Source organism: Streptomyces sp. P17 (assembly GCF_032436805.1).
Taxonomy (GTDB): Bacteria; Actinomycetota; Actinomycetes; order Streptomycetales; family Streptomycetaceae; genus Streptomyces.
This window is the reverse complement of the sequence record NZ_JAVRBF010000059.1, coordinates 1-51,363: the sequence shown is the minus strand read 5'-3', so window position 1 is coordinate 51,363 and position 51,363 is coordinate 1. Positions and strand designations below refer to the sequence as shown.

Here is a 51,363-nt window from a genome sequence, read left to right as displayed (position 1 = left end):
TCAAGTAGACATGGACGAGGTCAGGACCTGGGGAATTACGTGACGCCGGGCCCGGGGAATTACGTGACCGTTCACACTGGGGAAGTGTGTTGCGCCTGTGGGTGAGTTTGTCGGTGGCTCCACGGTGGTCTTTCAGCAGTTGCGGTAGGGCTTCGAAGGCCTGGGCCCGCTTGAGTTCAGCCTCTGTGAGAGTGATGCGACGTGCGAGATGCTCAAGGAGGTTCTCCGCTTTCTGCTGGCTGAGCAGGGCCTCGTCGTGACGGGCGCGCAGGTGAGCGCACAAGGCAGCCCGCCCGACGGTCGGGTTGGGGAAGGATCCGACGATGTGGAGGCCGAGGGCATCGACGCTGGAGTGCGGAGGCTGTTCGGTCCATTGGGTCTGGTCGGCGAGGACGTGCAGGAAGTGGCGTGCCGGTTCTGGTGCCGAGCGGATGCCGGCTGGCCACGTGGTCTCGTGGCCGGTGTGTGAGGTGGCAGTCGCGGTCCAGCTGGGGTCCTCGGTGATGAGGATTGCGCCGGGCAGCGCGGTCAGTGCTTTGAGAGCGGCGGGCAGATCGGCATCTGCCACGCAGACGGCATCGCGCCACGGGTGAAGGGCGGCTTCCCACTTGTCTCGGGTCTGGTCGTCGAGATCGATCTGGTCGAGCAGGCCTACGCCGGTGATGTCCTCCTCTGCGGCCAGCGCGCGCAGGACCTCCCCGACGAGTCCTGCTTGTCCCTGCTCGGCTTTGCGGAGTTGGTCGGCGTAATGGCGGGCGTCACGTCGGGCGATGCCGCGGTTGATCTCTGCTTCTGCCGTCTGCTGGGTGAGTAGCGTCAGCTGTTCCTGTAGCGCGGCCGCAGTTTCGCCGGCGTGGGTGGCGCTGAGGGTCCGAGCCTCGTCTAGCGTCTTGTGCGCCTTGGCGAGTGCTTCTGCGAGGTGGCGTTCCTCGGTCTGAGCGTTGGTCAAGTCGGTGAGGCATTGGTCTTTGTTCTGTTCGGCTGTTTTGCAGGTGCGGTCGAGTTCTGTGAGGTTGGAGGCGGCGGTCTTCTGGGCTTCCAGGTGTTCAAGAAGATCGGTCGTCGTCTTGTGGGTGGCCGCAGTCTTGGGCAGGAGGATCTCGGCGCTGCGCAGGCGTGCGGTCTCGTCCAGCAGGGTGCGGGCCAGGGCGGCGTGGCGGTCGGCTTCGGCGCTGCCGATCTTGCGGCGGAGTTCGTCTCGGGCCTCTGCCTCGCGGAGCATGGTGTCTTCCCTGGCGAGTGCTTCGTCGTGTCGTTGAAGGGACTTGGCGTATTTGGCTCGCTTGTCCTCCAGTGCCTTGCGTTGTCCTTTGTCGTGTTCGAGCAGGCTGGCGCGGCCGGACAGGGTGATCAGGGCATCACCGATGTGGTCGGGTGAGTAGGTGCCGGCTTCAAGCTTGAGTAGGGAGGGCCGTGAGCGCACCTGCCCGCGGGACGCCACGTAGGCCAATACCTTGGGCGATCGGCCGTAGAGCTGGTTGGCGTATTCGCCGGAGCCCAGTGCCTCGACACCGAGTTGCTGGTAGAACGCCGGTGCTGCCCGGTGACGCTCGTCGTCTGTACCGTCGGTGAGCAGGTGGACACCGGGGTGGTGGCGTACTTGGACGTGGGGTGAGTCGTTGCTGATCTGCAGCCAGACGCTGTGCGGGCGACTGCCATCGGATTCTGCGAAGACGCCAGCGATATAGCCGCGGTCCGCTGCGTCGACCAGTTGGGTGGAGGCGCCGGCGATCACGGGTTCGAAGAGCAGGTTGACGGTATTGGCTGTGCCGTTGCTGGTGATCTGCCATTCGGGGTCGCCCAGGAGCAGCGCCACGGCGGCGAGGAAGCTGGTCTTGCCTGATTCGTTGGAGTCCTTGGGGCCTCGACCGGTCACGGCGATGAAGGTGCCCGGAATCAGTGCAACCGGGTCGCTGGTGAGCCGGGCGATGGCGAAGGTCTGGACGGCGACCAGTTTCCGGCTGCCGATGATGCCGGTGGACAGATGACTGTCGAGGCCGGTTGGGGTGGTCACGGGTGCTCCTGGGACGGGACGGCGGGGCGGGCGGCTTGGCGACGCCGCGCGATGGCGCTGGCGAGGTGGCCATCGGGCCGGCCGGCGAGGATGAGGTCCTCCCACAAGGCGGCGACGCTGGTTTCACTCAGCCGTTGCAGGCACGGGCCGGGGACGTAGTTTCCCTGGCCTGCGGTATCGACCATCCCTGCCGCGGTCAGGGTGCGCAGGGCCTCGCGGATCGTGGTTTTGGTCAGGGCCCGGTTGCGGGCGAGTTCTCGCAGGGTGACGGAATGCTGAGTGGCGTTCCATTGCGGGTGCGTGTGGCGTCCTTGGGCTCGCGGCAGAGCCACGGTGTGCAGGAGGACCAGGGCGAGGACGGTTCGCTCGGCGGGGCTGAGCGTGCCGATCCCGGCTGTGGCGAGTGCTGCGGCGACCAGGTCTGGGTATCCGGTGGTCCAGGTGCCCTGGGGTGTGCGGATGAGTGTGCGGCCAATGTCGGCCAAGGCGGTCTGGACATGGGCGCGGACGTCGGGGTCGGTGAGGGCCGGCAGGTTGCGTGGGGGCAGTGGGCCGCACGCGTTCTCTAGGGCGGTGACGATGCTGTGGGTGATGTGCTCGCTGCTGTGTTGAGCAGTCGCGTCCGGCGGGGTGAGCTCGTGCGGCGAGGTAGCGGTGTCCGGATCGTCAGCGTGCGCCTCTGCGGAAGGGGGTGAAGGGTGCACAGTGTGCTGCTGGTAGGGGTCAGGCAGCCGGTGGTGGCCTCGGCGGAGCGCGGCGATTGTGGGACTGGGCAGTGTGGCCACGGCGGGCCCCAGATGCAGTGACGGGCCGACCGCCACGATGAGACCGTGCCCGGGCAGTACGCGCTCCAGAGCGGTGGAGACGCTCTTGCGATCCGCGCCCAGGTGCACGCCGGCGTTCTCGATCAGCTGGGCGGAAAAGGGCTGCCCGGGGTAGTGCGGCAGAGTGGGATCGGGCCATGCGGCCTTCAGGCACAGGGCCCAGACCAGGGTCGGAATCCGGGGCAGCGTGGCGGGAGCTTGCTCTCCCAGTTGCTCGATGTCCGGGGCGCTGCCCGCGGGCCATCCCAGGCGCAGCGTCATCCTGGTCTCCCCTGCGGCCCGGAGCTGTAGCACGGTCCGGCCCGCTCGTTGGGCGGCATCAGCGGTTTCCTCGAGCAGGTCTGCATTTCGGGGGGTGACGACTGAGCCGGCAGCGCGGATGGCTGCCAGCAGGAGTGCGGAGGGAGTTGGTGGGGCGCTGTCACCGGTCACGGTTGTGGCCTCCGTTGTCGGTTCCGGCGTGGAGGATGATGTCGTGGAGGTAGGTGACCTTGGCGGTGGGATCGACGCGTACCGGCACAGCGATCTCGATGTGGCAGTCGACGAGGGGATCTGCATCGGCGGCCAGGAGTTCGACCAACAGTCGCCCGGCTCCGGGCCAGCCTCGTGCTTCGAGAACGTCGGCAAGGGCTGCATGGTGCTGCCCACCAAGGAGGTCCTCCAGGAGGATTTCCTGGCGGAGGATCTCGTGCTGGGTCGCGTCGTCCAGGGCGGCGAAGGGATCGGCGGCGTCATCGGGTGCTGGCTGGGGCGGGGCCGGACGCGGACGCGGCGGCCGCCGCGGGGTGTACGCGGCTGCGGTGTCGAGCACGTGCTGGCCGTCGATCAGCACGTGGGGCGTGTCGGCGACGAGGAACTCGCCGAAGTGTCCCAGACGTTCGACGCCGGCGGTCTTGGCGAGCTGGAGGTACTCGGCGGGGGTGAGGACGTCCAGGTTCAGACTTCCGCCGCCGTGCTCCAGGATCTTCTCGATGGCCGCGAGGAGTTGCTCGCGGTAGAACTGTGCGGCCTCGATCAACGCGGTGGCCGCGTCCTCCAGGACGAGGTCTCCGGAGAATGCCCGGGTAACCAGATCGTTCAGGGCCTTCACTTGGCGGCTGAAGTCGGTGTGGTCGTGCTGGCGTTGGGCGTTGATGAGTTCTGCGGGCGTGGCCATGATGACCTGCCGCTGCAGGTCAAGTGCGAAGACCGTCAGTCCGTGCCGGCATGTGCGCAGTGCCTGTAGGACCGGGGTGGGATCTGGGTCGTCCCTTTCCAGCAGCTCGCGTGTACGGTCCAGCAGGCCGATCAGTTCGTCGACTCCCCCGTGCAGGGCGAGGCGTTCGGCTGCGATGGCGCCGGCAAGGCCCGCGGGGCGCATCACATAGCGGTCCTGGTGCTTCTTGAGTACGTAGGGCTCCAGGAAACTCATGTCGATCATCAGCGACAGGCGCGACTCCAGGACGGCTGAGGGCCAGCCCCTCCCGCTGGGTCCCAGGTACTCCCGCATCTGGTTTCGGGTGAGTCCGCTGGAGGCGGCGTGTTCGGCGAACACTGCGACGATGTCTGCGGCCAGGCGGACCAGTTCCGGGTCCTTCACCAGTGCCTCGCGGTGGGCTGCCAGCGGGGCGAAGAAGGCACGCCAGTTCATCAGCCGTTGGCCGGGCGCGAGGAGAACCTGATTGTGCTCGTCCAAGGGCAGCTGGCCGCTGGTCACCGTGTGTGCTCCTGGCTCGGGTGAGTGGGCTCAGGTATGGGCAGGTGGAGAAAGGGCTCAAGCAGCTCGGGCAGACGGGGGAGCACGGAGGTGTAGAGCGTCTCTTGCTCTCGGGACTCCCCACTCTCGGTGACGGCGAGGGCCAGCTGGCGCAGGGGGCCCGTCACGCGCTGTGCCAGGTCCGCGGCGTGTTCAGCGTCAAGTGCCTTCTCTTGCTCAGGATTCTTACGCCGGCGGTAAGGGCCTTGACGCCATAGGTCCACGTCCATTCCGACGGCGTGCACCGGTGCGCCCAGCCGACGGGACAGATCATGAATGATGCCGATGCCGTCAGCGTCCAGATCACACCACGCGACGATCGGCCTGGGCTGCAGCCACTGAAGAAACATGACGAGCTGATCGCGTGCGTAGCCGGCGCCCCAGACGCACAGCCACTGCGAGGTCAGCTCCGGCAGTCTGCGGCACACTACTCCGAAGGTGTCGGAGTTCTCGATCACCAGTACACCGCGGGCGCTGCAGTGGGCCTGGCCGATCACTCTGATGCCTTGAGAGGGCAGCCCGACCCAGGGCTGGGCGACCGCGGCGTCCGCGGCGACCTCGCCGATGCGCCACGACAGCGGGCCCTTCACCCGCAGATCAGTGTCTTCTTCACGGACCGCGTCCTCAAAGTCCATGCCGATGAGGTTGGCAAACCCGACCTGCTGCTGTGCCGTCCACGTCTTGGATCCCCCCAACGCGTGCGCGGCAAGCTGTTTCAAGGTCACTTCCTTCTCGCCCTGACCACGCAGCTCCCACCACTGGGCGGCGGCCCTGACCGCAGCCTCGAATACCGACCACGCGGCTGTGCGGACGAGGCTTCCGGCGGGAACGACCAAGCCCGCGTCTTCGGGGACTGCGGCGAGCAGTTGCCGCTCCTGAGCGAGCTGCTCCACCGGCTCCATCACCTGCAGAAGATCCCGGCGGGCACGGCGCGGATCACGGGCGCCGCGCAGTTCCGCCAGGCGATCTTCTGCCTGTTCCTGCCAGGCCTGAGTCAGCCTCCAGCGCACGGGGCGGCCCAGTTGCAGCAGTTCGTCCACTTCACAGCGCAACACCACTGCCCCGCAGCGGACCAAGTCGGCCGCCACCTCGTAGGCCTGCATGTCGAAGCGCTTGATGACGGATGCCCATTCGCGTCGCCCGGAGTCCAGCACCCACACCAGGTGCGATGGCGAGAGCCCTTCGGGCGGTCCGTACAGGAGCACTTCGTCGGCCGGAACCAAGTCCACCTGCGTGACGTTCAGCTTCCGTCGGCGGTTACGTGGCAGCCTGTCCTGCCCATCTCGCCGAGTCGGAACTGTGACGGCGCGCAGTCCTTGCGGTACTCCCTCTACCTCGACGGGCACACGCCCGAACGACTCGCCGAAGAGCAGCCCGATCCCGGTACGCGCAGCGACTCCCACAGGTCCCCCTCTCCCCCGGCCGCCGCCTTCGCCGGCGGCCCTGTGCGCTAGGCCTCCCGGCGTCATGCGGCGGTTGGTGGCCATCAGCGGCTCCGTTGCCCGACGAGGCTATCGGTGCGTCGAATACCGGACAGACCACATGAGTTGAGGCGTACATCACTTCTCGGGAATGTCGCATCGGGCCCTGTGCGTCTGAATGCGACAACACACGCCACGCGGGCCACACGGGTGGCGACGAAGGGCGGGCCGACCGTGACTGGCGACGCAGGCGCAGGTTGCCCGCTCCGGCTGATGCCCTCACCACGGAGCCCGGGGCGAAACAGCAGTGCAGGTGCTTGAGCGTTCGTCCATGCTGGGTGAGTGAACGACATCGACAGGCGCCTGCAAGACACGGGGCGAGCATTCCTGGCTGCGGCATGGGCTCGGCTCCAGGAGGAGCGGGTGGTTCCGCCGCCGGCCTTCCACCCATACCTGGAGGTGGGGCGCGACTACTTCGGGAATTCCGTCATGCCGCTGGCCGAGTACCGAGCGCTTGAAGAGGCGATTGCCGCTTCTCATCCTCGGTTCGACGCCGGCCGACCACTGCATGAGCGCGAGTTCCCTGGTGGATTGGTCTTCAGCTTCCTAGAGACGTTCATCGCCCGGTTGACTCGTGCGCGGGAGGATTTTTCCCCTGATGGACCAGCCGCCGAGCAGGCGCTGCGGGACCTGATCCAGGCTGTTCACGCAGACACGTACGAGGTGGCGTGCTGCCGCGTGGTTTCCCACATGACCACCGCAGACGGCAAGCCAGTCGAGTTCACCAACATCCGCGTCGAGCCGGTGATCTCGCAAGCAGCGGACCACGATGGCGAGTTGCAGCGGATCATCTCGACGGTGATCCCTGGGGCAGCGAGCGCCTACGGTCGAGACCGGCCGCACGGTTTCGCGCCGCCGGAGAGCGTCATCATCGCGCAGGACAGCGGCGCAAAGCCGTTCGATCTGGCCAAGCCGCTGTCGCAGCGGATCGAGCGGTTCATGTTGCTGGTACGGCTGTTGAAGCCGAGCACCAGCGAGTCGATGGCGGAGATCCAAGGGGCGACTCACACGGTCCGAGAGTTCAAGCCCACCGTGCTCCGCTTCCGGGGCGCGGGGCCCGGGTTCGGTTCTCCGACGCAACTGGCCGCCCGCGTGATCACTCTCGGCTCGGATGATGTCAGCCGTGTCGACGGCCTCGGGCGGCTCCTAACCGCAGCGGAGCAGCCGCGAACGGACATGGCGTTCACCTCATTTGGCATGGCGCTTCAGAAGTTCGTTCTGTCCTTCCACGCATACGGCTGGTCCGAGCAGATCGTCGACCTGGCGACCGCCTTCGAAGCAGCTCTGTCCGGAAAGGAGAAAACCGACGTCACGCTACGGTTGAAGATCCGCGCGTCGACGCTACTGTCCACCGCCGTTGATCCCACAGAGCAGATCTTCAACGACGTGGGCGTGATCTATGGGCTCCGATCCACACTCGTTCATGGCGGCGCCATGACCGAGAAGGCTCTCCTCAAGGAGGTCCGGAAGATCTCGACCGTTCCCGATGGCCTACCTGATGGAACAGCGATCGCGCACGCCGTAGAACGGTTGCGCGACCTCGTCCGCCGTAGCCTGCTCGCCCGAATCTGCCTTGCAGTCGACGACACCCCGCTGTGGCCCCTGAACGCGGATACGGGCGTCGATGCTGCCATGGTCGACGATCTCCGCCGGAAGACATGGCGGGAAGCATGGCGCGACACTCTCACCAGTATCGACGCCCTCGCTAGCGCTGACCCTCCTCTCGCCTAGGGCTTGCAGGGAATCAAGGTGCGGCTCCCCTGCAAGCCCTCAGCGTGGCGGGCTGCTTGGCGAGTATCCGTCGGCGGACTGCATCTGCCTTGCGATGGAACGCAGATGGTCGGCAAGTTCTGGCTGGTCGTTTCGGGTGAAGATCTGGGCGAGGCTGTCGACGAGGTTCACGCGGGCGGGCGTGTCGAGGTCCTGCACGAAGGTCTGGAGCAGGTGGGCGACTTGGACCCAAACGGTGTGGGGGGCGTAGGTGGCGATTTCGCGCGTCAGCCGACTCAGGGCTTCGATGGTGTTTGGGTCGGCGGCTTGTGGTTGGTGGATGAGCCAGTAGGCGAGAGTCAGTGTGGGTGTCGTGGACAGGGCTTGGTGCAGTTCCTCCGCCTGGTGCTGGCGTTGGCGGTTGGCTTGTTCGTTCAGCGCCTCGTCGTGTATCCGGCGTTGGAGGCAGACGACCGTCTCGATGTCTGTGGTGTCAGCGGTCAGCTGCGCTCGGGCCCATACTCCCAAGTTGTTCTAATGGGTGAAGGTCAATCCCGCGGCCTGTTGGATGAAGGTCGCGGGCAGGTCAACGCTTGCGGTTTCGCCGATGGAGCAGTCGAGGGTGCTGCCTTCCCAGGTGTACTGCTCGATGGTGGGTACGACCTCTACCTCTTTCCGCCGATCTCTTTCCGCCGATCATTACCCGGCGACGTGTGTCGTGCCGGTGTGGGCAGTTCGGTCCGGTACGGCCCACTTAGCCGACATAGCAGCAGTCGGTGTGGCCGTGTGAGTCGAGGAGATCACGGGTGTCGTGACGTGATTCGTCTCGCAGGGCGGCCTTCATGAGGGCGTTGGCATCATCCACCTTGACGAGCAGTGTGTGGGTGCTGCTCTTCTCCTGCAGGCCCCGCCATCCCTTGTCGGCCATCGGATCGGCCTTGTTCACGAAGCTCTTGAGTGCCACCCAGTCGTGGCCTTCTCGGTCACTCAGGAACAGGGAGTCGGCAACGGTCGGCTCGGAGGCGGTATATGCCAGGAACCGTCTGATGTCGCCGCGGTATCGGATGAAGTCGAGGGAGGGCCGGTGGCCACGGTTCGATGCTGATCAGCGGCGGGCTCTATGCCGATACGCCGTTGCCGCCTTCTTCCTTGAAGGCGTGTAGTCGATCGGGGGCAGGCTGGGATCGATCTCGCGGTCGCCGATGAATGATCTGGTGTAGGCCTTCATCCTGGGTTCCTCGCAAGATCACGCTGATGTACGGCGTTCACGGAGTTTGGCCGAGGAGAGCACGGAGTCCCTTCCTCAAGGCGGCGACGAGGTCGAAACTCGGATCGATCAGCCACTGCAGCTGCAGTCCGTCCCACAGGGCGACGAATGCGTAGGCCGCCTCGGCGGCCTGGGTATTCGCCGGAAGGCGCCCTTGGGCGATGTCGGACCGGATGCTCTTCTCGACGAGGGCCCGGACTCGGTCATAGCGTTCGACGAACCAGACATGGGCGGGATGAGAGGTGGACGACGCCTCGGCCGACAGGACTGCCAGCAGTCGCAGCGACTCTGGTTTCGCGAGGTTGCGCTCGGCCAGGGCGATGACTGCGTCGATGAGACCGCTGTGCAGCAAGTCCCTTTCGAAGGATTCCTTTTCGCGGTTGTCCGCGTTCTCGAGCACCGCGATCAGCAGCTCTTCCTTGGTGGGGAAGTGGTGCCGCAGGCTTGTGAAGCTCAGATCGAGCTGGCGGGCGATCTCCCGCAGCGCTCCCCCGTGGTAGCCGGCGACGGCGAAGGCCCGCTCGGCAGCTTCGACGATTTCGGCCTTGCGCCGTGCGGTGTTGGCATACGGACCACGCCGCCCGGCCGTCGCTGCAGGGTCACCCATGATCCAAGTATAGGCACTGCACAACGACGGCCTACGGCCCTTTTCACCGCACGCGCCGCAGGGGCAGGAGCACCAGCGCCGACACCAATGCCAGTGCGATCGCGATGACGAAGACACTGCGGTACCCGACGGCGGTCACAACGAGACCCGAGACGATCGGTGCGAGCACCTGGGGTCCTGTGTTGGCGATGTTGAGGATCCCCATGTCCTTCGCGCGGTCGTCGCCGTTGGGCAGGACGTCCGCCAGGAGCGCCTGGTCGACGGCGATGTAGATCCCGTAGGCGAAACCGCCGACGCCCAGGAACGTGTAGAACGCCGCCAGGGAATGGGACAGGACCAGAGGCGTCTCGGCTGCGGCAAAGATGAGCGAGGCGGTGATCACGATGGGTTTGCGTCTGCCCAGGCGGTCGGAGAGGGGGCCGGACAGTACCGTCGCCGCACCCGAACTGACCGCCATGACGACGCCCCCGGTGGCGATGACACGGCCGGCTTCCCCGACGCCGATCCCGATGTAGTCGGTGAGCACGAAGAGTTGGTAGAGCAGCACGCTCATGAAGGACATCAGCAGCAGGAAGCGGCCGATGAGCGCCAGGAGGAAATCACGGTCGCGCGGGGGGATGAAGCTGCGCAGCAGTGCCCGTGCGGACCCTGTCTCCCGCGGCTCGTTGCGGTTGTCCTGCTCGGGGGCCAGGAGGACGAAGAGCACCGTGGTGACGGCGATCAGCCAGGGCAGCCAGCGCAGTCCTTCTCGGGGGACGGTGATGAGAGCCCCGGCTACGACGCTGCCCAGGCTCTGAGCGACCAGCTGGCCGAATCCGATGACGGCGGACGCCTTGCCCAGGTTGCTGGGTGCCACCCGGTCCGGCAGTACGGCGAACAACGGGGCGAGGACCACTGCCAGGCCGACCTGGAAGGTGATCCAGAGCGCGACGAGCAGGGGGAAGTTGCTGGTGAACGACATGGTGGTGGCTGCGATGGCGAGGACGACGCCACCACTGGCGATCCATGGGTTGCGCTTGCCCAGGCGTGAACGGGTGCGATCGGACAGTGTGCCGATGACGATCGTGGCGATCATGCTGGCCAGCGAGCCGGTGGTGGCGAGGGTGCCGTAAAGCGCCACTTTCCGGTCGGGATCGATCTCCGTCATGATCGCCGGAATGAGCGTGCCCGCAGCGGCGAACGGAAGCATCCAGCCCGCGTGAACGAGGAACAGCAGCGGTCCGAGCCTGCCGAGCCGGGCCGGCCCCCGACTCAGTTCACGGTCTCCCCGGGGGATGTCTGGTCTCGTGGAAAGGGTCACTGGCCTGCTCCTTTGCAGCACGGTGAGAGACGGTGCGTGAGATGCTAGCCACGAAAACAGCTCAAGCGCTACATTTTCGTCGACCATTCTTTTCCAGGAGGCTCCGTGAATCACGCAGTGACCACTTCGGCGACCGGCGTTCAGCAGGCGGAAGCCTGCCCGCCACCCCGGCTCGACAGGTCACAGGGACCGGCCCGGCTCGTCGTCGACGGGGATCCGTTCCTCGTACGCGGCGTCGAGCTCCACAACTCCTCCCCTTCAGCGGCCGGTTCGCTGGCCGCCGGTCTGCGGTCCGCGGTCGCCGCCAACGCCAACACCGTGCTGGCAAGCGTCACGTGGGAAGAGATCGAACCCGTGGAGGGGCGCTTCGTCCTCGACTCGGTCCGATCGGTTCTGGAGGAGGCTCGGGCTGCCGGACTGCGGGTGATCCTGCTGTGGTTCGGAGCATGGAAGAACGGCTCGTCCAGCTACGCACCGACGTGGGTGAAGCGCGACTGGGACCGGTTTCCGCGCTGCGTTCTGGAGGACGGGCGCGTGACGGAAACCCTGACCCCGTTCGCACCCGGCGACCTCGACCTGGCCGCCTTCCGCCGCGTGATGGAGTACATCGAGGAGATCGACGCCGAACACCGCACCGTGCTCATGGTGCAGATCGAGAACGAGGTCGGACTGCTCGGCGCCTCTCGTGACCGGTCCCGGGAGGCGCAGAAGGCCTTTGCCCAGCCCGTCCCCGAGAACCTCCGTCATGTGCTGTCCTCGCAGGACGCCACCACCGTACCGGCGGGCCTGTGCTGGAGCGACCTGCCGGGCGATCCTTCGGCACGCGACGAGGCCTTCATGGCTTGGGCGTTCGCGAGCCACATCGAGAAGCTGGCGCGGGCGGGCCGTTCCGTCTCCCCCGTGCCCTTCTTCACCAACGCCTGGCTGGACAGCGAGATCGATCTCGACATCCCGGGTTTCGCGGTCGCCGGGGGGCAGGTCCCGGGCACCTATCCCAGCGGAGGGCCGCTCCCCCGCGTGGCTGGCGTCTGGCGGATGACAGCACCCACCGTCGACCTGTTCGCCCCGGACTTCTACTTCGGCCAGCCCGACACGGTCTTCGGCGACTTCCTGACCATGTCGGGCGGTCTTTTCATCCCCGAGATGCGCCGTGACGCGGTGGGGGCCGGGCATGCGCTGCTCGCGATCGGCGAGTACCACGCCCTGGGTGTCTCCCCGTTCGGCACGGACTCGGCCGACCTCCCCGAGCTCGCCGAGCTTTCCGACGTCTACGACCTGATCCGCCAGACCGAGTCCATGCTGACCCTGGCGGACGGCACACCAGCCGTCACAAGAGGCTTCCACCTCGATGACGCCACTCCGCGCGTCGCCCTGACCATGGGCTCGATCGTCCTGACGGTGACCCGGTGGGCTCCCATCGGGATCGACGCTGCGGGAACGTACGGTTACGGGCTGATCGTGGCGCAGGAGGAGGACGTCTTCCTCGCGGTCGGCCGGGGTTTCCGCATCGGCTTCACGACCACGGACCCGGCGTGGCAGATCGGGCTCGAGGCCGTCACCGAAGGGCGCGGCGGTCCGGACGGGTGGAAGGCGGAGCGCCGCCTCAATGGCGACGAAACCGCGGGAGGGACCGCCTGGATGCATCCGCAGTCTGGGCAGACCTCGGCCAGCCCGTTCCCCATCCCCGCCCACGGTGACCACTCGGGGATCTCTCGCTGCCGCATCTATCGCTTCCCCTCTCGGGAGGCACCCGCTCTGGACTGACAGCCAGGCCCAGCTCCGCGGTCCATCGTGCAGACCCGCGCGACGTCAGGCGGGTTACCGACGAACTCGAACGGCGCCGGGCGGCTGCTCTCCGCCCACCCGCTCGCTGATCATGTCCAGCAAGGAGAAAGTCATGTCCCCCTCCCGCACCTCCCTCGGTCTCGGCTCCCCCGAGCTCCACCGACTGCTCGCCGAACTGTCCCTGGAGACCAAGGTCAAGCTGTTGACCGGCCAGGACTTCTGGACCACCTCGCCGGTCGAGTCGATCGGCCTGCGCCGGATGGTGCTGTCCGACGGCCCCTCGGGGGTGCGGGGCGAGGTGTGGGACGAGCGCTCTCCCTCACTCAACCTGCCATCCGCGACCGCCCTCTCCTCCTCCTGGGATCCCGAACTGGCCTACCGCTACGGTGCCGTGCTCGCCGCCGAGGCCCGCCACAAGGGCGTCGACGTGGTCCTCGGCCCAACGATCAACCTTCACCGCTCCCCGCTCGGGGGCCGCCACTTCGAGGCGTTCAGCGAGGACCCCGTCCTCACCGCCGACCTGGCCGCCGCCTTCGTGCGCGGCCTGCAGGATCACGGCGTCGCCGCCACCCCCAAGCACTATGTCGCCAACGACTATGAGACCGAGCGCTTCACCGTCAGCACCGAGGTTTCCGAGCGTGCCCTCCGCGAGCTGTACCTCCTCGCCTTCGAGAAGGCCGTGGTCCAGGCCCGCCCCTGGCTCGTCATGTCCGCGTACAACGCCATCAACGGCGTGACCGCCACCGAGAATGACCTCCTCGACACGCCGTTGAAGGCCGAGTGGGGCTTCGACGGCGTCGTCGTCAGCGACTGGACGGCTGTCCGCTCCCTTGCCTCGGCCGAGGCCGGGCAGGACCTCGTCATGCCGGGACCTGACGGCCCGTGGGGCCCGGCCCTGGTCGCGGCCGTCCGCGATGGCCGTGTCGACGAGGCCGTCATCGATCGCAAGGTGGCGCGCGTCCTCCTGCTGGCCGCCCGCGTCGGCGCCCTGGACGGCTACCAGGCCGCCCCACCACCGCGGGTCACCGCGTCGGACACCATCGCCTTCGCCCGCCACGCCGCCACCCAGGGCACCGTCCTCCTCGCCAACGACGGCATCCTCCCCCTCGACCCCACCCGCCTGCGCCGCGTCGCCGTCATCGGCCACAACGCCCAGCACGCCCGCACCCAGGGCGGCGGGTCCGCCACCGTCCTGCCTGAGCGCGTCGTCAGCCCACTCGAAGGACTGCGCGCCGCCCTCCCCGATGCCGAGGTCACCCACAGCCTCGGCGCCGTCGCCCATCACGGCCGCACCGCGCTCCCTCTCGATCAGACAACCAACCCGGCCACCGGCGAACCCGGCATGCTCGTCCGCTTCCTCGACGCCGACGGCGGCGAACTCTTCCGCGAGGACCGCCGCTCCACCGCCCTGGTCTACTTCGGCGGGGACGCCCCCATCACCACCGCCGCCACCATCGAACTCACCACCCGCTGGACCCCCGATACCACCGGTGAGAGCCTGCTCGGCTTCGCCTCCGTCGGCACCGGCCGCATCCATGTCGACGACCAACTCCACCACGAGGACACCGCGATCGCCGTCGGTCAGGACCTCGGCGCCAGCCTCCTGGCCCCACCCGCCGTCACCACCCCCGTCACCACCACCGCCGGCACCCCCCTGTCCGTGCGCGTCACCTTCGACCTCACCTCACGCGACACGGCCATGGGCGGCACCTTCGCCATCACCCTCGGCACCAAACCGGCCCCGCACGACCCCATCGCCCTGATCGCCGACGCCGCCCGGGCCGCAGCCGACGCGGACATCGCCGTCGTCGTCGTGGGCACCAACTCCCAAGTTGAGTCCGAGGGCTTCGACCGCACCGAGCTCGACCTCCCCGGACACCAGGACGCCCTCGTCCACGCCGTCACCGCCACCAACACCCCCACCATCGTGGTCGTCAACTCCGGCTCCCCCGTCCTCCTGCCCTGGCGCGACGACGTCTCGGCCCTCCTCGTCACCTACTTCGGCGGCCAGGAGATGGGCAACGCCCTCGCCGACACCCTCCTCGGCCACGCCGAACCCGGCGGCCGCCTGCCCACCACCTGGCCGACCACCACCGAGGACGTCCCCGTCCTCAACACCACCCCCGCCAACGGTGCACTTCACTACACCGAGGGCATCCACATCGGCTACCGGGCCTGGCTGAAGTCCGACACCCAGCCCGCCTTCCCCTTCGGCCATGGCCTCGGTTACACCACCTGGCGCCTCGCCGACCTCACCGTCGACGACGACACCGAAACCGACGACAGCACCGCCCGCCACACCGTCCACCTCACGGCCACCAACACTGGCCCACGCGCAGGCAAGGAGGTCATCCAGGTCTACCTCTCCCGCCCCGACTCCACCGTCGACCGCCCCAGCCGCTGGCTCGCCGCTCACACCACGGTCCGCGCCGAACCCGGCGAGACCACTCGGGTTGCCGTCCCCCTCCCGTTGCGCGCCTTCGCCGACTGGCGACCCGACGGCTGGCACTACGAACCCGGCCCTTACCACGTACTCGTGGGCACCTCCGTCACCAACCTTCCGATGAGGACAACCATTCAGTTCCCCCACTGACCGAGACGCCAGGACCGTAATCGAGCGCAGGCCAGCGACCTCAGGCCACCGCCGGGAGTGAACCGGCTCACCACGATCACTCCCTGGGTATTCGCGGCGGGACCCCACGAGGATCAGCTCACTGACGCGGATCCACCCTGCACCGGGACGGGATCCCACCCTCGTGGGACCCCGTACCTCGACGTGAACTGGCGGATGTGCGCTCAGGCTGCTGGCACGAGCCGGAAGCTGCGCGCGACAACTCGGGGAACAGCCTCACTCCGGGACTCAACAGAAGATCGGACGAAAGACCAGTCCCGGATGACCATCTCGAACCTACTGCGAGGCGCGCCTGTCAGGTTCCTCGCGCGCGATGTGGTTGACGAGGTCACCTGGCTCCACGCCAAGCGCCGTCGCGACATCCAGGAGCGTCAGCACGCCGGGATTGCGCTGCCCGTGCTCAATGTAGATGAGGCCTCGAAAGCTCAATCCACTACGCTCCGCGAGTTCTTCCAAGCTGAAGCCACGCCCTTCCCTGAGCCGACGGATTTGCATACCGAGGGACAGGAGTCGCGGGTCAGGTGACGGTTCATGTGCTGGCACATGATGACTCGACCGGCGCGATTCCGCGCGCACCATGAACAGCTGTGCATAATCGGGGCTCGTGCTGGAAATCCTGCACTTGAGTACCAGTACCCAGTGCAGTGGCTACGGCGCCAATCGGACGCACACTCCCGCCGCCAAACAACCGCTGGTCGACGGCACGGAAGAGGACGTCATGAGCGCCCGGTCAGTAAGTGAGAAGACATGACGAGAAAACTCCTGCCATTCGACCGGTGGCACAAGTCCTACCCAAAGCCCGACCGCGGTGATTCTCCCTGCAAGTGCGGCACCAGGAACCGTCCTCTTTACCCATCGACAGACCACGGACGAGGACGGCGTTGGCAGGCCCGCTATGCCGATCGCCACGGCAAGGAGTGCAGAACGTCGTTCGGTACGTGGCGGGAAGCGCTGGACCATCTGCTCGACCTGTCAGCAGAAGGTGCTCGAACAGCGATAATGAACCGGTCAACAGGAGATTGTTGCGTTGCCTTCTTCGCGACGCAGATGATAGAGCGCAAGCGTAGGAAGAAAAAGAGAGCCAGCACAGTCGATACGTACGAAAGCCATCTCCGCAATCACATCGTTCCGTTCGCGGGGAATCGCCCGGCAGCATCACTACGTCGCGGCGATTCCATGGCCTTCGTCGACCACTTGCTGGAAAAGCCCAATCTCGGATCCGCCCGCACGGTCGTCCAGATCTTCAAGACGTGGCGCATCCTCATGCACTACATCCTGGATGAAGACATTCCCCTCCCCGCAAACATCGTGGCCCGCATCGAGCTTCCGGAGATCGAAGACGGCCACGAAGCCGCACTGACCCCCGCGCAGGTGGCCGCAGCTGCGGCTGCGATGCGGGAGATCGAGCCGCGCTACGAAGTCCTGGTGTGGCTCGGAGCGTGCGCGGGACTGCGCGCAGGTGAAGCCCGTGGGCTGACACGAAGTCGGGTCGGCTGGCGAGAGCATCTTCTTTACGTCGAAGAGCAACGGCAGCGCGGCAAAGCCGTGCCGCTCAAGACAAAGTCCAGCTACGCGACACTTCCCGTGGATCACTTCCTGATCGAGCGGCTACAGGCGCACCAGTCCTGTTTCCACGGACCCGAACCTGTCTCCAACGATGCCGTACGCAGGCGCCGAACTCAGGTCTACGCTGAGGTGGTTGACGAGGGCCTCCTTGTGACGAACCTTCATGGAAGACCCGTTCAGGCCAGCGACTTCAACGAGAAGTGGAGTCAGGCCGTCGCCCTGGCGGGCCTCCCTGCAGGCACCCGTTTCCACCACCTCAAGCGCTTCTACACCTCCACTCTCGGAGCCTCGGGCAAGCACGACCCGAAGACCGTCCAAGCTCTCTCACGGCACGCCAGGTTTTCCGAAACGTGGGACACCTACGCACGCCCACCATTGGCTGTCGAGGGTCTGGAAGTCACGGTGTTCGGGGATGCATTCCACACATGCCCGCCGCTGGGAGTACGGTAGCCGGGTTCTAGAGCTTCTGTCGGAACACCGTGACCAGCAACTCTGGCGCCGAAGTCGACCATGCACCGCCGGGATATCCGCACGTGATGCCTCGTCTCACAGGTATTTGCCACCTGCCGCGCAGCCGTAGGTTCGCGCCCCGGTCTGTATATCGGGTCTCGGATAGTTCACTGTCCGTTACCACTGCCTGGGCTTCTCGGGCTTCGGCTGTCCGGCAAGCTCGGCCAGGGCGATGGCTGTTGACCGTCACGTCATTCCGTGACGCATGCATCCCTCGCGAAGCATCACCCTTGGCGTGCTCGCCCTGCACTGTGGATCCGTTGATGCACATGCGGGCAAACCGTCGGACGAGAAACAGCTCGATGACGTCAGTGGGTTCCGGCGACCGGGGCATCGTGGGTGACCAGACGTTCTGCGGACGGTGCGCCGCTTGCCTCAGAGGTGCGACGGTCTACTGCACTGACCCCTCGCCCAAGCAGCGCCGACAACGCCGCCTGCGTCTGAATATCGAGCCGATCCGCCAGTACCTGGGCGTCTCCGAGTTCGCCGAGCGCATGGTCGTCGACGCCCACGGCCTCATCCCGCTGCCGGACGGCATCTCCTTCGAGGCCGGCGCGCTGCTTCGTGCTGTCTGACGACCGGCCTGGCCACCGTCTTCGACGTCAACCGGCCCCAGCCGGGCTCCAGCGTTGCGCTGATCGACACCGGCGGAGTCGGCGTCGGCGCCGTTCAGGCCTTCTCCGCGCTCGCTCCCGAGGGCCGGGCCACCGTGATGATGCCGATGGGCGCCGACATCCCGCTGCCCGGTCGCCTCCTCCGCTCCGGCCGTGCCCGGAACGCGTAACGGCTATTCGACACTCCGGCCAGTCAGGGCTTGGCGGATGTCGCAGCCAGACCTCCGGCACAGACGGAGATGCCGACTCCGTCTACGGGCGCGGCACCCCGCGGCTGTTCAGTGTCGTGCCCGCCCGGTCGTCCAATTTCGCCCAGCTCGGGTGGCTCACAGCAGTCGCCGTTCGTTTCCGTGACGCCGATGGCCGGGTGACCCGAGGGCGAGACTCCCTCGAGCCACTCGGCCAAGGACACCATTGACTGCGTAAGGACCGTCGGTGTTACGCTTCTTTCATTCTGATTCGCGCATAGACGCGGCCACCTGGACGATGGGCACTGACGATGGCGCCAGCAGCGACTACACCGGACCCCAAGGCGAAGAGCGCCTTCGACGAGGTCAGGGCTTGGTTCTTCGAGGACTATCTGCAGCGGTGGGTGAAAGCCGGAGCGGCAGGCACCTCCCCCACGTTCATCACCGAGTACTGGGGCGTCCCGCTGTGGGTGGGCGTGGAGGGACACACACCCGCTGTACTGCTGTCAGCCGAGGCGGTGATCGAGTTTCTCGACGGCATGCAGACGCGCCTGCGTGCGAGTGGCTACTCCCACACGGTCGTACCCGACAGGAGGCTGACACTTTTCCACGACCGCGGCGCCGCGATCGAGGTCATCTGGTCGCGGCGACGTGCCGACGAATCAGAAATCGAACGCCTGGCCGTCAATTTCAACTGCGTGAAGGGCGAGGACGGGTGGCGGGTGATCGCGATTCAGGGTCGCCCGATCGACACACTCAGCCTGAACGAGTCCTGGCCGGTCCACCAGGAAGCGGCGGAGGAACGATGATGAAGTTCCGCGAGCAGATCACAGCCTCCGGAGTGAGCTACCTCGAAGCCGGCGAGACCGGCCCACTCTTGGTGTTCTCACACGGCTACCGGGACAGCGCGAAGGGCTGGGAATGGACGGCACGTGGGCTGGTCGAGCAAGGCTGGCACGTTGCTCTTGTCCAGCGCAATGAAGCAGCGACCTCGGCCGGCGATTCCAGCGCAGCACTCGACGCGTATGCGGCCCAGGTCATCGATGTGATCGATGAGATCGACGGTGCCGAAGACGGGGTGGTGCTCATCGGGCAGTCCATGGGGGGTGCTGTCGCCGAAGCTGCGGCCTCGAAGTTGGGCGCCGCACTTCGGGGACTTGTGCTCGTCAACCCGGCCCCGCTGGGCGGCACGTCGCTTCCCGAGGAAGTGCTGGAGCAGTTCATCGCAGGAGCGAAGCTGACCAGCCCGGAAGCGGGCGCGCAGGTCAAGCTCGGGCTCACCGCGCACCCCAGCGACGATCTTCTTGTGCGGCTCACGGAATCCACGCCAGAGGAGTCGGTGGAAGCGGCCTTGGAAAGCCTCCTCGCGTGGGTACATGGGCATCCCGCCGGTCGTGAACCCTCAACCCTTTCCGCTCCGGTCCTGGTGGTCGTCACCGACGATCAGTTCTTCTCGGAAGAGATGCTCCGCTCCGTCGTGGTCCCCCGGTTCTCCCGGGTCAGCGTAGTCGCGGTCAGGGATGCAGGGCACTTTGTGCACATCGAGCAGCCCGCCGCGCTTGCTTCGCGCATACAGGAGTTCGTCAACTCCGTCTGAGCGACGGGCAGTTCGCGAAATCTACAGCCATGACCTTGGGCAGGAACGAGAGGGGTGAAAGCTCCGTGGAACGCGAAGAACACTGGATTCCAGTAGAAGGTGGCATCGCCCTGCACGCTTGGGTGTATCGGCCGACTACAGGTGAGGTTGGCGTCAGTGCGCCCGGACTCACACTCGCTCACGGGTTTGGCGGACTCATAGAGATGGGAGTCACCGCCTACGCGGAGCATTTCGCCTCCCTGGGATTCGTAGTGATCGCTCACGATCACCGCGGGTTCGGGTTGAGCGGTGGGTGGCCCCGCCAAGACATCGACCCGTGGCGGCAGATCCTCGACTGGCGACGTGTGGTCACCTATCTCAGCAACCTGCCCGGTGTCGACCCCGACCGCATTGGGTTGTGGGGATCGAGCTACGCCGGCGGCCATGCCCTCGTCCTCGCCGGCAGCGACCCGCGCATCAAGGCCGTCGTCTCTCAGATCCCCACTATCAGCGGTTACGAACAAGGCCTTCGACGCGCAAGCCCAGAGCAACGGCGGGCCCTGCAGCAGCGATTCAACGACGATGAACTCGCGCAGCAGCAAGGTGCTGAACCGGCCCGGCAGAAGGTCAACGACCTGGATCCCGACGTCCCGTCCGCCTACTCCGACCCCGAAATGGCGGAGTTCGAGGACAGCTATTCGATCGATCCGCTTCTGAGATTCGATCGGAAGGTGACCCTCAGGTCCACTCTCAAGGCAATGATGTACGACCCCGGCGTGTGGGTGACGCGGATCTCGCCGACCCCGCTGCTCATGATCGTGGGTTCCCTCGACACGGTCACCCCGTTCGACATCGCGACTGCCGCGTTCGAACGCGCGGAGGAACCCAAGAGGCTCGTCACCTTCCCGGGTGGTCATTTCGATGCCTACGTCAAGCACTTCTCTGTTACGGGCGTCGCCGCCGGCGAGTGGTTCGTGCAACACCTCGCATCAGCTGAGCGGGCCAACTGAGGCTTTCAGACGCGGATGCCAAGCGGATCGCCGTAGATGGGGAGATTCCAGTCTCGCCGACGAGTCACGCGCTCTCGGCGCCATCGCCGTCGCTGCACTCCGGTGGACACGACTTCAGGTATCCAAGCGGATCATCTCCGCATGAGTTTTGTTGATGAGACCGACCAAAGGAGAACGGCGATGAGCCAACTGCAGTACGAGACACTGGTTCTTGATGGAACTCCCCGGGCAGCGGGGGCCCTTCCGACGGGAGAACCCTTCGCGACATCACCGCTCACCCTGACGTTGATCTACGGAGAGAGGGACGCTGTCCTCGTCGACGCTCCCTACACCTACGGTCAGATTGAGCGGGTTCGAAACTGGATCATCGATTCCGGGAAGAACCTCACCGCCGTCTACATCACGCATGGTCACGGCGACCACTGGCTTGGGGTCGAGGAGCTGTTGTCCAGTTTCTCCGCCGTTCCCGTGTACGCGACCGCGGGCACTATCGGCAAGATGCACTCCGAGGCGACGGAGGGCCGGGCGAAGATGTGGGACCCGGCTCTCCCCGGGATGATCCCGCCTGCCTCTGTCACCGCTGTCCCGCTACCGGCTGACGGTTTGCACCTCGAGGGGGAGCCCCTCGAGGTGATAGACCTCGGCCATACGGACACCGATGCGACGACAGCCCTTTGGGTGCCTTCGATCCGGTTGGTCGTGGCAGGGGACGCCATCTACAACGGAGCACATCAGATGCTGCTCGAGGCACCCAATGGCGGCTTCGAGGAGTGGCTGAAGGCCATCGATACGGTTGAGGCCCTCGATCCCCTGCATGTTGTCGCCGGGCACAAGGCACCCGGTGCGGCCGACGACCCGCGCTGCATCGACGAGACGCGCCGCTATCTTCTCGACGCTCGCGAAACTCTGGCCCGCGTCCAGACACCGATGGAGTTCTACCAGGCCACTCTTCGCCGCTACCCGCATCGGGTCAACGCATCGCCGGTGTGGTACGGGGCGCTCGCACTGGTTCAGTGAGGCACCGGACAGATCGCATTGGTGCTCGACGCGTACACCGCGGGAAGACGATTGTGGGCAGGCAGCTGACGCGCCTGAGAGCTGCTGAACGCTTTCCCACCGCCGTCTCATACGCCACGAAGGCGCGATCGGGACCATGCGCCGCGACGTCGCAGGGCGCGAGAAGTTCCGGGACACGGACTACCCCGGCCTGATTCCCGACACCTCGCTCGTCTACCGGCCGATCCCTGCCGGGTTCGAGCGCCGGCCGTCATCGACCGGACCCGCCAGTACCTGCGCGACGCGCAACACCTGCTCGCCGGGAAGCCCACTGCGCGCCGCTTCTTCGACGAGATGATCGCCCGTTGTCCGGACCGGCTCAACATCGGTCCCGTCTGGTACCGCGCGCACGGCCTCTTCGGAGTCCTCATGCCCGCGGTGACCGTGGGCGACCCCAACCAGGCAAGCGAGGAGGACGACAAGTGACAGAGCCAAGGACCGATCCGTCAGCAAGCCGGGATGCGGGGCCCTTGTCAGGCTTCGACGTGTTTCGCAGCGCATTCGTGGAGGCCGTCGGTCTGCGCTTCACCGAGGTCACGCACACGCGGGTGCGGGGGGAGATACAGCTGGACGCTGAGCACCACACCCCGTGGGGAGTGGTGCACGGCGGGGTCTACACCGCTGCGGTGGAGTCCGCCGCGTCCGTCGGTGCGTCGGCTGCGGTAGCCGATCGGGGCCAGGTCGCCGTGGGAGTGGCCAACAGCACGGACTTCCTCCGGCCGATCACCGCAGGGACGGTGGAGGTGCTGGCCGAAGCGATCCAGCAGGGGCGCAGCCAGCAGCTGTGGCAGGTGACCGTCACCAGCGCCGACAACGGCAAGCTCATCGCCCGTGGCCAGCTGCGCCTTGCCAACGTTCCCGCCACAGCGCTCCCGACCACATTGGGGCAGGACTCATGACCATCTCCTCCTCTTCTTCCGCCACCCACGGCCGGAGTTCGGCGGGTCTGGACGTATCGGCATCGTTCGCGACCACGCTGGACACACCGGAGCACATCCGGATCGCCGAGGAACTCGGTTTCCGGCGTGCGTGGCTCTACGACACACCCCAGCAGAGCCCCGACGTGTGGATGACACTGGCGCTGGCCGCCGAACGCACCCACCGCATCGGGCTCGGACCCGGCGTTCTCGTACCGGCGCTGCGCCACCCGATGGTCAACGCCAGCGGGGCGGCGGCTCTGGAGCGGCTGGCCCCCGGGCGGGTCGCGGTGGCTTTCGGCACCGGGTACACCGGCCGCCGGGCGATGGGGCAACAGCCCGTCTCATGGGCGTACATGTCCCGCTACGTCTCGACGTTCCGCGCGCTCCTCAGGGGCGAGACCGTCGAGTGGGAGGGCAGCCCGATGCGCATGCTGCACACCCCCGAATTCCTCCCAAGCACGCCGGACACCATCCCGGTCTACATCGCGGCGATCGGCCCGAAGGGCACAGCGATCGCTGAATCACTCGGCGACGGCCTCTTCATCATGGGGACCGACGGCATTTCCGAAGGAGCCAGGAAATTCAAGAACGTCGTCTACGGAACAGCCGGGTCCGTGCTCGATGACGGCGAAACTCTCACCAGTGAGCGACTTCGCACGGCCGCGGGCCCCGCACTGGCGCAGCTGTTCCACATCTCCTACGAACTCGGCGGCGAGGAAGCGGTCAAGGCGCTGCCCGGCGGCCCGGAATGGCTTGCCGTCGTGCTCGACACACCGGAGGCCGAACGCCACCTCGCGGTGCACAATGGCCACCTGCTGCGCCTGAACGACGCCGATACCGCCGCCTGGAACGCCGGAGGGCACACGCTGGTCGGGCACACTCTCACCGGCACGGCCGGCGACGTCCTTGCCAGGGTCCAGGATCTGGCGGCGAAGGGTGTCACCGAGATCACGTACCAGCCCGCCGGCGACATCCGCCGTGAGCTCGAGGCCTTCGCCGACGCGGTGGGCATACGACGATGAGTCCGGCGCCCGGGAACGCGGCCATGCGTCGCACAGGCGTGGGCGTGTCGGGCTCGCGGGTGGTGTGAGCGTTCCGGGTCGGACGACCGCAACGGACTGCGCCGCATTCGCGCCGACGGTGACACCCTCGGTCTCCGGTCAGGCCGCGCGTCCAGACCGAACGGAGGCTGGCACTCCCTGGGTTTGCGTGGCGCGGTCACGATCGCGGGGCCACTGGGCAGGTCCCAGGAAGCCTGGCTTTCTGGGCCGAGGGCCCGGGCCCGGATCACCAGAAGGCCAACATCGTCGCATCGACCGCGGGTGCTGGGCTTCCAGGACCGTGTCGCAGAGGGCTTCGAGCGAGGGTTCCGGCCGGGCGGGTGCCTGGGAAAGGCTGCGGTTGCCCTCATCGAGGTCGCGGCGGCGACTTTCGATGAGTCCGCTGGTGGACAGAGCCAGGCAGGCCGGATTTAGCCGTGCGGCCCCACGCCGCGCAGAAATGTGTCGACGATGAGCGTGGCCAGTGCGTCCGCGCTCTGTCGGACCTGCTCCGGGTCCATGTCCGCGCCGCCTCCGTGCAGGGACTCTTCGACAAGGGCGTAGTAGACCCGCCGTGCCCACATGAGGTCCGCGTCCGGGGCGAGGAGCCCTTCGTCCTGCGCGCGGGCGAAGAACTCGAGGGCGCCGGCGTTGATTTCGGACCAGATCACCCCGGTGAGAGGGGTATCGGCCAGGGGGTGGCCGAGGGTGAACCGCCAAACGCTCTTGATCCGCAGCACGTTCGCCGTAACGCGGTGCAGCGCCACGAGCGGTGGGGCGGTATCCAGGTGGGCGTCCTCCACGGCCTCCATGAGCTGCCGCTTCGCCGAGGCGGCGAGTGCCTCGATGAGGGCCTGGCGGTTGGCGAACCGCCGGTGCACGGTCGTTCTGACCACGCCCGCCTGCTCGGCGATCTGCTCCATGGACGCGCCGGGGTCTTCGGCGAGCACCCGCTCGGCCGCCTCCAGAATCGCGCGCACACTGCGCGCGGCATCGGCCCGCAGCGGTCGACCCATGACTTCCCCACTCCTGACGTATTCGTGATGCACCGAAGACCATACGCCTGACCTGCAGATCTGCGCCGATGTACATCAGAGTCGTTGCATGGAAGTGCAAAATCGCGACACTAGTGATGCGAGTAATCCGGAGAACTGCTACGTTCGTGTTCTAGATCATGGACCTAATCTCATGATTCGGGTCCCCGGCTGTCGGCTTCTCGGTCCGAGGGGCGGAGTCCCTCTGGTCCTGGCCCCTGTGCCTGATGACGCCCCCTAGAGAACGTGCCCTCGGGCGAACCGGAGGAATGACACGGTGGAGATCGAGCTGCGGATCAACGGATCCGCCCAGCGGCTGGACGTCTCGCCACAGGTGAGCTTGCTCGACGCGTTGCGCGAGTATCTGGGCCTGACCGGCACCAAGAAGGGATGCGACCAGGGCGCGTGCGGCGCCTGCACGGTGCTCGCCGACGGCCTGCGGATCAACGCGTGCCTCGCGCTGGCGGTGCAGTACCAGGGTCGTGAGATCACGACCATCGAGGGCGTCGACCACCCGCTGCAGGAGGCGTTCGTCCGCACCGACGGATTCCAGTGCGGCTACTGCACGCCGGGCCAGATCTGTTCGGCGATCGGCATGCTCGCCGAGCACAAGGACGGCGCGCCCAGCGCGGCGACCGAGCATCTCGCCGACACCGGCGGCGAGTTGGCCGACGAGGAGATCCGGGAGCGGATGAGCGGCAACCTGTGCCGCTGCGGCGCTTACAACGGCATCGTCTCGGCGATCAAGGAGGTGGCGAAGTGAAGTCGTTCTCCTACGTCAGCGCACCGGACATGGGCACGGCGCTGCGCACGATCGCGGACGGTGAGGACGTGAAGTTCCTCGCGGGCGGCACGAACCTCGTCGACCTCATGCGGGAGGGGATCGAGCAGCCGGGGACGGTCGTGGACATCACCCGCCTGCCGCTGACCGGGATCGAGGAACTGCCGGACGGTGGGATCCGCGTCGGCGCGCTGGTGAGCAACAGCCGGCTCGCGGCGGACCCCCTCATCCGCACCCGCTACCCGGTGCTGGCGCAGGCGGTTCTGCTGGGCGCGTCCGCCCAGTTGCGGAACATGGCGACCGTGGGCGGGAACCTGCTGCAGCGCACCCGCTGCATGTACTTCTACGACGAGAGCGCCGCGTGCAACAAGCGCGCTCCTGGCAGCGGTTGTGACGCGATCGGCGGGTTCTCCCGCGGCGGCGCGGTCCTGGGGGCGAGCGAGCACTGCATCGCCACGCATCCCTCGGACATGGCGGTGGCGCTAGTCCTGCTGGACGCGGTCGTCGAGGTGGAGAGCGTTCACGGCGTGCGGCGTATCCCGGTCGCCGAGTTCCACCGGCTGCCCGGCGACACGCCGCAGGTCGAGACGGTGCTGGCTGCCGACGAGCTGATCACGGCCGTAGAGTTGCCGCCCGTTCCGGTGGCGGCGAACTCGCGCTACCGCAAGGTACGCGACCGTGCGTCCTACGCATTCGCCCTCGTCTCCGTCGCCGCCGCGCTGGCCGTCGAGGACGGCGTGGTCAGAGAGGTCCGGCTCGCACTGGGCGGGGTGGGCACGAAACCATGGCGCGCCACGGAAGCCGAACGCGTGCTGCTCGGTCGGCCGGCCACCGAAGAGTCCTTCCGGCGGGCGGCAGAAGCCGAACTCGCCACCGCGGAGGGCGGACCGCAGAACTCCTTCAAGATCGAACTCGCACAGCGTACGATCGTGGCGACCCTGCGGCAGCTGCTGACCGACGGGAGCGCCGCCTGATGCCGAGGTCAAAAGCAGTCGGTACGGCGAGATCAAGCGCGGTCAGTGTGACAACCACCCCCGCCCGGCTCGTGCGACTCCCGCGCAGCGAACGACAGGGCCGTACGGACGAAGGCAGGGTGGCATGACCACGATCGGACAACCGCTCGACCGCGTCGACGGCGACGTCAAGACGACCGGGGCGGCCAAGTTCGCCGCCGAGCACTTCTATCCCGGCCTCACGCACGCCGTACTCGTGCACGCCACCATCAGTCGCGGGCGGATCACCGCCCTGCACACCGACGAGGCGAGTGCGGTGCCAGGCGTGGTCGCCGTCCTCACCCACCTCAACGCGCCCTCTTTGAAACCGGCGCCCAAACCCCGCCTGCTCAACCTCGCCATGTGGCTCTCCGGCACCTTCGTGAACTATCTGCAGAGCGACGAGGTGCACTGGGAGGGGCAGCCGATCGCGGTGGTCGTCGCGGAGACCTCTGCCGCCGCTCGGGAGGCCGCCGCGCTGGTGCGCGCCGAGTACACCGTGACGAAGGCTGTCGTCGACTTCGAAGGGTCCGAAAAAGACGCACGGCCGCAGCCGAACAACCCGATCTTCCCCCGAGGGGCCAAGAAGGGCGACGCGGAAGCCGCACTCAAGGCCGCACCGGTCGCCCTGGACCTGCGGTATACCACCCCTCCGCAGAACCACAACGCGCTGGAACTGCACGCCACCACGGCGAACTGGGACGGCGACCGGCTCACCGTCCACGACGCGACGCAGTCCATCGACTGGTTCCGCACCCACCTCGCGACGCGGTTCGGGGTCCCCATGACGAACGTGCGGGTGCTGGCGCCGTTCGTCGGCGGAGCTTTCGGCGGCAAGTTCGCGATCTGGCCCGGCACCATCCTCGCCGCGCTGGCCGCGCGGGCGACCAGCAGGCCCGTCCGGCTGGTGCTCTCGCGGGAGGCGGTCTACCGCACGGTGGGCGGGCGCACCCCCTCCATCCAGCGTCTCGCGCTGGGTGCGGACCGCGACGGCAAGCTGACCTCGCTGATCCACACCAGCGTCACCCGCGACGGCCGGACCGGAGGTCTTTCCGAGCAGGTCACCTCCTCGTCCCAGCATCTCTACGCCGCCGAGAACATCCTCGCGCGGCACGACCTCGCCACGCTCGACCTGCTGCCGAACACCTTCATGCGGGCGCCGGGCGAGGCGATCGGCACCTTCGCGCTGGAGTCCGCGATCGATGAACTGGCCTACGAGCTGGGCATGGACCCGATCGAGCTGCGTATGCGCAACGAGACCGCGGTCGACCCGGTCGACGGCAAGAGGAAGTTTTCGCACCGCAGGCTGCCGGAGCTGTACGCACTGGGCGCGGAGCGGTTCGGCTGGCACGAGCGCAACCCCGAGCCGCGTTCGACGCGCGACGGCCGGTGGCTGGTCGGGACGGGCGTGGCGACGGCGTTCCACCCGGTGTTGACGTTGCCGGCCAACGTCACGGTCCGTCTGTCGGCCGACGGCGGTGTGCTGGTGCGCTGCGCCTTCCACGAGATGGGCATGGGCGGCGCCACGGTCCAGGCCCAGATCACGGCCGACGCGCTGGGTGTGCCGTTCGACACCGTCCGCGTGGAGTACGGCGATTCCGATCTGCCGCTGGGGCCGACCGCCGGTGGATCTCCCCAGACCGCGAGCGTCGCGGCCAGCGTGACGCGGGCGTGCGAGGAGCTGAAGCAGACGCTGAAGTCCATTGCACGCAAGACGGGCGGTGGCAGCAACGAGGAGATTCTCCGGCGCGCGAAGGTGCCGCACGTCGAGGCCGTCGTCGGATCGGAGACTCGGCTCGGCCGGATCGCCGGGCGGGCGCGGTTCCTCCCGCCTTTCCTGCTGGGCAACCAGCGGTGGGTGAAGGCCTCCTCGGGTGTGCAGTTCTGCGAGGTGAAGGTCGATGCCGAGACCGGTGAGACGCGGGTGTCGAGGTGGGTCGGAGTGTTCGACATCGGCAGGGTGATCAACGCAAAGACTGCGGCCAGCCAGATGCGCGGCGGCATCGTGATGGGCCTGGGCCTGGCGATGGCGGAGGAGACGCTCGTCGACCCGCGCACCGGGCGGATCATGAACCCGAGCCTGTCCGAGTACCACGTCCCCGTGCACGCCGACATCCCGCCGATCGAGGTGTCCTTCCTGGACGACCCGGATCCGACCGCGCCGCTCGGCATCCTCGGCGCCGGCGAGGTGGGTGTCACGGGTGTCGGAGCGGCCGTGGCGAATGCCGTTTATCACGCGACCGGCAAGCGCGTGCGGGACCTGCCGATCACACTGGACAAGCTGCTCTGAGGCGACGGCAGTTGCGGGCCGTCGTCGCGCGTGGCCTTTCGGATGCCGCAGGCGCGACGACGGCCCGCTCTTCGCACTACGACAAGAAAGACATGCCCATGCTGGACATCGCGGACGAGCTGAACCGGTGGCTCGATGAAGGCCGGGACTTCGCCGTCGCCACGGTCGTGGCCGTCAGCGGCAGCGCGCCGCGCGGGCCGGGCGCCGCGCTCGCCGTCGACGCAGCCGGCACCGCCGTCGGGTCGGTGTCCGGCGGCTGTGTGGAAGGCGCGGTCTACGAGCTGTGCGTCCAGGCACTCCAGGATGGCGAGGCGGTGCGCGAGCGGTTCGGCTACAGCGACGAGGACGCCTTCGCCGTTGGGCTGACCTGCGGCGGTGTCCTCGACATCCTGGTCACGCCGGTGCCCGCCGACGGGCCCGACCGGAAGGCATTCCAGACGGCGCTGTCGGCCGCCGCCCAGGGCGAGGCGGCAGCACTGGCCCGCGTGGTGAGAGGCCCGGCAGAACTCCTCGGCCGGGCGCTGGCGGTACATCCCGACGGATCGTACGAAGGCGAACTCGGCGGACACCCGGACCTGGACCGCGCCGTCCTAACCGAAACCCACTCCCTGCTGAACACCGGTCGCACCGGGACTTTCGACATCGCGCAGGACGGAACCCACTGCGAGCCCGGCCTGACCCTGTTCGTCGAATCGAGCGTGCCGCCGCCCCGCATGCTCATCTTCGGCGCCATCGACTTCGCCGCCGCGCTGATGCGCATGGGCAAGTTCCTCGGCTACCACGTCACCGTGTGCGACGCTCGACCCATCTTCGCCACCCAGGCGCGCTTTCCCGAGGCCGACGACATCGTGGTCGACTGGCCGCACCGCTACCTGCACCGAACCGAGACCGACGACCGCACGGTGGTGTGCGTGCTCACCCACGACGCCAAGTTCGACGTACCCCTGCTGGAAGCGGCCCTGCAACTGCCGGCCGCCTACGTCGGCGCCATGGGCTCGCGCCGCACCCACGAGGACCGCGACCGCAGACTCCGCGAGACCGGCCTCACCGAAGCCGAACTGGCCCGCCTCCACTCACCCATCGGCCTCGATCTCGGCGCCCGCACGCCCGAGGAGACCGCCCTGTCCATCGCCGCCGAGATCGTCGCCACCCGGCAAGGGGGAACAGGTCTGCCGCTGAGCGGCTCGCACACACCGATCCACCACGACACCGTGGGGCGCCGGTCCGGTGCGAGCGGCGCCATGGACAGCGTGACGCGACCGCGAGCCGACCGTCAGGACGACGGGAACACCCTGAGCCCCCTCCGCGTCGGCGTGGTGTGAATAATTACCTCACCCGCCCTGACGGTGCCCGGAACGCCTTCGAGGACGTCGGCGACGGCCCGCTGACGTTGGGCTGGTCGGATCCCCTCGCCCCGGTGAGTCTTCGCCTGCTCACCCGGCCGCGGAGCCCTTCGGCGCTGCCCCCCCGTTCCCGGGCGATCTCAGTGTCGTTCCGATGCGAGTGCGCCCGTCACGCCGTAACGGCGCTACACGGTGTCGGCGGCCGCCGTGCCCGGCGACTGTGTGCCAGCGCTCCCGAACCAGACGTCCTTGGCCTGCTTCCCGACGGCGCTCAGCACGACCACCGTGGCCAGGGCCGGGATCACGGCGGGTGGCAGTCGTCCGCCCGAGGAGGCGGTTTCGGCAGCCGCCGGAACCGCCTTCGCCTCAGGAGCCGGTTACGGCCGCGGCAGGGTCGAGGTGAGTGCGGAACCACGAGAGCGCGGCGCCGCTGGACTCGTCGAAGTGCACGTTGTAGGCGTCGAAGTGCCCACCGGGCAGCAGCACCAGTTCCTTCGGGGACAGCGCTCGCTCAAAAGCGGCCAGCTGGATGTCGGCCGGGACCACCGTCTCTCCGGTCTCGACGATCATCATGAGCGGCTTCGGCGCGACCCGGGCGATCCACGCGCCCGGCTCGTACATCCGCGAAGCCCTGTTGGAGCGCATCGTCACCGTGTTGTTCCAGTGACCGGCCGGAACCAGGTCGCGGTAGAAGCGCAGCGCGTCCGGGGAACTGAACAGGGCCGGGTCGGCCGGATCGTCGCCGATGGAGGTCTGGTAGCGCGGTTCGCCGCCGGCGGCCTGGGCACGTTCGTCGTCGGCGTGGGCGAGTTCGAAGGCGGGGATGCGCTCCGGTGGGACCTTGCGCTGCCACTGCTCGAATCCGCTGATGGTGGGCACCTGCGACACCACACACTTGATGCGCACCTCGGTCGCCCCGAGCACCATCGCATGACCGCCCGCGAAGCTTGTCCCCCATACCCCGATGCGGTCCGCGTCGACCTCGGGCCGGGCCTCCAGGAAGCTGATGGCGCGGCGCCAGTCCGCGATCTGACGCCACGGGTCCACATCGTTGCGGGGCTCGCCGTCGCTCGCACCGAACGAGCGGTGATCGTGGACGAGCACCACGAACCCGGCGTCCGCGAATCTGCGCGCGTACCGGTCGAGGCCCATCTCCCGGTTGCCGCCGTACCCGTGCGCCATCGTGATCGCGGGGCGCGGCCCCTCGGCGTCCGGCAGATAGAGCCAGCCGCGCAGGGTCACGTCCCCGTCCGCCGTGAACTCCACGTCGATGCGTTCCGTCATCGTCATTCGCCTTCCGTGTAGGTGAAGTAGTCGGCGGGGATGAGGCCGGCCTCGGTCAGGGGTGCCCCGACCTTCGCGGCGAACTGCACCACCGCGCCGAGGGGTCGATGGTGGATGGCGATCTCGGTGATGAGCCCCTCGTCATCACGGGTGAGGATCGTGATCCCCTTCATCTCGAACCCGCCGAAAGCGGTGGCTTCCCACTCCAGATACGTCCGCGGCCCGTCCTGCACCTTCCGGACGAACTCGAGCGATTCATACGTCGAGCTCGCCATCGCCATGAGCGCTTCGACCTGCCTCTTGCTCTCCAGCGGCTTGGCGAGCGCGCTCGCCTCCATCCGCACGTTCGGCGCCAGCGCGTTCCCGAAGGACTCCTCGGTGCGACCCTCGAACGCGGACGTCCAGGCCTCAGCCGGACGGCCATCCGCGGATTCCGACACGGCCGCATCGACGACCGAGCCGATGACCTCGGCGACCGCCGCCGGGTTCTCGGCGTGCGCCCAGTGCCCCGCGCCGGCGATCGTCCGGGCGGTGGCGCCGGGGAAGCGAGGCGTGACATACGAAGAGACGATCTCTTCCGTGACGAACGGGTCGCTCTCGCCGCGAAGGACGGTGACGCTCCCGGGGTACCTGCTGGGCTGCTGTCCGTCGGGGTGGCCGTTGTTCCAGGCGGTCGCCGTGTCGGCGATCGTCGACGGGGCGACGCGCAGGGCCACCCGGGCGAGCCGATCGCTTTCCTCGTCGGGGAACGCGGTGGCGAGCGAGCCGCGGAACGCACGCTGTGCGTCGAGCGCGAGATCCGGCGCCTGGAAGGGGGCGATCTGCTCCGGGGGCAGGTGCGTGCCCGCGAGCGGAATCGGGTTGATCAGGACGAGCGAGCGCACCTGATCGGCACAGCGGGCGGCGACGAGCTCGGCGATCTGGCTCCCCATGCTGTGACCGACGAGCACGACGGGACCCTCCGTCCCACGCACGACACGCTCGAGGTCGTCGGCCCAGCGGATGAGCGTGAACGGCCCTTGGTCCGAGGCCCGCTCACCCATACCGGCGAGCTCGAACGCGATCGAGGGGATCGACTGCTTGTCGAGGACCGTGCGGACGCTGTTCCAGATGGCGCCGTCGTCCAGATATCCGTGGACGAGCACCGCGGTCGGTGCCTTCGTCGCTGGGCTGTTCATCGCGTGTCTCCTTTGACGATCGCGCTCTTGCGGCGACACATCCGAACCAGCGGCTCTCGGGATTCCTGGTCGACGCGAGCTCCATGACACAAGCATAGGGTTTATGCTTACGTCAATCTCATCGCTAGTCTCATCGCTGATCTCATCGCTCTGTGATCGACGCGATGAGGGCCGGGCCTTCCCGGCTTCCTCCGCGTTCCGGCCGGAGTGGAAGCGATCACCCAAGATTCCGAGGAGTTCCACGATGACGTCGACCGCCTTGTCCTACGCCGTGCACATCGCAGACGGCATGCCGACCACCAACGCCGACGTGCCACCCGATCTCACCGAGCGCAGCTGGTCGCCGACGTCGAGCATCCTCATCTCGAACGGCGGCGAGGCGCTGCTCGTGGACCCGCTCTTCACGATCGCTCAGTCGGAGCGCCTGTTGCAGTGGCTCAGCGAGCGGGACGCCCCGGTGACGAGCGTGTACGTCACGCACGGCCACGGAGACCACTGGTTCGGTCTCGGAGCCGTTCTTCAGCAGTACCCCGGTGCACGCGCCGTCGCGCTGCCCGAGGTCGTCAAGGAGATGGCCGTCCAGTCCTCGCCCGAGGTCCTCAAGGCGATGTGGCGCGCCTGGTTCCCCGAGCAGATCCCGGAGCGATTCGTGCTCGCCGAACCGCTCGAAGACGAGGTCATGACCGTGGGCGGTGCGGAGGTCCGAGCAGTCCGGCTGGGACACACGGACAGCGATGACACCACCTGCCTGCACGTTCCCGATCTGGGCCTGGTCGTCGCGGGCGACGCGATCTACAACAACGTGCACCTCATGCTCGCCGCATCGGACGCGGACGGGCGAGCCCAGTGGCTGAGGGCTCTCGACACGGTCGAGGCGCTGGCACCGACCGCGATCGTGGCGGGGCACAAGGACCCGAGCGCCGATGACGATCCGCGGCACATCGAGGAGACCCGCCGCTACATTCTCGATTTCGAACTCGGCCTGCGTCGCACCAACAGCACCCTCGAACTCTACGAGTTCATGCTGGAGCGTCACCCGTCACGCATCAACCACGGTGCGCTGTGGGGCTCCTGCAGGGCGGCGAAGGGCTGAGTCGTCGGCGCGCCGACGACAGCGCCGGGCGGTCTGCGGTGCGTTACGCGCCCGCGGCCGCCCGGCGCTGTCGCGAGGCCCGGAGGTTCACGGCGTTGCCGCAAATGCGCACGTCATGCCAGACGCCGTTGTTGTTGTTCGTGCCGTCGTAGAACGCGACCGAGCAATTCCGGTTGCGGCACATCTTCAAACGGCGCCAGGTGCCGAGCAGTTGGGCGTTCGCGATCTCGTTGAGCGCGGCCGCGACGACCCATGAGGTGTCCTTACCGCGCGGAGCCAGCGAGAAGGCGCCATCGGCGTCAATTCGTACGTCGAGAGCGCCGCTCACCCCTTTCGGTGCGGGTCGGACCGGAGCGTCACGCACCGCACCCGCCACGGCCATCTGCAGCGACGCGCGCAACTGCTGAAGCCGCACCAGCCCCGGTTCATCGACCTCGATCGCCGGCGCTTGCGAGCCGGACCGTCGACTCCATTCGCCCAACGCGATGGAGAGCCAAGATGCCGCAGTCTCCGGCATCGACAGCAGGTCCTCGAGTGCGGGCTTGCCGGCGGCGCGAGTGTTCAAGACTTCCTGAACGAGGATGAGGGGCCCGGTGGCGATGCGGTCCGAGTAGCGTTCGCTCGCGAGTGCAGACATAGGCATAGTTTATTAGCTCCTGTCTTCGATGGCGAAGCGAACAGGGTTTCCACCGACAAGACCCTAACGGCGATGTCGCGTGTTCGATTCACAGCGGGCGCGCGAACGCCGCCTGCACCCACACAGCACAGGACGCTCGACCCGCACGGCCCGAACCGAGATCGACCAGGGGGCGTCAACGTCGAAATCTGGCCCCAATACGGCGACTGCACGACCCTGCCCAGCGGATGGACACCGCTGCGCCCACCACGCTCGATCGCCGGCACAGCGTCCGCCGACCCCCGCCCGACGGCCGTCGACCATCGAGTCCGATAGAGACGTCCATGATGTGATACGACATAGCCATACTAGCCATGCATACGTCTAATGGTGTCGATCGTCGTGCACTGTCACAACGCCATCCAGCCACTGAAGTCGCTTGAGAGGTCGCGCGATGCCCGAACGCGTGGAGGAATGATGATCGACAAGACCGTCGCGGACACCGCGACCGCCGTCTCAGGGATCTGTGACGGTGCCACCGTGATGATCGGTGGATTTGGTCGCGCGGGCCAGCCGGTGGAGCTGATCGACGCGCTCATCGCCCATGGGGCACGCGACCTGACCGTCGTCAACAACAACGCAGGCAACGGCGACGTGGGGCTTGCTGCACTCCTTGCGGCGCGAAGAGTACGGAAGATCATCTGCTCGTTCCCGAGGCAGCGCGACTCGTGGGTGTTCGATGGTCTCTACCGCGCGGGAGAAATCGAGCTGGAGCTCGTGCCGCAGGGGAATCTCGCCGAGCGCATTCGCGCCGCAGGGGCGGGTATCGGTGCCTTCTTCTCGCCCACGGGCGTCGGCACGCAACTCGCCGAGGGGAAGGAGGCTCGCACGATCGACGGCCGCGAATACGTGCTCGAGTATCCGATCCGAGCCGATGTCGCCCTGATCAGCGCCCTGCGCGCCGACCGCTGGGGCAACCTTGTCTACCGCGAGACCGCCCGCAATTTCGGCCCGATCATGGCGGCCGCAGCGGCCACAACCATCGTCCAGGTCGACGAGATCGTGCCGCTCGGAGACCTCCACCCCGAGACCGTGGTGACGCCCGGCATCTTCATCGACCGCGTCGTCGCGGTGGGTGCGCGCCGCTGGCTCGACGCCGGCGTGTTCGTCGGCGGCGTCGACATCGAGGGGACCCCGCTGGCGCGGGAGGAGAGCCGATGAGCACGCGCATCAGCCGCAACGACCTCGCTCGTCGCATCGCCGCCGACATCCCCGAGGGATCGGTAGTGAATCTCGGTATCGGTGCCCCCACCCTTGTGGCCAACTACCTGCCGACCGACATCGAGGTCGTCCTGCACACCGAGAACGGGATGCTCGGCATGGGACCCGCACCCAAGCCGGGCGCCGTCGACCCCGACCTGATCAATGCCGGCAAGCAGCCGGTCACCGCTCTGAAGGGCGCGACATACTTCCACCACGCCGACTCGTTCGCGATGATGCGCGGCGGGCACCTGGACGTGTGCGTGCTCGGCGCGTTCCAAGTGTCGGAAACCGGCGACCTCGCGAACTGGTCGACCGGCGAGCCCGGCGCGATCCCGGCCGTCGGCGGGGCGATGGATCTCGCGATCGGCGCGAAGTCGGTCTATGTGATGACCGACCTCCTCACCAAGCAGGGCACGCCGAAACTCGTCGCCGCCTGCACCTATCCGCTCACCGGAGTCCGCTGCGTGAGTCGCGTCTACACCGATCACGCGGTGTTCGATGTCACGCCCGATGGCCTGCGCGTGCGCGAGACATTCGGCGAGAACACGGTGGATTCCCTGGCCGCCCTGACCGGCCTCGACCTCGCCGACGTCACCGACGCCGCGGCGTCCCTGAGAGGCAACTGACATGCCCGCGAGCTACGTGTACGACGCCGTCCGCACCCCCTTCGGACGCTACGGCAAGGCCCTCGCCGATATGCGCCCCGACGATCTCGCCGCGGTCGTCATGCGCGCGACCGTCGAGCGCACGGGTCTTGATCCCGCGCGCATCGACGACGTGATGTTCGGCGATGCCAACCAGGCGGGCGAGGACAACCGCGACGTCGCACGCTTCGGCGCACTCCTCGCCGGATTCCCCACCTCGGTCCCGGGGGCCACGGTCAACCGTCTGTGCGGGTCGTCGGTCGAGGCCGTCATCCAGGCGTCACGTGCCGTCGAGGCAGGAGACGCCGACATCGTGCTCGCGGGCGGCGTGGAGTCGATGAGCCGCGCACCGTACGTCGTCGAGAAGAGCCCGAAGCCCTTTCCCGCGGGCAACCAGACGATGTGGAGCACGTCGATCGGATGGCGCATGGTCAACCCTCGCCTGCCGAAGGAATGGACGATCTCCAACGGAGAGAGCGCCGAGAAGCTTGCCGGAATTCACCGGATCTCACGTGAAGAGCAGGACGCGTTCGCGGCGCGCAGCCATCGCCTAGCAGCCCGAGCATGGGCGGACGGCACCTTCGACCGCGAGATCGTCCAAGTCGACGGCCACCACCTCGCCCGCGACGAAAGCATCCGCAACGAGTCCACCGTCGAGGTGCTCGCCGGCTTGCGCCCGGCGTTCGCCGCAGGCGGCACGGTGACCGCCGGAAACTCGTCGCCCATCAATGACGGCGCCTCCGCCGTGCTCGTCGCACGCGAGGGTGTGCTCGACGGCGAACCTCTCGCCCGCATCGCCGGCCGCGCGGTCTTCGGCAACGACCCCGACATCTTCGGAGTCGCTCCCGTCGAGGCGGCCAACCGCGCGCTCGCCCGTGCCGGGCGCACCTGGGCCGACGTCGACCTGGTGGAGCTGAACGAAGCCTTCGCAGCGCAGTCGCTCGCATGTCTGCGGCTGTGGCGCGACCTCGACCCGGAGAAGGTGAACGCGCACGGCGGGGCCATCGCGATGGGGCACCCGCTCGGAGCGTCCGGAGGGCGCATCATCGGCCACGCGGCCCACGAACTCGCCCGCCGGGGCGGTGGCATCGCAGTCGCGGCGATCTGCATCGGCGTCGGCCAGGGCCTGGCTGTCGTGCTCGAGAGATGAACGGCGACGCGGATCGGCACCCTGGGGAGGATTTCGGCGTGCGCGGAGCACGGAGGTGCCCTTCGTACCCTCGGGCGGTACCGCCGCCCGCGCCGTGATCGCAGGCCTGGTCGTGTGGCGCCGGCGACGGTCGTCAGCCGCGGAGCACAGCGCGGGCGGCCCGCATCAGGCCGCGGGTTTCGCCGTCGGGCACGCGGGCGGTCAGGAACAGGTTGAAGGCGATGATGATCGGCACGAGTGAGTCGAGCCGGGTCTCGACCGAGCCGGCGGCGATCTCCCCGCGCTCCACCGCCCGGTTGAGCGCGGCGCGCAGACCGGCCCGCAACTCCTCCCTGTAGCGCTCGGTCCGTTTCGCGACCGCCGGCGACGGGTCCCGAAACTCGGCGATCGTGTTGATCGCCAGGCAACCGCGCGGCGGCGCCGTCGTGACGGTGGACTCGAGGCGGTCGAGGTACGCCTCGATGTCCTGGAGCCCGGCGCCTCCTTCGAGCAGCGGCCGATACATGAAGTTGCCCACGACCACGTCGAGGTACCGGTCGAGCGCCGCCTCGAACAACCCGAGCTTCGAGTCGTAGGCGTTGTAGAGACTGGACGTCGACAGCCCGGTCGCCTTCGAGATGTCCGGCACCGACGCACCGTGAAACCCGTCACGCCAGAAGACCTCGACCGCCGTGTCGAGCACAGCGTCTGCGTCGAACGCACGAGGCCGGCCGGGCCCCCGTGCCGATGATTTTGGATTAGCCATTTCACAACCCGGGTCTAATTTGGTAATGTCCATTCCAGAATAGCTCTTCACCGGAGGTTGAGAGATGGACAGCTGGCAGTCGAAGAAACAGTACGTGGACGTGCTCGGGCACCGGATGGCGTACGTCGAAGAGGGCAGCGGACCGCCGATCGTCCTGCTCCATGGCAACCCCACGTCGTCGTATCTGTGGCGGACGGTGATCCCTGAGCTGGCGGGCCGAGGTCGCTGCATCGCGCCCGACCTGATGGGGATGGGCGACTCGGACAAGCTGCCGGCGGACGACGCAAACCGCTACACCTTCGCGCGGCACAGCGAGTTCCTCGATGCCTTCCTTGACGCGGTCGGCGTGGGCGACGACATCACCTTGGTGATCCACGACTGGGGCAGCGCGCTCGGCTTCGACTGGGCGCACCGTCATCCCGGCCGGGTCCGTGGGATCGCGTACATGGAGGCGCACGTCCGTCCGTTCGACGGCTGGAAGGACTGGTCGGACCCGGCGCTCTCCGTCTTCCAGGCCCTCCGGTCTCCGGCCGGGGAGAAGATGATCCTCGAGGACAACATGTTCGTCGAGGCGCTGCTGCCCGCATCGGTGCTGCGAGACCTCACCCCCGACGAGATGGCCGAGTACCGGCGCCCGTTCGCCAACGCGGGCGAGGACCGGCTGCCGACGCTCGTGTTCCCCCGCGAGTTGCCGTTCGCAGGGGACGGGACGGACGTCTCGAAGCGGTGCGCCGCCTACGCCGACTGGCTGGCCGTCACCCCGGGGCTGCCGAAGTTGTTCATCAACTGCGAGCCGGGAGCGATCCTCACAGGCTCGCAGCGTGACTTCTGCCGCACGTGGCCCGACCAGACGGAGGTGACCCTGCCGGGCATCCACTACGTGCAGGAGGATTCCGGCGCCGAGATCGGCCGTCTGATCAGCGAGTGGCTCCCCGCGGGAGACCGGGTTTCCCCGCGCGAGCAGGACTGACCGACAAGCCGAGTGGCGGCACACCGCCCACCACGACCCAGAGAAGGTGAACACGCACGGCGGGGCCATCGCGATGGGGCACCCGCTCGGAGCGTCCGGGGGGCGCATCATCGGCCACGCGGCCCACGAACTCGCCCGCCGGGGCGGTGGCATCGCGGTCGTGGCGATCTGCATCGGCGTCGGCCAGGGCCTGGCTGTCGTGCTCGAGAGATGAACGGCGACGCGGATCGGCACCCTGAGGCGAATTGGACGAGCGGGGCGGACACCGACGAGACCGCAGTCCTGGCGGGGAGTCGCCGACTTCGTGACGCGCTACGACGACCGCGGTACGCCGCGAGGCCGTTGGCTCGAGAACGGCCTCGCGGCATGAGGCATGGGCGACTGAAGACGGCGACCGCAGGCGCACGCGGCCGAGGCTCTGCGGCTTGCGGGATGGAGCGCTCCCCTGATCGGGGACCGCCGCTCGTCAAAGGGATCGGGCCCCCAGTCCCGCACCTTCAAGGGGTCCACCACACCGTTTGCCATTACATTTGGGTTGTGGGAGCCGACACCCATGCCCTCCTTCATGATCTCGCTCGAGGGCTCGAGCCCCGAGCGGACCAGCTCGTCGATGTGGTGCTGCAGCGCCTGCGCCGCGAGCTTCCCGAGCTGTGGCAGTACGAAGACATCGCCGCTCTGGCGCCGGTGACCGTGTCCGAGCACGTCGCCGCCATTCTGGATGTTCTCGAGCACCGCGTTGACATGGCTGAGGTCACGACGCCACCCGGCGGCATTGAGTTCGCTCGCCGACTCGCTAAGCACGGGGTGCAGATCAGTGTGCTCCTACGCGTCTATCGGCTCGCCCACGCCGGCCTGCTTCGTCTGTTCCAGGAGGAGAATGACCCTCTCACCGAGGCCCCGGAGCTGATCAACGCGGCGACGATCACACTGAGCACGGTGGGTTTCGAGTTCATCGATCGCACCGCGGAAGGGGCCGTTGCGGCGTACCAGAGGGAACGCGACCGTTGGCTGCAGCGGCGGCTGATCATGATCAATGAGGCCAGCACTCGGATCGGGACCACCCTGGACACCACTCGCACCGCCGAGGAACTGGCGGATGTTGGTACCGACCACTTCGCTGATCTCGTCACCGTCGACCTGCTTGACTCCGCGTTCCAGGAAGAGGGCATGGAGCCGGCAACCGTTCCACCGGTAGTCCGTCGGGTGGCCCAGCAGTCCGTGTTGGCCGGCTACCCGGACTCAGCAGTCGGTACAGGGCAGGCGCACATCTACCCCGAGGGGTCGGAGCCGGCTCGCGCACTGGCCACCGGACAGCCCATGCGGCACCAGGTCACGGCCTCCGACATTCCCACATGGCTGGCGGCGCCCGCGGACGACGGACGTGCCCTTCGTACCCTCGGGGTCCACTCCGTGCTCCTGGTTCCGCTGTGGGCTCGCGGAATCCCCCTTGGGCTCGCGCAATTCCTCCGCCATCAGGCCGCAGACCCCTTCGACGACGAAGATCTGCTCCTGGCCCAGGAGATCGTGTCCAGAGCGGCCGTCTCCATCGACAACGCCCGTCGCTACACCCACGAGCGTTCCACCGCGCTCACCCTCCAGCGCAGCTTGCTCCAGCATCAGATGCCCGAACAGACCGCCGTCGAGACGGCATGCCGTTACCTGCCCAGCGGATCCCGCGCGGGCGTGGGCGGCGACTGGTACGACGTGATACCGCTCTCCGGAGCCCGCGTCGCCCTCGTCGTGGGCGACGTGGTCGGCCGCGGCCTGCACGCCTCCGCGACCATGGGCCGACTACGGACGGCTGTCCGTGCTTTCGCCGACATCGACCTGATGCCCGACGATCTGCTCACCCACCTCAATGACGTGGTCATCCGCCTGCAGCGTGAGGAGGAACAGGGTGCGGACGAGATCAGCGCCACCTGCCTCTACGCGGTCTACGACCCCGTCTCCCGCCTGTGTTCCCTCGCCAGCGCCGGACACGTTCCGCCGGCCGCCGTCACTCCCGTGCCCTCCGGCAGCCGGGTCGGCTCAGCCTCCCGTGCGGTCGACTTCCCGGAGCTGCCGATCGGCCCACCGCTGGGCCTGGGAGGGCTGCCCTTCGAAACAGCCCAGTTCGAACTGCCACAGGGCAGTCTCCTGGCCCTGTTCACCGACGGCCTCATCGAAAGCCGCACGCGCGACGTGGACGCCGGCCTCGCCATGTTGGGTGACGTCCTCGCCCAGGCACCAGCCTCGCTGGAGGACACCTGCGACGAACTGTTCCACGCACTGTTGCCCACCCGACCCCCCGATGACGTCGCACTTCTCGTGGCCCGCACTCGAGTGCTGGACGCCGACCACGTCGCCACGCTGGATCTCCCCTCCGATCCGGCCGTCGTCTCCGACGCGCGCAAATTCACCTCCGACCTGCTGGCCGCCTGGGGACTGCAGGACATGGCTTTCACCACGGAACTCATGGTCAGCGAACTGGTGACGAACGCCATCCGCTACGGCAAAAGCCCCGTGCAACTGCGCCTGATCCTCCAGTCCAATCTGACGTGTGAGGTCTCCGACGCCAGCAGCACCGCCCCGCACCTGCGCCGTGCCCAGGTCTTCGACGAGGGCGGGCGCGGCCTCCTTCTGGTCGCGGCGCTCGCCCACCACTGGGGCACGCGGCACAACCGCGAGGGAAAGGTCATCTGGGCAGAACAGCTCCTCCCAGTCGGCGGGAATCCCGAACCGGGCCTGTGACGGCATGCTTGAGACGACAAGACCGTCGTGGACACCGCGACCGTCGTCTCAGGGATCTGTGACGGTGCCACCGTGATGATCGGTGGATTTGGCCGCGCGGGCCCTCCAGCCACTTCGACCATCTCGCCAACCCGCACCGGCGAGTGGAACCCGGCAATTACCCGACGCGAGAGCCGTGCCCTCAGCCTGCCCCCAGCCCCGGAAAGGCGCCCCACGCAGCCACAAAGTCCCCGTCAGCAGGCGGCAAGCTGACGGGGACTCATGAACGATCGAGGCTGACTTTCGTAGGACTTGCGGTGTGGCTCCTGGAATCAGAAGGACAGCGTCGAACCCTGGCTGGTGCGTGGCAGCTGTGGACGCTTTCGTTTTCCCCAGGGGGAGTTCGAGCTCAGAAGGTGACCACCGGCTTGAGCGTGATCCCGTTCTCGCTGTCTTCGAAGGCCTGGTTGATGTCCTCGAACGGGTAGTGCTTGATGAGCTTGTCGAACGGGAACTTGCCGGCTTCGTAGAGGGCGATCAGCTGCGGAATCAGCGTTTGTGGCACGGCGTCGCCCTCAAGGACGAAGGTCACGCTGGCACCGCTGAGCATCGAGCTGCCGATGTCGACGGGCGACTCGGTGCCGGGCTTCGCCAAGCCCACGATGGCGGCGTGGCCGAGCAGGCCCATCGAGTCGATCATCTGGCGGAAGACGACCTTGTTGCCGGTCGCGTCCAGCGCGTAGTCCGCGCCGCCTCCGGTGATCTCCTTGATACGCGCGACCGGATCCTCGTTCCTGCTGTTGATCGTGTGGGTGGCGCCGACGCTCTTGGCGAACTCGAGGCGGCTGTCGACGATGTCGACGGCGATCACGGTCGTGGCGCCTGCGGCCACGGCTGCGAGCAGGCCGGACAGGCCGACCGCGCCCGTGCCGAAGAGCACGAAGCTCGAGCCGGGTTTCGGCGCGAGCACGTTGAACACCGCGCCCGCACCGGTCAGAACACCGCAGCCGAGCGGGCCGAGGATCTCGAGCGGGGCGGTCTCGGGCACCTTCACGACGCTCCGCTCGGCCACGTTCGTCACGCTGACGAAGGAGGACTGCCCGAAGAAGTGGGAGGAGATGGCGGAGCCGTCCTGGGCGCGGAAGGCCGTGCTGCCGTCCGGGCGAGCACCACCGAAGTTGCGCATGGCGAAGTCGGTGCAGTAGGCGGGGTGGCCGGAGTTGCAGCTGGTACACGCACCGCAGCTGGCGAAGCTGAGCACGACGCGGTCACCGGGTCTGATGCCGGTGACTGCGGGGCCGACCTTCTCGACGATGCCCGCGCCCTCGTGGCCGAGTACCGCCGGAAGCGGCGTGGGGTACCACTGGTCGCGCACGATCGCGTCGGTGTGGCAGACGCCGGTGGCGACCAAGCGCACCTGCACCTCGTCGGGGCGCGGCTCGTCGATCTCGACGTCCTCGATGACGAGTGGCTGTTCCTTGGCGGTCGCGATAGCGGCTTTCACCTTCATGGTGATTCCTTTCTGAGCATGGTTCACATGCGAGATCGGCCCGGTGACCGGTACTGCGAGCGGTTCGAAACGGTTGAGCACCGCGTTCGCGCGGCTGGTACTCGTGCGAAGCTCGGTCGGCGTCGCCTGCGGTCAGGGCGAGGTCGCTCCGCTGGAGCAGAAGTCGGGGCCTGCCGCGGTCACCGGCGACGGTGTGCGGGGCATGGCGGTCGAGGTGACCAGCGCAGCCGAGAGGTCGTCGATGAGGTCATCGTCGATGCGGTGTAGTGGTCGCCTGGAGAGTGTCCCTGTGGCCAGGCCGACTCGAGCGGATCTGCCGCCGGGTCACCGCGCCGACGACCACAACGGTGCGCGTGCGGGTGCGGGTGCGGAAGCGGGAGAAGAGGGTGCCAGTCGGTTCGGAGTGCCGGAGACGACAGTGGGCGGCGGGTTGCGCCAGTCCAGCGCGCACAGTGCGGTGGTGATTACCTGACACCGGGTCTGCGTCCATCGGCGTTGTTGACGAGGCTGGTGACAGTTGTCCCGCGCCGGACGATCTCCTTCGCCAACGCCTCGCCCGCGGCCGGCACGGTGAGGTCGGAAGGCATCGCTGTGGCGGCGATCCGGTACGTCGAGGACCGTTCGTCGGCCAGGGCCTCAAGCCGGTCCGCTCGGCGGGCGACTAGCACGAGGTCCCGGCCACGCTCTGCGAGCCGGCGCGCTGCATCCGCAGCCCGCACTCGTCGCCGATCCGGTTCACATGACCCGTCGCAGAATGCGGTCCTTGCGGCGGGTGTAGGGCGGATAGGTCACGGCCAGGGTGTCGAGCTTGAGCGGCTTGTCGAGGATGGACTTGGTGTGGCTGAAGGTGTCCAGGGAGTGCGAGCCGTGGTAGCTGCCCATGCCGCTCTCGCCGACGCCGCCGAAGGGCAGGCCGGGCACGGTGAGATGGGCGGTCGGGACGCCGAAGGCCAGGCCACCGGAGGAGGTCTCCGAGGTCAGGCGCCGCTTGGAGCGCCTGGACGCGGTGAAGGCGTAGAGGGCCAGCGGCTTGTCCCGCTCGTTGATGAAAGCGATCGCCGCGTCCAGGTCGGGGACACGGACGATGGGCAGGATGGGGCCGAAGATCTCGTCGCTCATCACGGCAGAACCGGGGTCGACGTCGGCCAGCACCGTGGGGGCGATGTAGCGCGTGGAGCGGTCGTGGTCGCCACCGGTGACCGTACGGCCGTCCTCCAGGAGGCGCTCCAGTCGGTCGAAGTGACGCTCGTTGATGATGCGGCCGTAGTCCCCGCTGCGGGCCGGGTCGGCACCGTACATCTCCCGGATCGCCTCGGTGAGGTGCGACTCGATGGCGGCGCCCGCCTCACCTATCGCGAGCACGTAGTCGGGTGCGACGCAGGTCTGGCCGGCGTTGATGAACTTGCCCCAGGCGATGCGGCGTGCGGCCGCGGCGAGATCGGCTCCGGGCTCGACGACGGCGGGACTCTTGCCGCCCAACTCCAGGGTGACCGGGGTGAGATGGCGGGCAGCGGCAGTCGCGACGATGCGTCCGACCGCGCCGTTGCCGGTGTAGAGAATGTGGTCGAAGCGCTGCTCCAGCAGGGCGGTCGTCTCCGGCACGCCGCCCTCGACGACGGCCACGGCCTCGGAGTCCAGGGCCCGGGGCAGCCAGTGGGCGAGCACCGCCGCGGTCGCGGGGGCGACCTCGCTGGGCTTGAGGACGACGCAGTTCCCTGCGGCCAGTGCACCGATGAGGGGAGCCAGCGCCAGATTCAGCGGGTAGTTCCAGGGGCTGATGATCAGTACCGTGCCCAGCGGCTCACGCACGGTCCAGGCGTGGGCCGGCGTCAGCGCCAGAGGCACCCAGACCCTGTGCGGGCGCGTCCACCGATTGAGGTGGCGCAGGGTGTGGTCGATCTCCTTGACGAGGAAGCCGATCTCCATGACGTACGACTCGGTCGCGTTCTTGCCGAGGTCGGCGTGCAGCGCCTCGGTGAAGACGTCCTGCTGTTCGGTCAGCAGACGTCTCAGCTCCTGCAGTTGCTGCTTTCGCCAGGCCAGGGGCTTGGTGCGGCCGGTGTTGAAGGTGGCACGCAGGCGGGCGACGGTTTCCGCCGCGTGGTGTGCCGTGAAGGCGTTGCCCGGATCGCTGTCGGTGCTCGTGTCGATGTTCATGCAAGCCATCATATGCGAAACGAAAACATTTCGTTTCGTTGAAGCTGTATGATTGCCCTGTGACCCCTACCACCCCTCCCGAGACCCCTCCTGAACCTTCGCAACGACCCCACGCGGCACGCCGGGGGCGCCCCCGCGATGCCACGCGGGACCGCGCCTTGCTGGACGCGACGCTGGCCGTCCTGACCGAGAGCGGCTACGGCGCGCTCACCACCGCCGCCGTGGCGGCCCGCGCCGGCGTGTCCACCGCCACCCTCTACCGGCGCTGGCCGTCCAAGGAGGTCCTGGTCGTCGATGCCGCCGCCGCATACGCCCAGGACCTCGCGGCGCAGCCGGACACCGGCACGCTCGAAGGTGACCTGCGCGCCCTGCTCCGGGACAAGGCGACCTCCCTGACCGGGAAGGAGGGAGGGGTACTGCGGACCCTGATCGGCGAGGCTCAATACAACGTCGCCCTGGCCGAGGCCCTCACGAACGCGTTCGTGCTGCCCGTACGGCAACGCATGGAGGAGATCACGCAGCGCGCGGTGGACCGAGGCGAGGTTCGGCCGGTGGAGCACGCCGACCTGCTCGGCGACCTGGTCATCGGCCCCATGATGAGCAGGTTCTTCCTCACCCCACTGCGAGCGGATCAGGTCGACACCGCCACTGCGGCGGAGACGGCCGACCGTCTGCTGCCCTTCCTCCTACGCGCCGTCGGGCACAAGGGGCACAGCTGAAGTGCGGGGTCGGCGGGCGGACGCGTTGGGGGGAGTGACGCGTCCGCCCGCCGGGTCAGCGGCCGAGGAATAGGGAGTGCAGGTGCCAGTCCCGTCTCGGCAGCGGTCCCATCGCTCATTCTGCGGAATGACTGTAACGCTATAGGTTATTTCAACTCAAGCAATGTGAACTTCGCCACCGCCGTCGCGTCTGGCGCTTCGGGCCGACCTCTGGCGCAATCATGAAAGCACTAAAATGGCTACGGTGGTTTCAGAAATGAGGGCTCATGTCACAGCAGGCGGGCAACACGGCGGCCGACGTCCCCGAGGTGGACTGGACGAAGGCGTTCGACGCGCAGTCACAGGCGGCCTTCGGGCAGGCCTTCGCCCCCGACGTCGCACTGGAGGCGACCCTGCTCACTCGTCCGATCAAGGGCCGGGAGCAGGTCGCACGCGTAATGGCGGTGATGAGCAACACCTACGAGTCGCTGGAGTTCACCCATCAGGCCGCCAGTGGCCGGCGCACCTATCTGGAGTGGACCGTGTTGGCTCTGGGCGGACTGCAGATGAAGGGTGTGACCGTTCTCGTCCGCGACGAACAGGGCCGGATCGCGACCGTGGCCATTCACCACCGCTTCCTTAATGAGAGCCTCCTGCTCTCCGAGCACGCCGGACGGCAGCTGCTCGACATCCTCGCCCCTGAGGACTTCTACGACCCGGCGGTACGCACCCGCTGACGGGCCCGGTGGGCACGCAGGTTCTCCAGGTTGCCGCAGATCTTGGTGGAGTGCCATACGCCGCTGCTGTTCCGGGTGCGGTCGAAGAACGCCGTCGCGCAACGGGTATTGCGGCAGATCTTGAGCCGGCGCCAGGTGTCCGCGCGCTGAGCCTGGAACACCTCCAGGAGCATCAGGGCGGCCACGTACCGCCACCCCTGGCCGCGCGGCTCCAGGACGACCCGCCCCTCGCGGTTCATCCGCAAAGCCGCCGCCGCGACATGAACGGCAGGCGCAACGTCGAGTTCGCCGTCCTGCATTGCATCGCCGTTGCGTGAGGCGACGAGCCGCCGCAATTCAGCACGCAGCCCACGCAGTTCCTCAAGATCACTCTCTGCGAGATGCACCTGGGCGGCGACCTGCGCCGCCTCCTGGGCCCAGCCGGCCAGCGCCTGGTCGACCCAGGCCTGTGCGTCGCCGAGATCGTCCAGGAGATCGGCCGCTCGCGGGCGGCCGGCCGGGATGGTGTTGAGCAGGTCGTGCACCAGCGCCAGCCCGTGCGGCGCGGGATCGACCTCGTACCGCGTGGACGCGGACCACGCCATGCCCTACCCCTTTCGCTCATTGTTTCGATTCCGGCGACATGACCGTGACCATTTGACCACTGCCCCAGGGTACGCCACTCCTGTTACCTTGAAGTGAAATGACTCAAAGGATTACAGTCCTTTCTAGTCTGGTCGGCGGCGCAACCGCACGAGGAGTGTCGCTCATGAGCGCGTCAGTCCACCTGGCCGGCGCCGCCGTGCGGCCGCGCCTCCCTGACGCCCTGACTGCCGTCATCAACGGAGCAGGTCACTGGCCACACCAGGCTCGCCGTTCCGCTCTTCGAGACCGAGGACGTCAAGGACGGCTTGGTCTCCGCCGCCAAGGTCGCAAGCAGGGCCGCCTCCGGCCCGTACTACCGATCAAGGGCCGCTGATCCACTTCCCCCCTCACCCGCCGAAGGACACCGCATGATCATCGATTCTGCTGACCTGGACGAGAAGTCCGCCTACAAGCTGCTCATCGGCAGCGTCATCCCCCGACCCATCGCCTGGGTGAGCACCCTCTCCACCGAGGGCGTGGGGAATGTGGCGCCCATCTCCTTCTTCACCGTCGTGGGCCGCAAGCCGCCCCGGGTGTCGCTGTCGATTCAGCCGCGCTCGGACGGCGTCACACTCAAGGACAGCTTCGTCAACATCCGTGACACCGGTGAGTTCGTCACCAACATGGCGACGCTGCCGCAAATAAATGAGGTGAACCGCAGCGCCTTCGAGTTCGAGCCCGATGTCGACGAGTTCGATGCGGTCGGGCTGGAGAAGGAACCGTCCGACGCTGTCAAACCGCCTCGCATCAAGGGGGCGCCCATCGCGTTCGAGTGCACCGTCGAGCACATCTTCTCCTCACCCGACGGACTCGGCAATATCGTCTGGGGCAATGTGGTGCGCTTCTACATCAGGGACGACCTCTACGTCCCGGGTGGCCGGATCGACTTCGGGGCCATCGCTCCGGTGGGACGACTCGCCGCCGAATACACCGTCGTGAACAACGCGTTCGCGGCACCGCTCGACGCCGATGTGCTCCAAGAGCACTCGGGTCGCCGGATGGAGCGCCTGGACCGCAAGGACACGCACTATTCGCCGATCGACACGCCGGCCTGGTCACCGTCCGGCTCCACCACCTCGCTCGACTGACCGTCAGAGTGATTCGTGGTGACGCGGCCTCATTGGTTGGCTCACGGGCTGTCTGACATCTCGACTCCCCTGTCACCAGCATGGCGCGCGAGGGTCACAGATCAGGGACCGAATCGGCAGCGGTGGCCTGGCCCCATCACGCTGCCGGAATGTGCTCGACCCAGTGGTGAACGATTGAAGCCGCCGTCCTGACCGCACCAGGCGGTGCGGTCAGGAAGCACCTCGTGTACGGCGGACGGCAAGGCCGGGTGTCGGCGACCGGCCTTCTGGCCCGAGCTCTTGCGAGCTCGTAGCCCTGGCAGGCTCGAGGCCGCCGTGCCCGTATCAGGACGGTTGTCTTCATCCGTCGCTTCACTGATGTGACGCGACGATCGACCTGGGGCAACTCCACTCCGCACGAACTGAAAATCGTCCGTACGGACCCCACGCGCAGATGGCCCGCACCCGCCGGCGCGGGGGCCCGGCCACGCGGCAGAACCGCACTCACGTACGGCACTGTCCATTCGCCGATGACCGGCAGCCCATCGCCCACCCAGCGACTGCTGCCGAGGGCGACGAGAAGCACGCGACGCGCGTGTGTCGGATCCCGAATCCGATGAAGGCGTTCGTCTTCGCTAAATCCGACCCGTTCTCAATGAGGAGAGCACATGTCACGAAAAGCCCCTTCCCAGAAGCAGGACAAGCAGAACGACGACTCCGCCTACGACTACGACGTGGTCGTAGTCGGCTCGGGTTTCGGCGGATCCGTCACCGCACTTCGGCTCACTGAAAAGGGCTACCGCGTGGGCGTGTTGGAGGCGGGCCGCCGCTTCACGCCCGACTCGCTGCCCAAGAACTCGTGGGACGTCAAGAACTATCTCTGGGCACCCAGGCTCGGCATGTACGGAATCCAGCGCATCCATCCGCTGGGCAACGTGATGGTGATGGCCGGGGCGGGGGTCGGCGGTGGTTCCCTCAATTACGCCAACGCCCTGTACGAACCGCTGAAGCCGTTCTTCGAGGACCCGCAGTGGAAGGACATCACCGACTGGGAAGGGGAATTGAAGCCGTATTTCGACCAGGCCCGGCGCATGCTCGGAGTGCGGCTCAACCCGACCATGACCCCTGCCGACGTCCACTTCAAGGCGGCAGCCGAGCGGATGGGCGTCGGCGAAACCTTCCACATGACTCCCGTAGCGGTCTTCTTCGGCGACGGCCAGGACGCTGACGGGACACAGAAGGCCAGGCCCGGCGAGGAGGTGCCCGACCCGTACTTCGGTGGTGCGGGCCCCGCCCGCAAGGCCTGCACCGAGTGCGGCGAGTGCATGACGGGCTGCCGCCACCGCGCGAAGAACACCCTCAACGAGAACTACCTCTATCTCGCCGAGAAGGCGGGTGCCATCGTCCACCCCATGACGACGGTCGTCTCGATCACGGACGACCCGCAGGGCGGCCACACGGTCCACACCCGGCCGACGGACCGAAGACGCAGGAGCCAGGGCCGTACCTTCACGACCCGGCAGGTCGTCATCGCGGCTGGTACGTACGGCACACAGAGCCTGCTGCACCGGATGAAGGCGAGTGGCCAACTGCCGCTCGTCTCTGCAAAGTTGGGTGAACTGACCCGCACCAATTCCGAGTCCCTGGTGACCGTGCACACCAACAACCGGCGCTACCGCAAAGTTTCCGGCGGGCGAAGCATCGACTTCACGCGCGGTGTCGCCTGCACCTCCTCCATCCACCCCGACGCCAACACCCACATCGAGCCCGCCCGCTACGGCAAGGGATCGAACGCGATGGGCATGACGGACATCTTGCAAGTCCCGTACGCGGAGGGCTCTTCCAGGGTCCTGGGCTGGCTGGCGAACGCGGCGAAGCACCCGGTGCTCATGGCCCGCTCGATCTCCAACCGCCACTGGTCCGAGCGGACGATCATCGGCCTGGTGATGCAATCGCTGGACAACTCCCTGACGACCTACCTGAAACCAAATGGACTCGGCAAGGGTCTGCTGCTGGCTCGTCAGGGACACGGCTCCCCCAATCCCATACAGATCAAGGCAGCTTCGGAAGCCGCCTCCGTCATCGCTGCTGAGGTGAACGGCTTCGCGGGCAGCAATGTGGGCGAGCTGACGGGCATGCCGCTCACCGCCCACTTCCTGGGCGGCTGTCCGATCGGCGACTCTCCCGAGACCGGCGTGATCGATCCGTACCACCGTCTGTACGGTCACCCTGGCATTTCCGTCGTCGACGGCTCGGCGATCTCCGCCAATCTCGGAGTCAACCCCTCCCTCACGATCACAGCCCAGGCCGAGCGCGCAATGTCGTACTGGCCCAACAAGGGCGAGGCAGACCCGCGTCCGGCGCCGGGAACGGCGTACCAACGGCTGACACCCGTGAAGCCGCTGCGCCCGGCCGTCCCGTCGAGCGCTTTCGGTGCACTGAAGCTGCCGTTCCTGGGGATGCCGACAGTGCCGCCGAAAAAGTAGCCGCCGGCCGGTGTGGGTTCGCCGGTCATGAGCGGCGCAGCCTGGTCGGCATCGATCGCCGGGCTCGTCAGCGCAGGCCTGTGTCGGCGGCGGCTGAATTTTGACCCGTTTTGGGCGGTTGAAACGTGACCCCCGTGTCGTTGGTTGTTGTCGGTCA

Annotated in this window: 44 protein-coding genes and 2 pseudogenes; 27 read left to right on the top strand and 19 right to left on the bottom strand. The window is 67.5% G+C overall.

The features are described from left to right. The 4 genes and pseudogenes from RMT89_RS31480 to RMT89_RS31465 form a co-directional block, all read right to left on the bottom strand. A pseudogene (locus RMT89_RS31480) lies at nt 1-2,014 on the bottom strand (hypothetical protein); the annotation flags it as partial. Beyond that, entirely contained in the window at nt 2,011-3,099 is a 1,089-nt protein-coding gene (locus RMT89_RS31475) for a hypothetical protein (RefSeq protein ID WP_315887135.1), read from the bottom strand. The pseudogene RMT89_RS31480 and the gene RMT89_RS31475, both read right to left, overlap by 4 nt. 160 nt (nt 3,100-3,259) lie before the next feature. Further along, a complete protein-coding gene (locus RMT89_RS31470) occupies nt 3,260-4,534 on the bottom strand; it encodes a hypothetical protein (protein WP_315887134.1) in 1,275 nt (424 codons plus the stop codon). Further along, nucleotides 4,531-5,802 carry a Wadjet anti-phage system protein JetD domain-containing protein gene (locus RMT89_RS31465; RefSeq protein WP_315887133.1) on the bottom strand — a complete coding sequence of 424 codons (1,272 nt, stop codon included), beginning with the start codon at nt 5,800-5,802 and terminating at the stop codon, nt 4,531-4,533. Before RMT89_RS31465 ends, RMT89_RS31470 begins: the two co-directional genes overlap by 4 nt. A 534-nt stretch (nt 5,803-6,336) precedes the next feature. On the opposite strand from RMT89_RS31465, the gene RMT89_RS31460 reads away from it, so the two are divergent. Further along, nucleotides 6,337-7,785 (top strand): HEPN domain-containing protein, encoded by a 1,449-nt coding sequence (locus RMT89_RS31460; protein ID WP_315887132.1) that lies wholly within the window; start codon nt 6,337-6,339, stop codon nt 7,783-7,785. A gap of 39 nt (nt 7,786-7,824) precedes the next feature. Here the strand turns inward: RMT89_RS31460 and RMT89_RS31455 are convergent, their stop codons facing one another. From RMT89_RS31455 to RMT89_RS31435, 5 genes are all read right to left on the bottom strand, one after another. Continuing rightward, complete coding sequence (locus RMT89_RS31455) at nt 7,825-8,292, bottom strand: hypothetical protein (protein ID WP_315887131.1); 468 nt, start codon at nt 8,290-8,292, stop codon at nt 7,825-7,827. A gap of 226 nt (nt 8,293-8,518) precedes the next feature. Further along, nucleotides 8,519-8,728, bottom strand: a complete 210-nt coding sequence (locus tag RMT89_RS31450; protein ID WP_315887130.1) for a hypothetical protein — start codon at nt 8,726-8,728, stop codon at nt 8,519-8,521. Between the two features lie 141 nt (nt 8,729-8,869). Further along, the gene (locus tag RMT89_RS31445; protein ID WP_315887129.1) at nt 8,870-8,992 is read right to left on the bottom strand and encodes a hypothetical protein; all 123 of its coding nucleotides are present in this window, start codon (nt 8,990-8,992) and stop codon (nt 8,870-8,872) included. A gap of 37 nt (nt 8,993-9,029) precedes the next feature. Further along, the gene (locus RMT89_RS31440) at nt 9,030-9,638 is read right to left on the bottom strand and encodes a helix-turn-helix domain-containing protein (RefSeq protein ID WP_315887128.1); all 609 of its coding nucleotides are present in this window, start codon (nt 9,636-9,638) and stop codon (nt 9,030-9,032) included. A gap of 43 nt (nt 9,639-9,681) precedes the next feature. Then, complete coding sequence (locus RMT89_RS31435) at nt 9,682-10,938, bottom strand: MFS transporter (RefSeq protein WP_315887127.1); 1,257 nt, start codon at nt 10,936-10,938, stop codon at nt 9,682-9,684. Nucleotides 10,939-11,043: 105 nt separating this feature from the next. Between RMT89_RS31435 and RMT89_RS31430 the strand changes: the two genes are divergently transcribed. Both RMT89_RS31430 and RMT89_RS31425 read left to right on the top strand, forming a co-directional pair. Next, a complete protein-coding gene (locus RMT89_RS31430) occupies nt 11,044-12,702 on the top strand; it encodes a DUF5597 domain-containing protein (RefSeq protein WP_315887126.1) in 1,659 nt (552 codons plus the stop codon). 133 nt (nt 12,703-12,835) lie between these two features. Beyond that, complete coding sequence (locus RMT89_RS31425; protein ID WP_315887125.1) at nt 12,836-15,316, top strand: glycoside hydrolase family 3 C-terminal domain-containing protein; 2,481 nt, start codon at nt 12,836-12,838, stop codon at nt 15,314-15,316. A 315-nt stretch (nt 15,317-15,631) separates the two neighbouring features. Here the strand turns inward: RMT89_RS31425 and RMT89_RS31420 are convergent, their stop codons facing one another. Continuing rightward, nucleotides 15,632-15,850 (bottom strand): helix-turn-helix transcriptional regulator, encoded by a 219-nt coding sequence (locus RMT89_RS31420; RefSeq protein ID WP_315887124.1) that lies wholly within the window; start codon nt 15,848-15,850, stop codon nt 15,632-15,634. A gap of 681 nt (nt 15,851-16,531) precedes the next feature. On the opposite strand from RMT89_RS31420, the gene RMT89_RS31415 reads away from it, so the two are divergent. From RMT89_RS31415 to RMT89_RS31375, 9 genes are all read left to right on the top strand, one after another. After that, nucleotides 16,532-17,371, top strand: coding sequence for a tyrosine-type recombinase/integrase (locus tag RMT89_RS31415; protein ID WP_315887123.1), 840 nt, complete (start codon nt 16,532-16,534; stop codon nt 17,369-17,371). 362 nt (nt 17,372-17,733) lie between these two features. Further along, nucleotides 17,734-18,006 (top strand): alcohol dehydrogenase catalytic domain-containing protein, encoded by a 273-nt coding sequence (locus RMT89_RS31410; protein ID WP_315887122.1) that lies wholly within the window; start codon nt 17,734-17,736, stop codon nt 18,004-18,006. Nucleotides 18,007-18,544: 538 nt separating this feature from the next. Beyond that, the gene (locus tag RMT89_RS31405) at nt 18,545-19,042 is read left to right on the top strand and encodes a hypothetical protein (protein WP_315887121.1); all 498 of its coding nucleotides are present in this window, start codon (nt 18,545-18,547) and stop codon (nt 19,040-19,042) included. Then, the gene (locus tag RMT89_RS31400; protein WP_315887120.1) at nt 19,039-19,830 is read left to right on the top strand and encodes an alpha/beta hydrolase; all 792 of its coding nucleotides are present in this window, start codon (nt 19,039-19,041) and stop codon (nt 19,828-19,830) included. The genes RMT89_RS31405 and RMT89_RS31400 overlap by 4 nt, the downstream gene beginning before the upstream one ends. 65 nt (nt 19,831-19,895) lie before the next feature. Beyond that, on the top strand, nt 19,896-20,819 hold the full coding sequence (locus RMT89_RS31395) for an alpha/beta hydrolase (protein WP_315887119.1): 924 nt from the start codon (nt 19,896-19,898) through the stop codon (nt 20,817-20,819). 180 nt (nt 20,820-20,999) lie between these two features. Further along, a complete protein-coding gene (locus RMT89_RS31390) occupies nt 21,000-21,836 on the top strand; it encodes an MBL fold metallo-hydrolase (protein ID WP_315887118.1) in 837 nt (278 codons plus the stop codon). Between the two features lie 333 nt (nt 21,837-22,169). Next, entirely contained in the window at nt 22,170-22,301 is a 132-nt protein-coding gene (locus RMT89_RS31385; RefSeq protein ID WP_315887117.1) for a hypothetical protein, read from the top strand. A 59-nt stretch (nt 22,302-22,360) separates the two neighbouring features. Next, entirely contained in the window at nt 22,361-22,774 is a 414-nt protein-coding gene (locus RMT89_RS31380) for a PaaI family thioesterase (protein WP_315887116.1), read from the top strand. Then, nucleotides 22,771-23,817 (top strand): LLM class flavin-dependent oxidoreductase, encoded by a 1,047-nt coding sequence (locus RMT89_RS31375; protein ID WP_315887115.1) that lies wholly within the window; start codon nt 22,771-22,773, stop codon nt 23,815-23,817. The genes RMT89_RS31380 and RMT89_RS31375 overlap by 4 nt, the downstream gene beginning before the upstream one ends. A gap of 449 nt (nt 23,818-24,266) precedes the next feature. On the opposite strand, the gene RMT89_RS31370 is transcribed toward RMT89_RS31375, so the two are convergent. Next, a complete protein-coding gene (locus RMT89_RS31370; RefSeq protein ID WP_315887114.1) occupies nt 24,267-24,851 on the bottom strand; it encodes a helix-turn-helix domain-containing protein in 585 nt (194 codons plus the stop codon). A gap of 295 nt (nt 24,852-25,146) precedes the next feature. Here RMT89_RS31370 and RMT89_RS31365 point away from each other — a divergent pair, with 295 nt between their 5' ends. The 4 genes from RMT89_RS31365 to RMT89_RS31350 all read left to right on the top strand — a co-directional run bounded on the left by RMT89_RS31365 (nt 25,147) and on the right by RMT89_RS31350 (nt 30,254). Further along, a complete protein-coding gene (locus RMT89_RS31365) occupies nt 25,147-25,632 on the top strand; it encodes a 2Fe-2S iron-sulfur cluster-binding protein (RefSeq protein WP_315887113.1) in 486 nt (161 codons plus the stop codon). Next, complete coding sequence (locus RMT89_RS31360) at nt 25,629-26,624, top strand: xanthine dehydrogenase family protein subunit M (RefSeq protein WP_315887112.1); 996 nt, start codon at nt 25,629-25,631, stop codon at nt 26,622-26,624. Before RMT89_RS31365 ends, RMT89_RS31360 begins: the two co-directional genes overlap by 4 nt. A gap of 124 nt (nt 26,625-26,748) precedes the next feature. Beyond that, nucleotides 26,749-28,932, top strand: a complete 2,184-nt coding sequence (locus RMT89_RS31355; protein WP_315887111.1) for a xanthine dehydrogenase family protein molybdopterin-binding subunit — start codon at nt 26,749-26,751, stop codon at nt 28,930-28,932. A 98-nt stretch (nt 28,933-29,030) separates the two neighbouring features. Beyond that, the gene (locus tag RMT89_RS31350) at nt 29,031-30,254 is read left to right on the top strand and encodes an XdhC/CoxI family protein (protein ID WP_315887137.1); all 1,224 of its coding nucleotides are present in this window, start codon (nt 29,031-29,033) and stop codon (nt 30,252-30,254) included. Nucleotides 30,255-30,641: 387 nt separating this feature from the next. On the opposite strand, the gene RMT89_RS31345 is transcribed toward RMT89_RS31350, so the two are convergent. Further along, on the bottom strand, nt 30,642-31,559 hold the full coding sequence (locus RMT89_RS31345; RefSeq protein WP_315887110.1) for an alpha/beta hydrolase: 918 nt from the start codon (nt 31,557-31,559) through the stop codon (nt 30,642-30,644). Nucleotides 31,560-31,561: 2 nt separating this feature from the next. Beyond that, nucleotides 31,562-32,737 carry an alpha/beta hydrolase gene (locus tag RMT89_RS31340; protein ID WP_315887109.1) on the bottom strand — a complete coding sequence of 392 codons (1,176 nt, stop codon included), beginning with the start codon at nt 32,735-32,737 and terminating at the stop codon, nt 31,562-31,564. Between the two features lie 244 nt (nt 32,738-32,981). Between RMT89_RS31340 and RMT89_RS31335 the strand changes: the two genes are divergently transcribed. After that, entirely contained in the window at nt 32,982-33,830 is an 849-nt protein-coding gene (locus RMT89_RS31335; protein WP_315887108.1) for an MBL fold metallo-hydrolase, read from the top strand. Between the two features lie 43 nt (nt 33,831-33,873). Here the strand turns inward: RMT89_RS31335 and RMT89_RS31330 are convergent, their stop codons facing one another. Next, nucleotides 33,874-34,467, bottom strand: coding sequence for a CGNR zinc finger domain-containing protein (locus tag RMT89_RS31330; protein WP_315887107.1), 594 nt, complete (start codon nt 34,465-34,467; stop codon nt 33,874-33,876). A 456-nt stretch (nt 34,468-34,923) separates the two neighbouring features. On the opposite strand from RMT89_RS31330, the gene RMT89_RS31325 reads away from it, so the two are divergent. Genes RMT89_RS31325 through RMT89_RS31315 form a run of 3 tightly spaced genes read left to right on the top strand, consistent with a single transcriptional unit; the run spans nt 34,924 to nt 37,503 of the window. After that, the gene (locus tag RMT89_RS31325) at nt 34,924-35,667 is read left to right on the top strand and encodes a 3-oxoacid CoA-transferase subunit A (protein WP_315887136.1); all 744 of its coding nucleotides are present in this window, start codon (nt 34,924-34,926) and stop codon (nt 35,665-35,667) included. Next, complete coding sequence (locus RMT89_RS31320; RefSeq protein ID WP_315887106.1) at nt 35,664-36,335, top strand: 3-oxoacid CoA-transferase subunit B; 672 nt, start codon at nt 35,664-35,666, stop codon at nt 36,333-36,335. Before RMT89_RS31325 ends, RMT89_RS31320 begins: the two co-directional genes overlap by 4 nt. 1 nt (nt 36,336) lies before the next feature. Then, nucleotides 36,337-37,503: a thiolase family protein gene (locus RMT89_RS31315; protein ID WP_315887105.1), complete on the top strand. Its 1,167-nt coding sequence runs from the start codon at nt 36,337-36,339 to the stop codon at nt 37,501-37,503. Between the two features lie 133 nt (nt 37,504-37,636). Here RMT89_RS31315 and RMT89_RS31310 read toward each other — a convergent pair whose 3' ends face one another. Then, a complete protein-coding gene (locus RMT89_RS31310) occupies nt 37,637-38,185 on the bottom strand; it encodes a TetR/AcrR family transcriptional regulator (protein WP_315887104.1) in 549 nt (182 codons plus the stop codon). 127 nt (nt 38,186-38,312) lie between these two features. Here RMT89_RS31310 and RMT89_RS31305 point away from each other — a divergent pair, with 127 nt between their 5' ends. The 3 genes and pseudogenes from RMT89_RS31305 (at nt 38,313) to RMT89_RS31295 (ending at nt 41,948) form a co-directional block, all read left to right on the top strand. Beyond that, a complete protein-coding gene (locus RMT89_RS31305) occupies nt 38,313-39,218 on the top strand; it encodes a haloalkane dehalogenase (protein ID WP_315887103.1) in 906 nt (301 codons plus the stop codon). 7 nt (nt 39,219-39,225) lie between these two features. Then, nucleotides 39,226-39,432, top strand: a pseudogene (locus RMT89_RS31300) (3-oxoadipyl-CoA thiolase); the annotation flags it as partial. A gap of 323 nt (nt 39,433-39,755) precedes the next feature. Next, a complete protein-coding gene (locus tag RMT89_RS31295; RefSeq protein WP_315887102.1) occupies nt 39,756-41,948 on the top strand; it encodes a SpoIIE family protein phosphatase in 2,193 nt (730 codons plus the stop codon). Between the two features lie 388 nt (nt 41,949-42,336). Here the strand turns inward: RMT89_RS31295 and RMT89_RS31290 are convergent, their stop codons facing one another. From RMT89_RS31290 to RMT89_RS31280, 3 genes are all read right to left on the bottom strand, one after another. After that, nucleotides 42,337-43,437: an NAD(P)-dependent alcohol dehydrogenase gene (locus tag RMT89_RS31290; protein WP_315887101.1), complete on the bottom strand. Its 1,101-nt coding sequence runs from the start codon at nt 43,435-43,437 to the stop codon at nt 42,337-42,339. 464 nt (nt 43,438-43,901) lie between these two features. Further along, entirely contained in the window at nt 43,902-44,105 is a 204-nt protein-coding gene (locus RMT89_RS31285) for a hypothetical protein (protein ID WP_315887100.1), read from the bottom strand. A 67-nt stretch (nt 44,106-44,172) separates the two neighbouring features. Next, nucleotides 44,173-45,594, bottom strand: coding sequence for an aldehyde dehydrogenase family protein (locus RMT89_RS31280; RefSeq protein ID WP_315887099.1), 1,422 nt, complete (start codon nt 45,592-45,594; stop codon nt 44,173-44,175). A gap of 158 nt (nt 45,595-45,752) precedes the next feature. Between RMT89_RS31280 and RMT89_RS31275 the strand changes: the two genes are divergently transcribed. Together RMT89_RS31275 and RMT89_RS31270 are read left to right on the top strand one after the other, a co-directional pair. Then, nucleotides 45,753-46,313, top strand: coding sequence for a TetR/AcrR family transcriptional regulator (locus tag RMT89_RS31275; RefSeq protein WP_315887098.1), 561 nt, complete (start codon nt 45,753-45,755; stop codon nt 46,311-46,313). A 266-nt stretch (nt 46,314-46,579) separates the two neighbouring features. Then, on the top strand, nt 46,580-47,029 hold the full coding sequence (locus RMT89_RS31270; protein WP_315887097.1) for a nuclear transport factor 2 family protein: 450 nt from the start codon (nt 46,580-46,582) through the stop codon (nt 47,027-47,029). On the opposite strand, the gene RMT89_RS31265 is transcribed toward RMT89_RS31270, so the two are convergent. After that, nucleotides 47,002-47,613 (bottom strand): CGNR zinc finger domain-containing protein, encoded by a 612-nt coding sequence (locus tag RMT89_RS31265; protein WP_315887096.1) that lies wholly within the window; start codon nt 47,611-47,613, stop codon nt 47,002-47,004. The two genes, RMT89_RS31270 and RMT89_RS31265, sit on opposite strands and share 28 nt — an antisense overlap. A gap of 408 nt (nt 47,614-48,021) precedes the next feature. Between RMT89_RS31265 and RMT89_RS31260 the strand changes: the two genes are divergently transcribed. Next, entirely contained in the window at nt 48,022-48,741 is a 720-nt protein-coding gene (locus tag RMT89_RS31260) for a flavin reductase family protein (protein WP_315887095.1), read from the top strand. A 647-nt stretch (nt 48,742-49,388) separates the two neighbouring features. Then, the gene (locus tag RMT89_RS31255) at nt 49,389-51,206 is read left to right on the top strand and encodes a GMC family oxidoreductase (protein WP_315887094.1); all 1,818 of its coding nucleotides are present in this window, start codon (nt 49,389-49,391) and stop codon (nt 51,204-51,206) included. The last annotated feature ends 157 nt before the right edge of the window (nt 51,207-51,363 follow it).

What these genes read in the sequence shown, in the direction of transcription:
- RMT89_RS31475 (WP_315887135.1), bottom strand. Translation starts at nt 3,099, where the DNA reads ATGACGCTGCGCCTGGGATGGCCCGCGGGCAGCGCCCCGGACATCGAG.
- RMT89_RS31445 (WP_315887129.1), bottom strand. Translation starts at nt 8,992, where the DNA reads ATGAAGGCCTACACCAGATCATTCATCGGCGACCGCGAGATCGATCCC.
- RMT89_RS31440 (WP_315887128.1), bottom strand. Translation starts at nt 9,638, where the DNA reads ATGGGTGACCCTGCAGCGACGGCCGGGCGGCGTGGTCCGTATGCCAAC.
- RMT89_RS31425 (WP_315887125.1), top strand. Translation starts at nt 12,836, where the DNA reads ATGTCCCCCTCCCGCACCTCCCTCGGTCTCGGCTCCCCCGAGCTCCAC.
- RMT89_RS31420 (WP_315887124.1), bottom strand. Translation starts at nt 15,850, where the DNA reads ATGCAAATCCGTCGGCTCAGGGAAGGGCGTGGCTTCAGCTTGGAAGAA.
- RMT89_RS31415 (WP_315887123.1), top strand. Translation starts at nt 16,532, where the DNA reads ATGGCCTTCGTCGACCACTTGCTGGAAAAGCCCAATCTCGGATCCGCC.
- RMT89_RS31410 (WP_315887122.1), top strand. Translation starts at nt 17,734, where the DNA reads ATGACGTCAGTGGGTTCCGGCGACCGGGGCATCGTGGGTGACCAGACG.
- RMT89_RS31405 (WP_315887121.1), top strand. Translation starts at nt 18,545, where the DNA reads ATGGCGCCAGCAGCGACTACACCGGACCCCAAGGCGAAGAGCGCCTTC.
- RMT89_RS31400 (WP_315887120.1), top strand. Translation starts at nt 19,039, where the DNA reads ATGATGAAGTTCCGCGAGCAGATCACAGCCTCCGGAGTGAGCTACCTC.
- RMT89_RS31390 (WP_315887118.1), top strand. Translation starts at nt 21,000, where the DNA reads ATGAGCCAACTGCAGTACGAGACACTGGTTCTTGATGGAACTCCCCGG.
- RMT89_RS31385 (WP_315887117.1), top strand. Translation starts at nt 22,170, where the DNA reads ATGATCGCCCGTTGTCCGGACCGGCTCAACATCGGTCCCGTCTGGTAC.
- RMT89_RS31375 (WP_315887115.1), top strand. Translation starts at nt 22,771, where the DNA reads ATGACCATCTCCTCCTCTTCTTCCGCCACCCACGGCCGGAGTTCGGCG.
- RMT89_RS31370 (WP_315887114.1), bottom strand. Translation starts at nt 24,851, where the DNA reads ATGGGTCGACCGCTGCGGGCCGATGCCGCGCGCAGTGTGCGCGCGATT.
- RMT89_RS31355 (WP_315887111.1), top strand. Translation starts at nt 26,749, where the DNA reads ATGACCACGATCGGACAACCGCTCGACCGCGTCGACGGCGACGTCAAG.
- RMT89_RS31350 (WP_315887137.1), top strand. Translation starts at nt 29,031, where the DNA reads ATGCTGGACATCGCGGACGAGCTGAACCGGTGGCTCGATGAAGGCCGG.
- RMT89_RS31345 (WP_315887110.1), bottom strand. Translation starts at nt 31,559, where the DNA reads ATGACGGAACGCATCGACGTGGAGTTCACGGCGGACGGGGACGTGACC.
- RMT89_RS31340 (WP_315887109.1), bottom strand. Translation starts at nt 32,737, where the DNA reads ATGAACAGCCCAGCGACGAAGGCACCGACCGCGGTGCTCGTCCACGGA.
- RMT89_RS31335 (WP_315887108.1), top strand. Translation starts at nt 32,982, where the DNA reads ATGACGTCGACCGCCTTGTCCTACGCCGTGCACATCGCAGACGGCATG.
- RMT89_RS31330 (WP_315887107.1), bottom strand. Translation starts at nt 34,467, where the DNA reads ATGTCTGCACTCGCGAGCGAACGCTACTCGGACCGCATCGCCACCGGG.
- RMT89_RS31325 (WP_315887136.1), top strand. Translation starts at nt 34,924, where the DNA reads ATGATCGACAAGACCGTCGCGGACACCGCGACCGCCGTCTCAGGGATC.
- RMT89_RS31320 (WP_315887106.1), top strand. Translation starts at nt 35,664, where the DNA reads ATGAGCACGCGCATCAGCCGCAACGACCTCGCTCGTCGCATCGCCGCC.
- RMT89_RS31315 (WP_315887105.1), top strand. Translation starts at nt 36,337, where the DNA reads ATGCCCGCGAGCTACGTGTACGACGCCGTCCGCACCCCCTTCGGACGC.
- RMT89_RS31305 (WP_315887103.1), top strand. Translation starts at nt 38,313, where the DNA reads ATGGACAGCTGGCAGTCGAAGAAACAGTACGTGGACGTGCTCGGGCAC.
- RMT89_RS31290 (WP_315887101.1), bottom strand. Translation starts at nt 43,437, where the DNA reads ATGAAGGTGAAAGCCGCTATCGCGACCGCCAAGGAACAGCCACTCGTC.
- RMT89_RS31280 (WP_315887099.1), bottom strand. Translation starts at nt 45,594, where the DNA reads ATGAACATCGACACGAGCACCGACAGCGATCCGGGCAACGCCTTCACG.
- RMT89_RS31270 (WP_315887097.1), top strand. Translation starts at nt 46,580, where the DNA reads ATGTCACAGCAGGCGGGCAACACGGCGGCCGACGTCCCCGAGGTGGAC.
- RMT89_RS31265 (WP_315887096.1), bottom strand. Translation starts at nt 47,613, where the DNA reads ATGGCGTGGTCCGCGTCCACGCGGTACGAGGTCGATCCCGCGCCGCAC.
- RMT89_RS31260 (WP_315887095.1), top strand. Translation starts at nt 48,022, where the DNA reads ATGATCATCGATTCTGCTGACCTGGACGAGAAGTCCGCCTACAAGCTG.
- RMT89_RS31255 (WP_315887094.1), top strand. Translation starts at nt 49,389, where the DNA reads ATGTCACGAAAAGCCCCTTCCCAGAAGCAGGACAAGCAGAACGACGAC.